Genomic DNA, 56,881 nt, shown 5'->3' with positions numbered 1-56,881 from the left:
TCAGGTGGTGCCCGCGGACCGGGTGCGCTACCTCGCCGAGATCACCGAGACGGTCCGCGCCTACCACGGCGAGACCGAGGCACTCGCCGAGGCGGCGCGGCGCGTCCAGCGACTGGACGCGGTCAGGGGCGACCTCGCCGACGCCGGTTCCGACGCCGGGAACGTGGAGTCACTGCTCACCCAGGCGCGCAAGCAGCTGCCGCCCGACGTCACGGACCAGATCGTCAACTGGCCCGCCGTCGTGGAGTCCTACTCTGGTGACGAGCAGGTCGTGAGGATCCGGGACAAGGAGATCCGGACCAAGCTGACCCGGGAGTCCCTGTCGGGCAACAAGGTTCCCCGGGTCGCGCTGCCCGGCTTCACCGACCACGGGGAGCTGGTGAAGTTCTGGCGGCGGGAGAACCTGCCCGGTCTCTTCCCCTTCACCGCCGGAGTGTTCCCGTTCAAGCGCGACGGCGAGGATCCGGCCCGGATGTTCGCCGGCGAGGGCGACCCGTTCCGCACCAACCGGCGCTTCAAGCTGCTGTCCGAGGACCAGCCCGCCACCCGGCTGTCCACCGCGTTCGACTCGGTGACCCTCTACGGCCGCGACCCGGACGAGCGTCCCGACATCTACGGCAAGGTCGGGACCTCCGGTGTGTCGGTCGCGACCCTGGAGGACATGAAGGCGCTCTACGACGGTTTCGACCTGGTCGCGCCGACGACCTCGGTGTCGATGACGATCAACGGCCCGGCTCCCACCGTGCTGGCGTTCTTCCTCAACACGGTCATCGACCAGCAGCTGGAGAAATTCAGCGCCGCCGAGGGCCGTGACCCCTCCCCGGAGGAGGCGGCCGAGTTGCGGGCGCACGCGCTGGCCACCGTGCGCGGCACGGTCCAGGCGGACATCCTGAAGGAGGACCAGGGACAGAACACCTGCCTGTTCTCGACCGAGTTCTCCCTGCGGATGATGGCCGACATCCAGGAGTGGTTCATCGCCCACCAGGTCCGCAACTTCTACTCCGTGTCCATCTCCGGCTACCACATCGCCGAAGCGGGCGCGAACCCGATCAGCCAGCTCGCGTTCACCCTCGCCAACGGGTTCACCTACGTCGAGGCCTATCTGGCCCGCGGGATGCGCATCGACGACTTCGCACCGAACCTGTCGTTCTTCTTCTCCAACGGCATGGACCCGGAGTACTCGGTCCTCGGCCGGGTCGCCCGCCGGATCTGGGCCGTCGCGATGAAGGAGAAGTACGGTGCCAACGAGCGTTCACAGAAGCTGAAGTACCACGTCCAGACCTCCGGCCGCTCCCTGCACGCCCAGGAGATGGACTTCAACGACATCCGCACCACCCTGCAGGCGCTGATCGCCATCTACGACAACGCCAACTCCCTGCACACCAACGCCTACGACGAGGCGGTCACCACCCCGTCCGCGGAGTCGGTGCGCCGGGCCCTCGCGATCCAGCTCATCATCAACCGCGAGTGGGGGCTGGCGATGAACGAGAACCCGCTGCAGGGTTCGTTCATCATCGACCAGCTCACCGACCTGGTGGAGCGGGAGGTGCTCGCCGAGTTCGACCGGATCAACGAACGCGGCGGTGTGCTCGGCGCCATGGAGACCGGCTACCAGCGCGGCCGTATCCAGGACGAGTCGATGCTGTACGAGCAGCGCAAGCACGACGGTTCGCTGCCGATCATCGGCGTGAACACCTTCCGCAGGCCGGGCGACGACGCTCCGGGCGGGGAGGTCGAACTCGCCCGCGCCACGCAGACGGAGAAGGAGTCGCAGCTGCGGCGGGTCCGCGACTTCCAGACCGCGCACGGCGCGGCGGCCGCCCAGGCGATCACCCGGCTCAAGGAAGCGGCCATCAACGGCGACAACGTCTTCGAGGTCCTGATGGAGGCCGCCCGGGTCTGCTCGCTGCGGCAGATCACCGAGTCCTTCTTCGAGGTCGGCGGACAGTACCGGAGGAACGTGTGAGCACCGGGAACGGGCGCATCGGCCGACGGGCGCCGGTCTGCGGCGTCACGCGCGTCCGGAGCTGATCCGGCACACACAGGCACGCACTCCGGGCGCGCGCACACCGACACGCACGCACACACACCAGCACGCACGCGCACACAGCACAGTGAACGGGCGCTCCCGCGAGGGGGCGCCCATCGGCGTTCCACCGGCCCGGGGCGCTGGTGCCGGACGGAGCCGGCGGCACGCGGAGCGGGTCGAAGTCTTGATAACGATCGTTCGCTTCCATACTATTCTTCAAATGGTCAGGCCGAATCGGCCGCCGTTGCAGCACGCCGACGACGCCGTCGGCTGCCCTGGAGAAAGGACCGAGGCCAATGGACGACTTCACTGACATCACGTACGAGGTCGAGGACGGTCTCGCCTGGATCACCATCAACCGGCCGGAGCGGTACAACGCCTTCCGGGCGCGCACCGTCGACGAACTGGTCATGGCCTTCAAGCAGTCCTGGGCCAGCGACGAGGTGGGCGTGGTGGCGCTCACCGGTGCCGGTGACAAGGCGTTCTGTGCCGGCGGTGACCAGAAGCAGCGCATGGAGACCGGGGACTACGGCCCCTCCCAGAGCGGTCTGTTCGAGGTCGACGCCCTGCACCGGGTGATCCGCGACACCCCCAAGCCGGTCGTCGCCGCGGTGAACGGCCTGGCGATCGGCGGCGGTCACGTCCTCCATGTGCTGTGCGACCTGACCATCGCCGCGGACACCGCCCAGTTCGGCCAGAACGGGCCCCGCGTGGGATCGTTCGACGCCGGTCTCGGCTCGGGTTATCTGGCCCGGGTGGTGGGTGAGAAGCGGGCCCGCGAGCTGTGGTTCATGCTCCGCCGGCTCAGCGCCGAGGAGGCCCTGGACTGGGGTCTGGTGAACAAGGTCGTGCCGGCCGGCGAGCTGCGTACCGCGGTGCGTGCGTGGGCCGACCAGATGCTGGAGTTCTCGCCGACCGCGCTCAAGGTGCTCAAGCAGTCGATGAACACCGACACCGAGCACTTCGTCAGCATCGGTTCGATGGCCTACAGCACCCTCAAGCTCTTCGGTGAGACCCCCGAGGCGCAGGAGGGCATCAACGCGTTCAACGAGAAGCGCAAGCCCGACTTCAGCAAGTACCGGGGCGCCTGAGATGGAACTGAGCGAGGAGCAGAAGCGGTTCGGCTCGGCCATCCACGCGTTCTCCCGCGAGCAGTACGGCTCCGTGGCCCAGCGGGACGCCGTGACCCAGGGCGGAACGCTGTCGAACAGCCCGCAGATCCTCGCCGAGCTCGCGAAGCTGGGCTGGCTCGGGGTGTCCCTGCCGGCCGAGTACGGCGGCGGCGGCGCGGGCTTCGTCGACGAGTGCGTGTTCCTGGAGGAGTCCTCGCGGGGGCTGCTGCCCGTCACGGGCTACTCGACCGGCCTGACCGCCGCGCAGACCTATCTGCGGTGGGGGGCGGAGGAGCAGAAGAACGTCATCGTCTCCAACCTGGTCGCCGGCAGGCTGGAGGCGATCGCACTGAGCGAGCCGGGCGCGGGCTCGGACCTCGGCGGAGTACGGGTACGGGCCACCCGGGACGGCGACACGTACGTCATCGAGGGCCAGAAGACCTGGACCTCCGCCGCGCACGTCGCCGAACACCTCCTGGTGCTCGCCCGTGAGGACAGCGGTGGCACCAAGCACGAGGGCCTCACCCTGCTCATGGTGCCCACCGACACCCCGGGCCTCACGATCCGCGGCATCGACACGATGGAGGCGCACACCGTCAACGACGTCTTCTTCACCGACGTCCGGGTGCCCGCCTCCGCCGTGGTGGGCCGCCCCCTCCACGCCTGGAAGCAGCTCATGCGCGGGCTGAGCGTGGAACGGCTCATCATCGCCGCGATGAGTCTGGGTGCGGCCCGCCGCTCGCTCGACGACGTGATCGCGTACGTCGGACAGCGTGAGCAGTTCGGCCGCAGCATCGGCAGTTTCCAGGCGATCCGCCACCGCATCGCGGACCTCGCGACCGACGTCGAGTTCGCCCGGGCGTTCCTGTACGACGCGGCCGGCCGGGTCGACGCCGGGCAGGAGGACGCGCTCGCCCGGGAGAGCGCAATGGCGAAGATGCGCTGCACCGAGATCGCGAAGAACACCGCGCTGGAGGCCATGCAGATGATGGGCGGGTACGGCTACGCCCGGGAGTACGGCATGGAGGGACAGGTCCGCAAGGCGCTGGCGCCGCCCATCTACGGCGGCACCAACGAGATCCAGCGCGAGATCATCGCCAAGAGCCTGCTGTGAGGCACGGGTCCGGGCGCACGAGGAAAGGACCACGGCCTTGAACGACGCTTCGCGTTCGCCCTTCACCAGCGATCTGCTGGCGGGCAGGCGGATCCTGATCACCGGCGGGGGCACCGGTCTCGGCCGCGGCGTGGCACGGCATCTGGTGGACCACGGCGCCGACGTCCATCTGTGGGGCCGTCGCGAGGCGGTCCTGCGGGAGGCCGCCGAGGAGGCCTCCGCCTCCCGGCCCGGGAGCGTCCATGTGCACTCGGTGGACGTCCGGGACGCCGAGCAGGTCGACGCCGCGATGGAGTCCGTCTGGTCCGGCCACGGCCCGCTCACCGGGGTGGTGAACAACGCGGCGGCCAACTTCATCGCCCAGACGAAGGACCTCAGCCCGCGGGCGTTCGAGGCGGTCAGCGGCACGGTGATGAACGGCTCGTTCCACACCACGCTCGCGGCGGGCCGGCGGTGGATCGCCGACGGCCTGCCCGGCAGTGTGGTCTCCACGCTGACCACCTGGGTGTGGACGGGTTCCGCGTTCGTCGTTCCCTCCGCGATGGCGAAGGCCGGCGTGCACGCCATGACGATGTCCCTGGCCGTCGAGTGGGCCAAGTACGGCATCCGGCTGAACGCGCTGGCGCCCGGGCCGATCCCCACCGACTACGCCTGGGAGATGCTGAATCCGACGGAGAAGAGTTCCGTCGGGGCCACCCAGACCGATCTGATCCCGGCCGGCCGGGCGGGCAGCATCGAGGAACTCGCCCACCTCACCATGTTCCTGCTCTCCGGCGCCTGCGACTACCTGACCGGCCAGACCATCGCCATGGACGGCGGTCAGATGCTCGCCGGTCCCGGCACCTTCGCGGGTCTCACCTCGCTCTCGGACGCCGACTGGGCCGAGGTACGGGACCGCAGCCGGGCGGCGACCGCCGCGAGCAAGGAGCAGCGCTCGGTCTGACTCCGGAGCCGTGTACATGTGTGGGGCCCCGTACCGCCTGTCGGTACGGGGCCCCACACATGTACACGGCTCGGTGAAAGCCCCTCGGCCGTCAGCGCAGGGACGGCCGGTAGGTGTAGGAGCGGCTGCGGGTCATGGCGAACTCGAAGATGCCGCGGCCCTCGGTGCCGTTCCAGGTGAACGAGGCCAGCCGGTCGGTCAGGGCCGAGTCCAGGGTGCGGGGGGACACCGTGCCGTCGAGCGGGTAGACGTCGTGCTCGATGTGGTCGCGTCCCTTCGGCCGGCCGTGGTGGCCTCCGTAACCGGCACCGGCCATGTACCCGCCGCCCGCGGAGGCGTCGGTGTCCACCGTGTACACGGCGCCGCTCTCGGTGGTGACCTCCACCGTGCCGCCCTTGAGGTCGAGGCCGTCGTCGAAGCGCAGGTCGTGGCGGACGTCCACGATGTCGTCGAGCAGGCCGTTCTCGTGCATCACCGCCCCCTCCAGGAGGAGCCGGTCGTGCTGCCGGGTCTCCACGAGCAGGAAGCCGATCGAGCGGTCGGGGAACTGGGCCTGGTACCAGACGTGCAGCCCCTGTCCCCCGGACAGCGTGCGCACACCGCGGGACCGGTCGCGCTGGCCGTACCAGCCGTCGACCGACTGCTGCCTGCCGTCGATGCTCAGCGTGCCGGAGTAGTACCCGGACTGGACCAGGTGCGCGAAGGAGGTGGGAGTGGGGCCGTCGTTGTCGACGTTGACCTCGCCGGTCCACGCCGGTGTCCGCGCGTGCCAGAGGAGGTCGAACTCCATCCCGGTGGGGTTGGCGCCGAGCACCAGTTTCCAGGTCTTCATCGGCTCGACCACCTGCCAGGAGAACGGCCCGGCGCTCGCACCGTCGGTGGCGCTCAACTCGGTGGAGAAACGGACGTTCCGCTGTTCGGTGCCCGTGACCAGAACCGCGAAGCCGTCCACCACGTCCTTCGGGGGATGGACGCCGAGACCGATCAGGACCGACGGCGACGAGGCGTCGACCGGGTGCAGGTTGAACACGAACCGGTCGAAGAACCTGTCCGGGAGGCCGGAGGTGTCCGGCGCCACGAGAGCGTCGTGGAAGGTGTCGTCCGTCATCGGGTCTCCTCGTCGGGTACGGCTTCGGGTGCGGGCTCGGTCACGTCCGCGGGTGCGTCCGGCGGCTCGTCGAGACCGGCGGTCCGGTGGGCCGCCGCCAGGAAGGCCTGCACCAGCTTCTGGTCGGCGTAGTAGGGATCGCCCACCCCCCGTACGGTCCGGCGGCGGCTGTACTCGTAGAGCGCGGCCAGCTTCCAGAACGCGAGCGCGGTGTACCAGTCCAGGTTCGACAGGTCGCGGCCGGTGCGGTCGGCGTACCGGTCGGCGAGTTCCTTGCGGGTCGGGTAGCCCTCTTCGAGCAGCGCCGTGCCCAGGTCCTCCGTCGGAGTCCGCGGGCTGTCCGCCTCGGGCACCGAGGCCAGGAAGTACCCGACGTCGAACAGGGGGTCGCCGATGGTGGCCAGCTCCCAGTCGAGCACCGCGGCGATGCGTCCCGGGGCGTCGGGGGCGAGGACCACGTTCCCGATCCGGTAGTCGTTGTGCACGATCGAGGCGCCCGACTCGGGCGGCACGTGCGCGGCGAGCCAGCGCTCGATGACCGCGAAGTGCGGCGGCGGAGCGCCGTCCGCGTCGGCGACCAGCCGGCCCATACGGCGCAGGTGGCGGGCGTTGAAGCCCTCCGGGCGGCCCAGGTCGCCGAGACCGGCGGCCTGCCAGTCGATCGCGTGCAGATCGGCGAGGACGTCGACGAGGGCCTCACCGATCTGCCGCCGGGTCGCGGGTGTGTCGAGCGGCGAGGGGGTCGAGGTGGTCACCACGGGCCCCTCGGCGAAGCTCATGACGTAGAAGGGCACGTCGATCACCTCGCCCGCCTGCGCGGTGGCGAGCACCGTGGCGACGGGCACCGGGGTGTCCCGCAGCGCGTCGACGAGCCGTGCCTCGCGCAGCATGTCGTGGGCCCCCGGCGGTGTCGGTGGTGGCGGCGGACGGCGTACCACCACGCGGCCGGTGCCGCCCGGGACCTCGCCCCCGCTCCCGCCCACGGCGTCGCCCGAGACCAGGAAGGTCAGGTTCGAGTGGCCGTCGCCGATCCGGCGGACGTCCAGCTCACCCGTTCCCTCGCACAGGCCGCGTTCGCGCAGGAACCGGGTGAGGGCTTCGAGTCCCTCCGGTGTCCACTCGTCGGTCATGCCGGGACCTCACTTTCCGGTGAACTGGGGCGCGCGCTTCTGCTTGAAGGCCGCCAGCGCCTCGGGCATGTCCTCGGTGCGCGACATCAGCGCCTGCCCCCGGTTCTCCAGCTCCAGGGCGGCGGCGTACGAGGTGATCTCCTGGTTGCGCTGGATGGCGCGCTTGGACATGCGTACTCCGCCCGGCGAGTTGGCGGCGATGAGCCGCGCCATCGCCAGCGCCTCGTCCAGCAGGTTCTCGCTCGGCACCAGGCGGTTCGCCAGCCCGATCGTCACGGCCTCCTCGGCGCCGACCAGCCGCCCGGTGTAGCCGATCTCGGCGGCCCGGCCGAGCCCCACGAGGCGGCTGAGGTTGTACGACGTGCCCAGTTCGCCCATCGACAGGCCCACCTTGACGAAGGCCGCGCTGAACTTGGCCGTCGGCGCGACGAGGCGGATGTCGGCGGCCAGGGCCAGTGCCATGCCGCCTCCCGTGGCCGCGCCGTGCACCGCGGCGATCACCGGGAAGGGCAGGTGCCTGATGGCCTGGATGCCTCCCGTGGCGGTCTCCTGGAACTTGAGGAACTCGCGCACACCCATCGTGGTGATGACGTCGATCTCGTCGAGGTCGAAACCCGCGCAGAACGCGCGCTCCCCCGTGCCGGTGAGGATCAGCGCTCTGAGGCCGCTGTCCCGCAGGGCGCGGGCGACGGTGTTGTACTCGGTGAACATCTTCACCGTCTGCGAGTTCATCCGCTCCGGGCGGTTCATCCGCAGCACCGCGACGCCGGCGTCCAGCACTTCGAGCGACAGGGTTTCCAGGTCGGGCAGGTCGAGGTCGTGAGCCATGGTGGGTCCTTCGGTAGTCGCCATCGTCAGCCGGAGCCGGCCGCCGCCGTCAGCCGCTGTCGTCGTCAGCGGCCGGTGAAGACCGGAGCACGCTTCTCCCTGAAGGCGGCCAGGGCCTCCGGCATGTCCGCGCCCCGGGTGAGCAGCGCCTGTCCGCGGTTCTCCAGCTCCAGGGCGGCGGCGTACGAGGCCGTCTCCATGTTGGCCTGCAGGGCCCGCTTGGAGAGCTGCACGCCGCCCGGTGAGTTGGCCGCGATCGACCGGGCCAGCGTCAGGGCGTCGTCCAGGAGGGCGCCCGCCTCGCTGACGCTGTTCACCAGGCCGAGGTCGCGTGCCTCGTCGGCGAGGACGAAACGGCCGGTGAAACAGATCTCGCTGGTCGCGGCGGGTCCGATCAGCCGGGTCAGCAGCCAGGACGCGCCCAGGTCGCCGGCGGACAGACCGATGCGTACGAAGGCGGCGTTGAACTTGGCGTCCGGGGAGGCCAGCCGGATGTCGGCGGCCAGCGCGAGCGAGAGGCCGCCGCCCGCCGCGGGGCCGTTCACCGCCGCGACGACCGGGACCCGCATGGTGCGCAGCGCCAGCAGCGCACGCGCCGCCCGCTCCTGCTGGTCGAGCATGCCCAGCGCGCCGAGGTGCGGCAGGTCCTCGGCGTCGGCCAGGTCGTACCCGGCGCAGAACGCCTTGCCCGCCCCGGTGAGGATCACAACCCGGCAGTCGTCCTCGTCGTCGAGCGTGACGGCCACGTTCTCCAGCTCGTCGAACATCGTGTTCGTCATCGCGTTGTAGCGCTGCGGACGGTTCAGGGTGACCACGACGACGCCGGGTGAGAGCTCCTCCAGCGTGAGCGTCTCGTACACCGCTTCCAGACTTTTCATCAGTGCTCCTCGGCTCCGTGGCGTTTTGGTTCTGCTGCTCTTCGGTTCTGCTGCTCTTCGGCTCTGCGTGTCGCCGTCCGTGTCGGACCTGGTCAGCCCGTGCCGCGTACGGCGCCGGCCGCCTCCCAGGTGGCGACGGTCCGCCCGGGAACTCCCCAGGCGGTGAGTGCCTCCCGGGTGTGCTCGCCGGGCGCGGGCGGCGGGCTGTCCACGGTCGCGGGCGTACGGCTGAAGCGGGGCGCCGGGGCGGGCTGGGTGAGCCCGGCGATCTCGACGAAGGACCCGCGCGCCCGATGGTGCGCGTCCTCGCCCACCTCCTCGGTTTCGAGGACGGGGGTCAGACAGACGTCCCGGCCCTCGGCTGCGGCCACCCACTCGTCGCGGGTCCGCCGGCGGACCGCCGCGGCGAAGATCTCCTTCATCCGGGGCCACTGCGCGGAGTCGTTCTGCGGGGGCAGCTCGTCGGGTACCAGACCGAGCAGGTCGACGAGTTCGGCGTAGAAGCGTGTCTCCATGCCGCCGACCGCGACCCACTTGCCGTCGGCGGTCTCGTAGGCGTCGTAGTAGGGGGCGCCGCTGTCCACGATGTTGCTGCCGCGCTCCTGCCAGACACCCGTCTGGCGGTAGCCGAAGAAGGCGGTGCCGAGCAGGGCGGCGCCTTCGCTCATGGCCGCGTCGACGACCTGGCCCTTGCCCGAGGCACGGCTCTCCCACAGGGCCGCGAGGACGCCGAACGCCAGCAGCATTCCCCCGCCGCCGAAGTCCCCGACGAGGCTCAGCGGCGGGGTCGGCGCCTGACCGGTCCGGCCGATCAGCGAGAGGACACCGCTGTGCGCCACGTAGTTGATGTCGTGGCCCACGGTCTGCGCCAGGGGCCCGTCCTGGCCGAAGCCGGTCATCCGCCCGTACACCAGCCGGGGGCTGCGCGCGTGACAGTCCTCGGGGCCGATCCCCAGACGCTCGGTGACCCCGGGCCGGAAACCCTCGATGAGCACGTCGGCCTTCTCCACCAGCGACAGCACCACCTCCGGCCCCTCGGGGTGCTTGAGGTCGACGGCGACGGAGCGCCGTCCCCGGTGCAGCAGTTCGGTGCGGAAGTCCGCGTTGGGGCCGACGAGGGCGGCTCCCCGGGCACGGTCGACCCTGATCACGTCGGCGCCCAGGTCCGCCAGCAGCATGGCGCAGAACGGTCCCGGCCCGATACTGCCGATCTCGACGACCTTCATACCTGTCAGCGGACCGGTGAACGATCGTTCCGTGTGGTGCTGCGTCACTGCGTCACTCCTTCGGACCTAGCTCAGATTACATACCAATGGTCAGTCCGAATACAGGCATGGTGAGAAACTTCTCGCCGCCGGCTCGGTCGGGCTCCGGAGGGCGGGTACGTACACCGGTCGTCAGACACGTACGCCGGTCGTCACGGTGGCGATCGTGCACGGTCTGCCGTTCTCGTTCACGGACGTCACCCGCACCACCGCGAAGCTGCGCCCGGCGTGCTCCACCGATGCCCTGAACCGCACGGCCGTGTTCCGCGGCACCGGTCGCACATAGGCGATGTGGACGGAGGCGGTGCCGGACGACGGCCGGCCGGCGGCCTCCAGCGCGGCGTGCGCCGCCACGTCCGAGGCACACAGACCGATGCCGCCGTGCAGATTGCCGAGCGGGTTGACCAGTTCCGGCGTGGCGACCAGTTCCAGCTCCGCGCCGCCGTCCACGCTCTTGACCTGCGCATCCAGCAGTTCCAGCAGGTCTCCCCCACCCGTGCGCCCCGACGCTCCGGCGCTGTCGCTCCCCGACGACGCGGCGGGCAGCGTCCGTATCCACCGGCCCTGCTGACGGCACACCGCGACGAGCCCGCCTCGCTCGTCGACGACCGAACCGGAGGAGATGCCGCCGAGGGAGTCGGAGTGGGTGACACTCCCCTCGGCACGAAGCGCGGACCCGTCCGCCGGTACCGGCCCGCACATGTCGATCGAGATCTCGGAGCTGACCGACCAGTGGCCGGCCGGGCGGTCGAGCATGATGGCGTACCCGAGGACGTTGTCGACGAGCACCCCGAGCACGCCACCGACCGGGCCGCTCGCCGACCCGGCACGCGGGCCGTTCAGCCACGGGCCCGTCCGCATGGACGCCGAGACTCTCTTCCCGTCGGCCGCCACCCCGGTGATCGCGAACGATCGTTCAGGGCCGCTGCGCACGACCTGAAGGGTCTGGTTCCCGTCGCCCTGTGCGGCGTTCCCGGTCGTCGTCACTGGAGGCAGCCGTCCGTTCTCTCGTGCGACCGCGGAGCCGCGGCGCGTGTCCGTCCATGCTGTGTCACCCATCCGGGCCGGGCGTCACTGGGCCGGGCCTCGGGAGTCAGTCGAAATCCGGTCGGCGCTTCTCGATGAAGGCGGTGATGCCTTCCGCGGCCTCGCCGTCCTCGAAGAGGGACTGCTCCTGCGCCGCCTCGAAGGCGAACCCCTGCCCGACCGGCAGGTCGAAGGCCGCGTCGACCGTACGGACGACGGCGAGCTGCGCCGGCAGCGAAGCGCCCGCGGTCAGTTCCGCGGCCAGCGACAGCGCCTCCTGCACGACATCTCCCTCGGTCAGCCGGTCCACCAGGCCGATGGCGAGCGCCTCGGACGCCGGCACCTGCCGGGCGGTGAGCATGATGTCCAGCGCGCGGCCACGGCCCACCAGCTGCGGCAGCCGCTGGGTGCCGCCCGCCCCCGGGATGAGGCCGATCCGCACCTCCGGAAGCCCGAACCTCCCCCGCGGGCCGGAGACCCGCAGGGTGCAGGCCATCGCCAGTTCGAGGCCGCCGCCGAGGGCCAGTCCGTCGACCGCCGCGACGGACAGGAACGGCGCCGCGGCGAGGCGGTCGTTGACGGCGCGCATCCGGTCGCCGTACGCCGTGAACGACTCGGCGTCGATCTTCGAGAGGTGCTTGATGTCCGCGCCCGCCGCGAAGAAGCCGTCGAGGGCCGAGGAGACGACCATGACCTTGACGTCCCCGGCCTTCTCGGCCGCGTCGATCGCCGCGTGCATGCCGTCGAGGATCGCGGGACCGAGGGCGTTGGCCGGTGGCCGTGCCAGGGTCACATGGACGATCCCCGGCGCCTCCTTCTTCCAGGTGACGACGTCGGTGGGGTCCTCGGACACGTTCCGTTCGGACACGTTCCGCTCGGCCATCGCTTCCTCACTTGTCGGTGACTTGTCGGTTCGGGTACTGCGCGGTACCGCGGTTCGGAACCTGCGCTCCCGGAGCCTGTGTTCAGGGGGTACGGCTCAGGCCATGGTGAGTCCGCCGCTGACCGACAGGGTCTGGCCGGTGACGAAGCCGGCGGCGTCGGAGGCGAAGAAGGCGACGGCGGGGCCGACGTCCTCGGGGGTGCCGAGCCGCTTCATCGGTACGGCGCGGGTCATGCCGCCGATGACCTTCTCGGCGTTCTGCCCGGCTCCGTCGATGAACTTGCGCAGGGCCGGGGTGTCCGTCGGACCGGGGCAGACGGTGTTGGCGGTGACGCCCTTGGTGGCCACCTCGCGGGCGAGGGTCTTGGTGAAGGCGATGATGCCGCCCTTGGACCCGGAGTAGACCGCCTCCAGCGAGGAGCCCACCCGGCCCGCGTCGGAGCCGATGTTGATGATCCTGCCGAAGCCGCGCTCGATCATGCCGGGCACGATCGTCTTGACGACCCGCAGCGCGCCCTTGAAGTTGATGTCGAGGATCTTGTCCCAGAACTCCTCGGTGGTGTCGACGAAGGACATGAAGTCGTCCCAGCCGGCGTTGTTGACGACGACCTCGATCGGGCCGAGTTCCTCCTCCACCGTCCGCACGGCGGCCTCCACCGAGGCGGTGTTCGTGACATCGACCTCGACGGCGATGGCCGTGCCGCCCGCGCCGTTGATCTCCTTGGCGGTCTGCGTCCCGGTCTCCAGGTTCATGTCGGCGACGGCGACCTTGAACCCCTGCGCCCCCAGTGTGGTGGCGATGCCCTTGCCGATGCCCTGGGCGCCTCCGGTGACGAAGGCGACGCGGTTGCTCATAGCGAACTCTCCTGTAGGCGTGGTGGTTCAGTGGGGCGGGTGTCGTGCTGTCGGGCGGGTGTCGTCCTCGGTCCGGACGTGTGCCCGGTCGGAGCGTCGTGCCTCAGTTCGCGGCCGGGTCCCAGTGGACGGGGCCCGCGACGATCGAGTGGCTGGTGAGCCTGCGGCCCAGGGTGCCCTGTGCCTCGCGCGCGGCCTCGATGATCCTCTCCAGGTCCAGGCCGGTTTCGACGCCCATCTCGTGGAACATGCTCACGAGGTCCTCGGTGGCGATGTTGCCGGTGGACCCGGCCGGTACCGGGCAGCCGCCGAGTTCGCCGAAGCTCGACTCGAAGCTGGTGCAGCCGGCCTCCAGGGCGGCGTAGGCGTTGGCCAGCCCCTGTCCGCGGGTGTTGTGGAAGTGCGCGGTCAGTTCGACCCCCGGCAGCCGCTCCTGTGCGGCGGTGAAGAACCGCGACACGTAGGCCGGGTTGGCCATGCCGGTGGTGTCCCCGAAGCCGATCTCGGTGGCCCCGGCCCCGGCGAACTCCTCGGCGAGGTCCAGGACGCGTTCCATGGGCACCTTGCCCTCGTAGGGGCAGCCGAACGAGGTCGCGATCACCGCGCAGAACTTCAGGCCCTCGGCGGTGACGCGCTCGCCCATCACCTTCACGTCCGCCATGGTCTCCTCGACGGTCCGGTTGATGTTCTTCCTGTTGTGGGTCGGGGACGCGCTCACGAACAGGGTGGCGGCCTCGAACAGGCCGCGTATCTTGAGCGCGTTGTCGAGGCCCTTGCTGTTGGGGATCAGCACCATCCGCTCGACCTCGTCGGGCAGGTCGATGCCCTTGAGCACCTCGACGCCGTCGGCGAGCTGGGGGATGACGTCCGGCCGGACGAAGCTCGCCACCTCGATCCGGGTGAATCCGGCCCGCCCCAGCGCGTTGATCAGCCGGATCTTGTCGGCGGTCCCGATCGTCTCCGGTTCGTTCTGGAACCCGTCACGCGGCCCGACCTCCCGCATGCGTACCCGACGGGTCTCGTCCGGAGTGCGGTTGTCCTGCGTCATCCCGACACCTCCTGCGTCATCTCGATGCCTCCTGGCTCCATGGGGCGACCTGCCCGTCATCGCGCCGCCTCCTGCTCCGTGAGGCTTCTCGTCAGCCTCTCCCTGTGCCGCGGCGCGGCCACCTCGATCAGCCGGCGGGCCCGCTGCGCCACGGTGCAGCCGGTGAGCGTGGCGACGCCGTGCTCGGTGACGACCGCGTCGACGTCCACGCGCCCGGTGGTGACGACACCGCCGTGCAACGCCGGCGTGATGGTGGACTCCCCGCCCGACTCCGAACGCAGCGCGATGACCGACCGCGCGCCGGTGAGTGACGCGGCCCGGCTGAAGTCGACCTGGCCGCCCACCGCGCCGATGTGGACGCCCCGGCGCAGTTCGGCGCCGACCTGTCCCAGGAGGTCGATCTCGACGGCCGAGTTGACGGACACCAGCGAGCGCAGCCGGGACAGGACCGCCGGGGAGTGGGTGTAGGCGGCGGACCGGAACTCGACGGGGAACTCGTGCAGCCGGTCGTACATCGAGGTGCTGCCCAGGGCCGCGCCCGTGACCACGAGTCCGGGGTCGATCTCCTTGCGGGCACCGGTCGCCACCCCCTTCTCGATCAGGGCCAGTACGCCGTCGGTGATCATCCCGGTGTGGAAGCCCAGGTCGACGTGGCCGGACAGCGAGGCGAGCACGGCGCTCGGCAGTGAACCGACGCCCAGCTGCACGGTGTCGCCGTCCTCGACGAGCCCCGCGACGTGCTCCGCTATGGCGTGCTCGACCGGGTCGGGTGCGCGGGACGGCGCCTGCCGCAGCGGACGGTCGGTCTCGACGGTGGCCGCGAAGGCGCTCAGCGGCAGCCGTGCGGTGCCGGTGGTCCGTGGCATGCGGTGGTTGATCTCGGCGATGAGGGTGGGGGTGTGGCACAGGGCGTCGGCGACGTACTCGACGCCGATGCCCAGCGAGACCAGACCGTGCTCGTCCGGCGGGGAGACCTGCAGCAGTCCCACGTCGCAGGGCAGTGCCCGCCGGGCGAAGAGCCGCGGCAGCGCCGAGTAGTGACAGGGCACCACTTCCAGCCGTCCCTGTGCGCTGAGCCCGCGCAGCCGGCCGAGGGCGCCGTAGGACAGCACGGTGAGGCCGTCCGGCAGCGGTACCTCGCCGGACAGCCGCTCGTTCCAGGTGAGTCCGGAGAAGGCGCGTACGGGACCGATGCCGTCGACCTGGTCGAGCAGGGCGTCGACCAGGGGTTCGGGTTCCGCGCTCCCCTGGCCCCACCAGACGCCGTCGCCCGCCCGGACGTACGGGGCGAGGTCGAGCATCAGCCGACCCGCTGGACGAGGGTCGCGGTGCCGAGGCCGCCGCCGCAGCACATGGTGACGAGGCCGGTCTCGACGTCCCGGCGTTCCATCTCGGCCAGCAGGGTGCCGAACAGGCGGGAGCCGGTGGCGCCGACAGGGTGGCCGAGGGCGATCGCCCCTCCGTTGACGTTGACGCGGTCCATGTCCGGTCGCAGTTCCCGTTCCCAGGCCAGGACGACGGAGCCGAACGCCTCGTTGATCTCGATCAGGTCGATGTCGCCGATCGTCATGCCGTTGCGTGCGAGCAGTTTGCGGGTCGCGGGGATCGGTCCGGTGAGCATGATGACCGGGTCGACGCCGACGGTGGTCTGGTCGAGGACGCGGGCGCGGGGGCGCAGACCGTGGCGGTCGGCCGCCTCGCGGGAGGCGAGCAGGACCCCGGCCGCGCCGTCGCAGATCGGGGAGGAGGTGCCTGCGGTGATCCGGCCGTCGTTCTCCCGAAACACGGTCCTGAGCGCCGCCAATGCTTCGGCGGAGGTGCCGGGACGGATGGTCTGGTCGCTGGCCCTCTTCTCGCCGTCGAGTTCGAGCGGGATCATCTCCCGGTCGAAGCGTCCGGCGGCGACCGCCTCGGCGGCCAGCCGGTGCGAGCGCACGGCGAACTCGTCCATCTCGGTACGGGAGAGGTCCCAGCGCTCGGCGATCAGCTCGGCGCTCTCCCCCTGCGGGACGAAGTCGTGGAGGGCGCGGAGTTCGGCGGGCCAGGGGTCGCCGTACAGCTCGGAGATCCTGGCCGGGGAGTTCATGGGTACGTGTCCCATGTGCTCGACGCCTCCGGCGAGGACCACGTTGTGGGTGCCGGAGGAGATCAGGGCCGCCGCCATCTCCACCGCGGTCTGGGCGGAGCCGCAGCGGCGGTCGAGGACGGTCGCGGGCACCTCGGCCGGGTAGCCGGCCTGCAGCCAGGCGTTGCGGGCGATGTTGCGGGACTGCTCGCCGAACGGCGCGGTGCAGCCGACGACGAGGTCCTCGACGACGTCCGGCGCGAGGCCGGTGCTCTCCAGCAGGGCGGTGTAGACGGCGCCGAGCATCTCATTGGGGTGGGTGTCGCGGAACCAGCCGCGTTCGGGGTGCGATCTGCCCATCGGGGTGCGCAGCGCCTCGACGATCAGTGCCTCGCGGCCGGTGTCGAGGAAGGGGTTCTTCGGCATCAGATGACCGTCCCGCCGTCGACCGGCAGGACCTGGCCGGTGATGTACGACGCCGCGTCGGAGGCGAAGAACACGAAACTGCCGGCGATCTCCTCGGGCTGGGCCCAGCGTCCGAGCGGGATACGGGCCAGGGTGAGCGCGGCGAGCTTCTCGTTGCCGCGGATGTTCTCCGTCATCGCGGTCGCGGCGAGCGGGGCCAGTGCGTTGACCGTGATCTGCTTCCTCGCCAGTTCCTTGGCCAGGGACTTGGTGATGCCCACGACGGCGGCCTTGGCGGCTCCGTAGTTGACCTGGCCGATCGTGCCGACCAGGCCGGCGGCCGAGGTGACGTTGATGATGCGGCCGGTGCCGTCCGTGGCGAGCCGGCCGAGCGCCGCCTGGCTTACGGTGAAGGTGCCGCCGACATGGATGCCGAGCACGAGGTCGAACTGGTCGGACGTCATCTTCGGGAACATCGCGGGCGCGACGGCGCCGGCGTTGTTGACCAGGATGTTGAGGGCGCCGCCACCCAGGTTCGCGGCCTGCTGGACGGCCTCCGCGGCCTGCCCGGCGTCCCGGACGTCGAGGACCGCCGACTCGGCCCGGCCGCCCGCGTCCACGATCCGGCGGACCACCGCCTCGGCGGCGTCCTTGTCGATGTCGGTGACGACGACGGCCGCGCCCGCCGCCGCGTACGCCTCGGCGACGGCGGCTCCGATGCCGTTGCCGGCGCCGGTGACGAGGGCGGATCGCCCCTGCAGAGAGAACATCAGTAGCTCCTGGGAAGTCCGAGGACGTGCTCGCCGAGGAAGTTCAGGACCATCTCCTGGCTCAGCGGGGCGATCCGGGTCAGCCGTGCCTCACGGAAGTACCGGGCGACGTGGTACTCCTCGGAGTAGCCCATGCCGCCGTGGGTCTGCAGTGCGCGGTCGGCGGCCTGGAAGCCGGCGTCCGCGCACAGGTACTTGGCGGTGTTGGCCTCGCGCGCGCACTGTTTACCCTGGTCGTAGAGCCAGGTCGCCTTGCGCAGGACGAGTTCCGCGGCGTCGAGGTGGGCCAGCGAGTCGGCGAGCGGGAACTGCAGTCCCTGGTTCATCCCGATGGGCCGGCCGAAGACCTCTCGCTCGTTGCCGTACCGGACCGCGCGGCGCAGGGCGGCCCGGCCGATGCCGAGGGCTTCCGCCGCCACCAGCATCCGCTCGGGGTTGAGGCCGTCGAAGATGTACTTGAAGCCCTGGCCCTCCTCGCCGATCCGGTGGGCGGCGGGGACGCGCAGGTCGTCGATGAAGAGTTCGTTCGAGGTGACCGCGTTGCGGCCCATCTTGCTGATGGGCCGGATGTCGACGTGGTCGCGGTCGAGGTCGGTGAGGAAGAGCGTCAGTCCGTCGGTCTTCTTCGGGGAGTCCTCGAACTTCGCGGTCCGGGTCAGCAGCAGGACCTTCTCCGACTCCATGGCCTTGGAGATCCACACCTTGCGGCCGTTGACGACGTAGTCGGAGCCGTCACGCCTCGCGAAGGTGGTGATGCGGGTGGTGTCGAGCCCGGCTCCGGGCTCGGTGACCCCGAAGCACACATGGAGGTCGCCGTTGACGATCCGGGGAAGGTTCTCCTTCTTCATCTCCTCCGAGCCGTGCTTGATCACCGGGTGCATGCCGAAGATCGACAGGTGCATGGAGCTGGCGCCGTTCATGCCCGCGCCGGACGCGGCCACCTCTTCGAGGAGGAGGGAGGCCTCGGTGATGCCGAAGCCGTGGCCGCCGTACTCCTCCGGGGTCGTGATGCCGAGCCAGCCGCCGTCGGCGAAGGCCCGGTAGAACTCCGTGGGGAACTCGTGGGCCGAGTCCTTCTCCATCCAGTACTGGTCGTCGAACCTGCCGGCCAGCTCACGGACCGCTTTCCGGATGGTCAGCTGGTCCTCGGTGAGCTCGAAGTCCACGGTGCCCACGTCCTTTCCGGAACTAATTGGAATGACTATAACAAAGGCCTGACCATTAAACGAGGGCGAGACCGTCCGCGATGCGCTCGTTCCAGACCGCGGGGGCACCGAACAGCTGCTCGTCGAGCTTCGCCCGCTTGTAGAAGAGGTGGAGGTCGTGCTCCCACGTGTAACCGATCGCGCCGTGCAGGGTGAGCGCGCTGTCGGCGCCGCGCACCCCTTCGGCGGTGACCTGCGCCTTGACCGCCGCCGCGTGCAGCAGCGCCTGCGCGTGACCGCTCTCCACCGACGCGGCGGCGAAGTAGACCGCCGAGCGGGCCGCCTCGACACCGACGAGCATGTCGGCGGCCGCGTGCTTGACCGCCTGGAACGAGCCGATCGGCACCCCGAACTGGTGCCGCTGCTTGCTGTACTCCACGGCGAGGTCGAGCATGCGCTCGGTGGCACCCAGCGAGTCGGCGGCCACCAGGACGGCCGCGCGGGCGGACGCCTGCCGCAGCACCTCGGCCGCGTCGACGTCCAGCGGCACGGACGGTACGCGGTCGAGTGCCACGTCGGCGACCGACCGGGAGCGGTCGAGGAGCGGCCGGGCCCCGATCCCGATCCCCGGGGCGGCGGCCTCGACGAGCCGCAGCCGCCTGGCGTCCCCCTCCCCCACCGGTACGACGAACCGGGCGGCCGAGTCACCGGCCAGCACCCGGGGCGCCCTGCCGGTGAGGACGCCCTCGCCGTCCGACCACAGCGAGGGCGCCTCGTCGGGCACCGTCTCGGCCGGGACCAGCAGCGCCACCGTGTCACCGGCCGACGCGGCCCCGGCCAGGTCCGGGCGTCCCGCGAGGGCGGGCAGCGCCAGGGCCGTGGCCAGCCAGGCGGCCGACGGCGCCGCGGCCCGGGCGAGTTCCTCGGCGGTCAGTGCCAGCTCGACCAGGCCGCCGCCCTGACCGCCCAGTTCCTCGGCGAGCCCGACCCCGGCCCAGCCGGCGTCCACGAAGCGCGACTCGAAGACCGAGTCGTCCTCGTCGTCGAGCCATCGGCGCACCACGTCCGAGGGCGCCACGTCGGTGAGCCAGTCCCGGAGCGTCCGCCGGTATGCGTCCTGCTCGTCGGTCAGTTCCCACTGCATCGCATGTCCTCTTCCTCTGCCTCTTCCGGCCGGGGGCTCACCCGAGGGCCTTGACCTGTACGCGGATCTCGTCGACCGCCTCCGGGTTCTCCGCGCCGGACAGATCGCCGGGGTCCGCGTCGAGCACCGCCGCCCGGACCGCGCGGCGCAGGATCTTGGCCGACCTGGTCTTCGGCAGCTGCCCGACCCGGATCACCCGGGAGGGCGCGAACGGCTTGCCGACCTCCTCGGCGACCCGTCGGCGCAGCCGCGCCGACACCAGCGCCTCGTCGTCCTCGACGTCGCCCCCGGTCCGCAGGACGTAGAAGGCCCATACCGCCTCGCCCTTGGTGGCGTCGGGAATGCCGACGACCGCTGATTCGGCGACCGCCGGGTCGACGGCCAGCACCGACTCGATCTCGGCCGGTGCGACGCGTTTGCCCGCCACGTTCATCACGTCGTCGGAGCGGCCCAGGATGAACCAGCCGCCGTCCTCGTCGACCAGGGCGTGGTCGCCGTGCCGCCACAGGCCGGGGAACGTGGACCAGTACGCCTCGCGGTAGCGCGCGTCGTCGTGCCAGATCCCCCGTGTCATCGCGGGCCACGGCTGACGGCACACCAGTTCGCCGACACTGCCCCGCAGGGGGCGGGCGTCGTCGTCGACGACGTCGACGTCCATGCCGAGCGCCGGGCCGCCCAGTGAGCAGCTGCGGATGTCCTCCACGGGATAGGGGCACAGGAACGAGCCGCCCACCTCGGTGCCGCCGGAGAAGTTGATGACGGGCACCCGGCTGCCGAAGACGTCGCGGGCCAGCCACTCGTAGGACTCCGGGTCCCACGGCTCGCCCGTCGACCCGAGGACCCGTACCGAGGACAGGTCCTGTGCGGGCGGCTCCGGTGAGGCCGCCTTCAGGGTGCGGATCAGCGTCGGGGAGACGCCGAGCATGGACACCCGGTGCCGCTCGACCAGCTGCCAGAGCCGGTCGGTGCCGGGCACGTCGGGCGATCCCTCGTACAGCAGCAGGGTGCCGCCGTTGGCGTGGGTGCCGAAGATCGAGAGCGGGCCCATGATCCAGCCCATGTCGGTGATCCAGCAGAAGGTCCGGCCGGGCGTGATGTCGAATCCGTACGCCACCTCGCTCGCCGTCTTGAGCAGGAACCCGGCGTGGGTGTGCACGGCTCCCTTGGGCCTGCCGGTGGTGCCGGAGGTGTAGGCGAGCAGGAGGACGTCCGAGGCGTCGGTGTCCTCCGGCGCCGGATCGGGGCCTGTGTCGAGGAGGTGCCGCCAGGAGACCGTCCGGCCCGTCCGCCCGGCGGCCTCGCGCGGGTGGGGTGAGGGGTCCAGGTTGTCCACGACCACGACGAGTTCCACGTCCGGGCACGACTTCAGTGCTTCTTCCAGCTGCGGGAGCATGCCGACGCTCCTGCCGCGGCGGACCGTTCCGTCGGCGGTGACGACCGCCTTCGCCCGTGCGTCCTGGAGGCGTGAGGCGATCGCGGTGGCGGCGAACCCCGAGAACAGGGGCACGGCCGTCGCTCCGATGCTCGCCACCGCGTACATCGCGATCACGGCTTCGGGCGCCATCGGCAGGTAGAGGGCGACCGCGTCGCCCTTGCCGATGCCCCGGGCGCGCAGCCCCGCGCGGGCCCGCGCCACCTGGTCGTCCAGTTCGGCGAAGGTCAGCGTGCGTACCGTGCCGTCCTCGTTCTCGTGCACGACGGCGGCGGTGCCGGGCGTCTCGCGGGCCCAGCGGGTCAGTGCCGCGTCGACGATGTTGAGGTGTCCGCCGGTGAACCAGTCCGGGTACTCGATCCCGCGGCCGAGGTCGACCACGTCCGTGTAGGGCGTACGGAACTCGATGCCGAGATCCTCGGCGACCGCGCCCCAGAAACCGCCGATGTCGGCCACCGACCGCGCGCGCAGTTCGTCCGCGGTGGACGCGCCGAACGTACGCATGAGCCGGGCGACGTTGGAGTGCTCCAGGTAGTCCCGCGACGGATGCCAGGTGTAGGTCACGTCAGCTCCTCGGCATGCCGAGGATCCGCTCGGCGACGATGTTGCGCTGGATGAAGGTCGAACCGCCGGCGATCGCGGTGCCCCGGGCCTGGTTGGCGAGCCGCAGCCACCACTGCGCCCCGGCGTGCTCGTCCTCCAGGGCGAACTGGTCGCCCAGCGGTTCCAGGGACAGCCGGAAGTCGGCGAGGTCCTCCACGAGCGGGCAGAAGTAGAGCTTGCCGATCGACGTCACGGGGCCGGGCGGGCCGTCGGACACCGCGCCGGAGACGACCCGCTGGCCGATCGCGCGGTGCACCAGCGCCCGGCCCCACAGGTCGGCGACCTTCTGCCGCACATGGGGGTCGGCGCCGAGGCGGCTGCCGTCGGCGGCCTTCTTGGCGCGGACGTCGGCGACGATGTCCTCGACGGCCTTGGTGGTGTTGACCCGGCCGGTGGCGATGGCGACCCGTTCGAAGCCGAGGGTGGCCATGGCGACCTTCCAGCCGCCGTCGACCTCGCCCACCACGGCGTCGTCGGGCACGAAGACGTCGTCGAGGAACACCTCGTTGAACTCGGCCTCGCCGAGCATGTGCGCGAGCGGCCTGACGGTGACACCCGCGCTGTCCATGGGCAGCAGGAAGTAGGTGATGCCCTTGTGCCGCTCGCCCCCGCCGGTACGCGCCAGCAGGATCGCGTGGGCGGCGAGCTGGGCGCGGCTGGTCCAGATCTTCTGGCCCGTGATCCGCCAGCCGCCGTCCACCTTGGTCGCCCTGGTGCGCAGGGAGGCCAGATCCGAGCCGGAGTCAGGCTCGGAGAACAGCTGGCACCAGATCTCCTCGCCGCTCAGGATGGGGCGCAGGTGGCGCTCCTTCTGGGCGGCGGTGCCGAAGTGCGCGATGGTCGGCCCCGTGAAGTCCTCGCCGACGGTGTTGAGCCGCTCCGGCGCCCCGGCGTGATCGCACTCCTCGCTGAAGAGCGCGCGCATCCGCTCGTCCAGTCCCTGTCCGCCGTACTCCTTCGGCCAGGTGAGGCCGGCGTAGCCGGCGTCGAAGAGCATCCGCTGCCACCGGCGCCAGAAGGGCGCCTTCTCCATCAGGTCGGCGGGCTCCGGCCACGGGAGCGTGGGAAGGCTGCTCCGCAGCCAGGTCCGGACGTCCTGCCGGAACCGGGCCTCGTCGGGAGCGTCGGACAGATCCATGGTCACCGCCTTGTCGGTCAGGTTCGCGAAACCATACTATAGGTCAGACCAAAAGGAGTCTGCGTATGAATACATTGATCGACACCGTGGTCGACAGGGTCGCCTTCGACGTCGAACGGGGCAAGATCCTCGAATTCGTCCGCGCCACGCGCACCGACGACCCCGTGCACACCGACCCCGGACTCGCCGCGGAGAACGGGTTCTCCGGCACCCCGGCCACCGCCACCCATGTGGTGGTGGCCGGTCACCACCGCGACCAGCGGGCCTTCGTGGAGAAACTCGGCCTGGAACTGAGCCGGGTCGTGGTGGGGTCGGTGGACTGGCTCTACCGGCGGCCCCTGGTCGCCGGGGACACCCTGCGGGGCACTCGTCGCGTCGTCGGCGACGAGACACGCGAAGGGCGCCGCGGCGGCACCATGCGCCTGATCACGCTGGAGACCGCATTCGTCGACGGTCGGGGCGAACTCGCCGTGACCCAGCGCGAGGTGCTGATCGAGAGGGGACGGTCATGAGGACACCGCCGGGGGCGGTCGTGGGCGACCGTCCCCCGTCACGACGCGTCGGCCCCCTCACCCAGACGCACATCGTGCGCTTCGCCGGCGCCGGCGGTGACTTCAACCCGCTGCACCACGACGGCGCCTTCGCCGCCGCTGCCGGTTTCGACCGGCCGATCGCGATGGGGCAGCTGACGGCCGGACTGCTGGCCGCCTGGCTCACCGACTGGTGCGGGGTGGAGAACCTGCGGGAGTACGGCGTCCGCTTCACCGCGCCCCTGGCGATCGGGGACGTCGTCGAGCTGTCCGGGGAGGTCACCTCGCTCGCGCCGGGGGACGGCGGCCGGACCCTGGCGACGATGGAACTCGCCGCGACCAGGGACGGGACGACGCTCGTGTCGGGCCGCGCGGTGATCGTGGTCGCCGACGGCTGAGTACGCACACCCCGGCGGTCACCGCTCCGCAGCCGCGGGACGGCGACCGCCGGGGACCCGGCACCCCGCTCGACACCTCGGCGGCCACCCCCACGGGCGGCGCGGCCACTCCCGCGGGCGGCGCGGTCGACGCCACGGGCGGACCGGTCAACGCCCGGCCTTCAGCTTGTCGGCGATGTCGCTCCGCAGCACATGTTTCTGGATCTTGCCGGTGGCCGTGGAGGGCAGCGCCGCGATGATCTCCAGCCGCTCGGGAACCTTCTGGATCGCGAGCCCCTCACCCAGGAGGTAGTCCTTGATCTCCTCCAGGGTCAGCGACTCGGCGCCGGCGGCGGGCACCAGGTAGCAGCAGACCTTCTCGCCCATCTTCTCGTCGGGCATGCCGACCACGGCCACCTCGCCGACGGCCGGGTGCGCGGAGAGCAGGTCCTCGACCTGCCGGACGCTGATGTTGAGGCCTCCGCGGATCACGATGTCCTTGAGCCGCCCCGTCACTCGTACGTATCCGTCGTCGTCCATCACCCCGAGGTCGCCGGAGCGGGAGAACCCGTCGGCGGTGAACATGCTCGCGGTCTCCTCGGGCTGGTTGATGTACCCCAGCGCGTTCATGGCGCCCCGGTAGGCGATGTCGCCCTCCGTGCCGCGCGGCACCTCCTCGCCCTGTCCGTCCACGATGCGCACCTCCTGGAACGGCAGCGCCTTGCCGTCGGAGGTGACCGACCGCGCCGGATCGTCGTCGAGCGTGCACATCGTGGTCGTGATGTTCTCGGTGCGGCCGTAGAGGCTGAGCACCCGCATGTCCGGCAGCGTGGCCACCGCCCGCTGCACGAACGTGCCGGGGATCGGCGCGCCGGCGCAGGTCCAGAACCGCATGCTGCCCGCGTCGTGGACGTCCGGGTCGTAGGCGTTGAGCAGCATCTGCAGGAACGTGGTGGCGGTCACGGCCGCGGTACAGCGGAACTTGGCGATCCGCGCCAGGCCCTCGCGCGGCTCCCACTTCTCCATGATGTGCGACGAGGCGCCGTGGATGAGCGGCAGGATGACACTGGTGACCAGGCCGGTGGTGTGCGTGATCGGGGAGGGCCCGAACTGCACGTCCTCCTCGGTGTAGTGCCAGCCCCTGCCGAGCAGTCGCGCGCCGGTGGCCATGGTGTTGAAGGTGTGTGCGCACCCCTTCGGCCGGGACGTCGTGCCGGAGCTGAAGACGATGACCCACGGCTCGTCGGGGCCGGGGGCCGCGGGCAGTTCGGCCCCGGCCTCCTCGGGCGTGACCTCGGCCAGTACGTCCTCGTACCGCAGGCTGCCCTCGGTCGTCCGCTCGCCGCGCACCACGATCACCGTGTCGAGCGTGGGACTGTCCCCGGTCATGTCCAGGAACATGGCGTCGTGGTCGAACCCGCGGTAGCGGCCGGTGGTGAAGGCGACCTTGGGGCCGGCGCTTCCCACGATGTGGCCGACCTCGTCACGCCGGTATATCGGCATGATCGGCACGATGAGCGCCCCCACCCGGGAGACCGCCAGGGAGATGACCACGAACTCGGTCCAGTTCGGCACCTGGACGGTCACCCGGTCGCCCGGCGCGACACCCCGGCGCACCAGACCGACCGCGAGACGCAGAGCCGCGTCCCGCAGCTCCCGGAAGGTGTACGAGGTGGTGGAGTCCGTCACGAACACCTTGTCGGGCCGCTCCCGCACCTGACGTTCGAGAGCGTCGAAGAAGTTGTAGTCGCACCAGGAACCGTCGGCGTAGTAGCTCTGGATCTGCTCCTCGGTGAACCGCTCGCGCACCGTCGCCATTGACATGTGATTCGCCTGCCTACCTGTCGCTGTTCATGCCCGGACGGGAGTATGGATGGCTATATGGTTGGCACCGTACAATGGTAAGACCGTTTACGACAATGCTTGTGCGGCCACCCGCTCCCGCGTGTTCCGGCGCGGTCCCCCGCCACGGACGGTGCGTTAATGTGTCCCGGCGACGACGTCCGCCCAACGACCTTTCACAGGAGATGACTTCGGCTGATGAGCAGGGACCGGGCCATCCTCGACGCCGCGGCCACGGCGTTCTACGAGAAGGGCTTCCACGGAGTCGGGGTCGATGAACTGGGCGCCCGCGCGGGCCTCAGCGGCCCCTCCCTGTACCGCCACTTCTCGGGCAAGGACGAAATCCTCGCCACGCTCCTCAACGAGGCGATGGACGAACTGATCAGCGCCACCGTACCCGTGCACGGCGACCCGGCCCGTGATCTGCGGCGTGCGCTGGAGCACCACATCGACTTCGCCGCGCGGCACCGGCACCTGGTCAACCTCTACCAGCGCGAGGTGCGCTCACTCGTCGACCCGTGGAAACGATCGTTCACCCGTCGCAGGGGTCAGTACACCACCCGTTGGGAAGCGCTGTTCGCGCAGCGGTTCCCGGACCTGGGTGACGCGGAGATCGCCTCGATGACACAGGCCTGTCTCGGCATGGTCTTCTCCCTGTCCTACTGGCCGGCGCGGGCTCTCGACGGTGCCGACGTCAACGCCTTGCTGTTGCGGCTGCTGTCCCACGGATTCGAGTCCTTCGAACCGTCCTGACCTCAGCCCACCCTGACCTCGGCCCGTGCTGACTTCGACCCGCCCTGACTTCGGCCCCTGACTTCAGCGGCGGGAACCGAAGTCGAACATGCCCGCCGCGATCCGGCGCATCTGCAGTTCGTCGGTGCCCTCGGTGATCCGGTAGCGGCGATGGTGACGGTAGATGTGCTCGAACGGGAGCGCCCGGGTGTACCCCATCCCGCCATGGATCTGGATCGCCCGGTCCGCCGCCGTGCAGGCGAGCTGGTTCCCGCGCATGTTCACCATGGCGACCTTGCCCGAGACCGCCGTCTTCCCCCGCTCGTCCATCATCACGGCGGTCCTGTGGATCGTGTTGCGCACCAGCTCGGCCTCGGTCTGCAACTCGACGAGCTGCCACTGCACCCCCTGGTGCTCGTGCAGGGGCTTGCCGAAGACCACGCGCCGCTGGGCGTACTCGACACTGCGGTCGATGCAGAACTGCGCCGCGCCGAGCGAGGAGGCGGCCTGTCTGATCCGGTTCTCGTGGACGAAGAGCTGGGCGAGGTCCAGGCCCCGGCCGAGCTCGCCGAGCACCGCGCCTGCGGGTACCCGGACACCGGTGAGGCGGACCTCGGGATGGTCGCTCGGCATGTTGAACGTCCAGTGGTTGCCGACGATCTCGAAGCCGGGCGCATCGGTGGGCACCAGGAAGGCGGTGATGCCCTGGGCCTTGCCGTCCTGTCCCGAGGTCCTGGCGAAGACCAGGTCGACCTCGGCGGCGTCCGTGAGGCTGTTGAACCGCTTCTCGCCCGTGATGATCCAGTCGTCGCCGTCACGTTCCGCCGTGGTCTGGAGGTAGGTGGCGTCGCTGCCGTGCTCGGGTTCGGTGAGCCCGAAGGCGATCTCGATCTCGCCCCGGACGTACCGGTCGAGGTACTGCTCCTTCTGCTCGGCCGTCCCGTACGCGTGCAGCACCAGAGCCAGCGGCAGATTCGCCACCACGGACGCCTCGTCCGCGTGCGGGAAGTGCAGCCCGGGGCCGCGCGTGGTCAGGTGCTCCCGGACGACGGCCATCGCCAGGTTCGATCCGTCGCGCCCGCCGAGCGCCGCGGGCAGCGGATAGCGGTAGAACCCGGCCGCGTCGGCCCGCCGCCGCATCTCCGCGAGCACCTCCCGCCAGGCGGCGGCCGGGTAGCCGTCGCGCTCCCAGTCGGTGCGGGCGTACTCCCGCCGGTGGTCGAAGAACTGCGGGTGTTCGTCCTCCAGCGGCTTGATCTCGGCGTCGATGAAGACGTCGAGATCCTTCACCAGTCGTACGACGTCCTCGGGAACCGACCAGCTCATGACGCGCCCCTCCTGTCCAGTTCCGGTCCTGTCCGCTTCCGGTGCTGTCCGGTTTCGCTTCCGGTTTCGGTTTCGGCCTCACCGTAGGGCGGTCCCGCCGTACCCGGTCCTGACCGTGCGCCGGGCCACTGTGGACCGCTACAGCGCCCAGTCCACTCCCGCTCCTCCCCCGCACCGGCTCCGTGTTCTGATCTGCGCCATGTTGAAACTGAACGGCATCGCGGAACTGCAAGAACTCGTCGGCCAGGAGATCGGCACCAGCGCGTGGCACGAGGTGACGCAGGCCCGGATCGACGCCTTCGCGTCCGCGACCGACGACCACGAGGACATCCACGTCGACCCGGAGCGCGGCCGTCGGGCCGGCTTCGACGGCACGATCGCGCACGGGCTGTACACACTGTCGCTGGGGCCGAAGTTCCTCTACGAGCTGTACTCGCTGAGCGGGCACTCGCTGGGACTCAACTACGGCTTCGAGAAGGTGCGGTTCATCTCCCCCGTGCCGGTGGGTTCCCGGCTGCGGATGCGCGCGACGCTGAAGGCGGCCGACGCCATCGAGGGTGGCACCCGCTTCACCGTCACCCAGACCTTCGAGACCGAGGGCGGGGAGCGGCCGGCCTGCGTGGCGGACGCCGTGATCGCCTACTTCGACTGAGGGACCGGGCCGGCCGAGACGTCAGCCCCGGCCGGCCCGTTCGAGGATGCTCCGGCCCCGCCGGACGACGGCGGCGAGGCTCGCGGCGGCGGTGACCAGCCTGGCGTCCGGATCCGGACGCCGCCGGTTGCGCTTCACGAACACCGACAGGGTGGACGCCGTCTTGTAGTGGCAGTAGGCCAGGAACCAGTCCAGTCCGGCCGCCGGCACCGGACGCACCCGCCCGTACTCCGCCAGCAGTTCGTCCCTGCCGGGCATGCCCCGCCCCGCGGCCAGGTCGGCCCCGTCGCGCGTCTCCTCGAAACGGTGGACGGGGTCCGTGTGCATCAGCAGCCACGCCAGATCCGTCCGCGGATCGCCGACCGACCAGATCTCCCAGTCGATGACGGCGTTCAGCGCGTCGCCCTGGAAGAGCATGTTCGCCAGCCGGTAGTCCCCGTGCACCAGCACGGGCGGCAGGGGACGCGGGACACGGTCGGCCAGGGCGGCGTACAGCTCCCGGTGGCCCGGGCAGACGTCGTCGTCCACCGTGTCGAGGAGCAGGGCCCAGCGGTCGAGTTCCTCCTTCACGGTGACGACGGGCTCGTCCGCCATGCCGAGGGACCCGGGACCGAGCGACTGCATCCGTGCCAGGACACGTGCGGCCGCGCGCGCTCTGCGGTCGACGACCGCCGCGCCGGGAGGGTCGGCGCTCACGTCGAGGAGCGGTTCGTAGGAGTCGCCGGGCACCAGGTCCATCGCGAAGAGCGGCGGATCCCCGTCGTCCTCGAACAGGACGGACGGGACCGGCACCTCGGGCGCCGCACCGACGGCGCGGAGCACCCGGGCCTGCCGGAGCACGTCGCGGTTGCGCACCGGAGCCAGGCCGGGAGGCGCCATCTTCACGACGACCGGTCTCGGAGGCCCACCGGGAACCCCGAGTGTCGCGGCGTAGGTGAGGCTGGACACGCCGCCGGGCAGTCTGCGCAGGCCTTCCACGCCCGCTCCGGCCCATCGCGCCGCCACGGCGTCGGTGAACCTGGCCCGCAGCCGCGCCTCGTGGGACCGGTCGCGGGATGCGTCAGAGGATTCGACTGTCACCCGGCAAACCTCCCCGGGCCGAACCTCACCGGACAAGAGCGGACCCCACGGGCACTGGAGATCTCCACAGTGCCGCGTCCGGCCACGCCGAGGCCTGGGGACGCCGAGGCCCGGGGACACCGCGGCCCACCTCACCGGCGTCAGCCTGCCGGCCGGCGGCGGCGTACCGGCTGCTCCGATCACTTCCGCGCGGCGCCGACGGCCCTGCCGAGCTGTTCCCGCAGCGCCGCCACCGCGTCGATCTCCGCCTCGACGCTCGACCCGACGGGGATGACGGTGATGTGTTCGGCTCCCGACTCGACGAACGGCAGCAGGAACTCCGCGACCTGTTCCGGGGTGCCCGCCGGGGCGATGTACTGGAACTTCTCGTACGGCAGGTGGTAGAGCCCCTGCATCTTCGCCGCCAGCAGTTCCCGGGCCACCCGCGGATCGCCGTCCAGGCCGCACCAGACGTTCACCCCGAACCACGACGGTGTCGGCCGGTCGAGGGCCGAGGCCGCGTCGAGGATCCGCTCCCGGGTCTCGGCGAAGCGGCGCGCGGAGCAGAAGATGCCGAGCCAGCCGTCCCCCGACTCCGCGGTGCGCCGGACCGCCACCTCGCCCTTGCCGCCGATGACGATCGGGATGCCCGGGTCCGGAGCCGGCCGGATCCGGGCCTCGTCGAGCTGGAAGAACTCCCCCTGGTGACTGACCTCCTCACCGGTCAGCAGCCGCCGGACCAGCATCAGGGCCTCGTCCAGGCGCCGTCCCCTGGTCCTCGGGTCGACACCCGCGTTGCTCACCTCGCGGCGGTCCTCGCCGCCCACGCCGACGCCGAGCGTGAGCCGTCCGGACGCCGCCTGGCTCAGTGTGGACAGCTGCCGGGCGGTCGCCATCGGGTGGCGCAGTCCGAGCAGGTAGATCCCGATGAGCACCGACAGCCTGTCGTGGGAGGACAGCATGGTGTTCGCGGTGATCATGCCGTCGAAGCCGGACCCGTCGTGGAAGCTGATGTGGTCCCCCACGGACACATGGTCGAGGCCGGCCGCCTCGACCCGGTCGAGCAGCCGGCGTCTGCGCCGGGGGTCCGGCGTCGTGAAGCCGTCCTGATCCGAGATTCCCATCGTGAACGTCGATGTGAGCGGGGCCATGGGACCGACACCTTTCTGCAGTGATTCACCTGTTGCACTATAAGGTCTAACCATTGAAACTATCGGCTGGGTTCTCGGACGAAAGGCCACTGACATGACCACTCGCGGTATCACCGTCCTCGCGGGAGGGCTGAAGGAGACCCGGAGGATCACCGAGCGCGCCGAGGCCGCCGGGTTCGACGCCGCGTGGTCCGGCGAGTTCCTCAACCGTTCCGCCGTCGTCTCCGTGGCGGCGATGGCCGCGGCCACCTCCCGTATCGGAGTGGGAACCGCGATCGCCTACGCCGTGGGCCGCTCCCCTCTGGTACTCGCCAACGACGCCCGCTTCCTCGACGAGATGAGCGACGGCCGCCTCACCCTGGGGCTCGGCACGGGCACCCGCCGGATGATGGAGGGCTGGCACGGGATCAAGGACGCCGAAGGACCGGCCACCAGGATGGAGGAGCTCATCCCGCTGCTGCGCCGGCTCTGGCGCCTGCACGAGGGACCTGTCCAGCACGACGGCCGCTTCTACCACGTGGACATCACGCCCACGGCCGGCATCGAGCCGCCGCTGCGTCCCACGATCCCCATCTACACCGCGGGCGTGAACGCCCGGATGATCGAGGTGGCCGGCCGGGTCTCGGACGGGCTGATCTGCCATCCCACGGTCACCGACCGGTACCTGGAGGACGTCGTCGGGCCCGCGGTCGCCCGCGGGGCGGCGAAGACCGGGCGCTCCCCGCAGGACGTCCTGCTGAAGGGTGTCGTCATCTGCGCGATCGCCGACGACACCGCGTCCGCCCGCCGTGAGGCCGCCGCCCAGATCGCCTTCTACGCCGCCCCGAAGGCGTACGGTCCGGTGATGGAGGCCTCCGGGTTCGGAGCCGAGGCAGCCGCGATCCGGACCGCGTTCCACGCGGGCGACCACCCGGCGATGATCGACGCGGTCTCGGACGCGATGCTCGACCAGATGGCGGTCGCGGGCACCGTAGACGAGGTCCGGGACGCGCTCCCGGCGCTGGAGAAGCGCTACGACCACGCCGCGCTGTACTCCCCGAGTTTCACCCTCACCCCCGAACGGGTCGCGGAGAACACCGAGGCGATCATCGAGACCTTCGCCCGCTGACAGGACCTTCGGCCCGGGACAGCGGACGGGGACGACGGACGGGGACGACGGGCGGGGACGGCGGCCGGGGGACGGCGGAGGGCCCGGACCCGGGCTGTCCGCCGTCCCCCGGACGACGACCGCTCGGAGACGGCCGCGCGGAGACGGCCGCTCAGAGGGCGATCAGCTCCTGCACCGCCCTCGTCGCCAGTTCACCGACCTGCCCCTGGCTCACCAACTCGCCCTTGCTCAGGGCGAGGAAGCGGTCCGCGAGCTGCTGGATCATCCCGATGTGCTGCTCCACCAGGAGCAGGGCGGTGCCCCGCTCGCGGATCTGCCGCAACGCGCCGACGAGTTCGTCGATGACGACGGGCGCCAGTCCCTCGGTGGGCTCGTCGAGCATCAGCAGGAGGGGTTCCGCCATCAGCGCGCGGGCGATGGCCAGCATCTGCTGCTCGCCGCCGCTGAGCGCGGTGCCCGGCCGGTTCGCTCCCCGGGCCAGGTTGGGGAACAGCTCGTACACGGAGGCGAGTGTCCACTGTCCCTTCCGCCCCGAGGCGCGGCCGAGCAGGATGTTCTCCTCGACCGTGAGGTTGGGGAAGATGCGTTTGCCCTGCGGGACCAGGCTGACGCCCCGCGCGGTGGGCTCGTACCGCTTCCTGCCCATGACCTTGCCGCCGACGAGGATGTGGCCGGTCACGGTGGGGATGCCGTACACCGAAGTCAGAGCCGTGCTCTTGCCCGCGCCGTTGCGCCCGACCAGCCCGACGGACTCCCCTTCGGCGATCTCGAAGTCGATTCCCTGCAGCACGACCGCGCCGCTGTAGGACGCGTGCACATCCCTGAACTCCAACACCACGCTCATGCGGCACTTCCCAGATAGGCCCGGACGACCTCTTCGTCCTTGCGTACGTCGGCGGGGGCGCCGGAGGTCAGCACCTTGCCGAGGTTCAGTACGGTGATCGCGTCGCAGGTGCGGAAGACGCCGTCCACGTCGTGTTCGACCAGGAGCACGGCGACGTCGCGGTCCTTGCAGATCGAGCGGATGTGGCCGAGCATGCTGGCCGCCTCGTCGGCCACCAGCCCCGCGCACGGCTCGTCGAGCAGGACCACCCGGGGCTCGCCGATCAGCGCCAGCGCGAGGTCGACCGAGCGCTGGGTCCCGTACGCGATCTCGCTGCAGACCCGGCCGAGGAACGGCCCGAGCCCGAGGGCGCCGACGATGTCGTCGAGGTCCTTCCCCCCGGTCCTGCGGGCGACCATCTCCAGCTGCTCGCGGACCGTCATCGACGCGAACACGCTCGTCCGCTGGAAGGAGCGGGAGACGCCGTGCAGGCGGCGCCACCCGACCGGCCGGGCCGTGATGTCCTCGCCGTCCAGCAGGACCTTGCCCGCGGACGGCCGCTTACGGCCCGAGAGGGCGTCGATGAAGGTGGACTTGCCGGCGCCGTTGGGGCCGATCACCCCGTGGACGACACCGGGTTCGAGCCGGATGTCGATGTTCTCCAGCGCCTTGACCGCCCCGTACCGGACGGTCACCGCCGATCCTTCGAACAGTGTCATGTGCGGTCCTTCTTCCTGGCCGGCAGGAACGGCAGGCGCCTGCGCAGCGCTTCCAGGCCTCCCAGGACCCCGCCGGGGAGGAACAGCAGCACCAGGACGAGTGCGCCGCCGGTGTAGAGGGGCAGGTTCCCCGAGACGTTGAACCGGGCCTGGGCGTAGGTGTAGAGCAGTGCTCCGACGACCGGTCCCAGCAAGGTGCCCATGCCGCCCACGATGGTGGCGATCAGCGAGTCACCCGCCTTGACGAAGCTCAGCACCTCGGGAGAGACGTAGGCGGCGTTGAGGGCGAAGAGCACTCCGCCCAGGGATGCCACGGCCCCGGAGAGGACGAAGGCCGCAAGGCGCGGGACGAAGGTGTCGTAGCCCGAGAACCGCATCCGTTCCTCGTTCTCGCGGATGCCTTCCAGCACCGTCCCGAACCGGGACCGTCCGGCGGCCCACAGCGCGACCGCCGAGACGACCAGCGCGACCCAGGCGACGGGCCAGAACAGTCCCGCGTCCATGAGCTGCGGTGCCGTCATGCCCAGGAAGGTGTCATCGGCGCCGAACTGGAGCTGGAGGCCGTCGTACGCGCCGGTGTAGGGCCGGGCCACCGACTGTGTCGAGAACTGGTAGAGGGCCTGTCCCAGTGCCAGGGTCAGCATCAGGAAGCCCATGCCCGACGACCGTACGACCAGGACGCCCATCAGCAGGGCCAGCAGGGTGCCGGCCGCGAAGGCGAAGAGCGCGGCGGGCATAGGGCTCCACCCCCAGTGGGTGACCGCGATGCCCAGGGCGTACGCGGAGCCGCCGAAGAAGGCGGTGTGCCCCAGGCTGATCAGGCCGAGACGCCTGGCCAGGAAGCCGATCGACAGGGACAGCAGGGCGAGGATCACCCCGCTGAGGACGAGGCCCATGTAGTAGGAGTCCAGGCCGAGGTGCGGCACCGCGAGACCGACGAGCAGCACCGCCACGGCGACCATCGCGCCGCGGATCCACCGCTTCCTGCCCGCGCCCCCGTCGCCCGCGGCCGGCTCGGACACGGCCGGCGGCTGCCGGATGGTCGTATCGGTCATGACAGCCTCTCTCCGGTCGGTCATGACAGCCTCTTTCCGGCCAGCCCGGCGGGCCGCCACAGCAGCACGGCGACGAGGGCCGCGTACGGGACGAGCACCGAGTAGCTCGGCAGCAGGACACTCCCCATGGTCTGGACGAGGCCGAGGGCCATCCCCGCGACCATCGCCCCGCCGATGCTGCCCACTCCCCCGATGACCACGACGATCAGGACGTTGATCAGGATGCCCACGCCCATGCCCGGGTCGACCGACACGTACGGGGCGGCCAGCGTGCCCGCCAGTCCGGCGAGCGCCGCTCCGAGGCACACCACGACCAGGCTGACCCGGTCGACGTTGATGCCCATGACGGACGAGGTCTCGACGTCGTGGCTGGCGGCCCGGATGTGCAGACCCGTCCGGCTCGTCCGCAGCCACCACACCAGGGCCACCGCCATGACCAGCGCGATCCCGATGACCAGCAGCCGGTACGTCGGGTAGTGCGTGCCGAACAGGGAGGTGGTGCCGTCCAGCCCGGCGGGGGCGTTCACCGAGAGCGTCCGTTCGCCCCAGATCAGGACGATCACGCGTTCCAGGACCATGGCGAGGCCGAACGTCACCAGACCGGTCTCGATGGGTGAGCGTCCCTGGAGCCGGCGGAAGAACACCAGTTCCAACGCGGCCCCGAGGACGGCCAGTGCGAGCGGCACGATCACCAGCGCCCACCAGAAGGAGAGGTGCTGGGTGACGCTGTAGGCCAGGTAGGCGCCCGCCATGTACAGCGCGCCGTGCGCGAAGTTGGTCACGCCTCGCAGGCCGTAGATCATGGCGAGGCCGGAGCTGAGGATCATCAGCAGGGACCCGAAGGCCACCGCGTTGAGCAGTTGGGCGAAGTCCATGGTGCAACCCCGTCGTGTGGAGGTGGGTCAGAGCTTGCAGGCGGGGTCCGCTTGCGGGGAGGTGTCGGCTCCCTGGGCCGTGGCGATCGTCTTGAAGGCGAGGCCGCTGCCGGTCTTCTCGACCTGGCCCAAGTGCGACGGGCGCACCAGCTGGTGGTCGGCGCCGCGCAGGGTGACCTTGCCGACGATGCTGTCGAAGCTCAGGTCCTCCAGGGCCGTACGCACCTTGGCGGGGTCGCCGCTGCCGGCCTTCTCGATCCCGGCGAAGAGCGTCTGGGCGGCGAGGTAGGCGTCGGCCTCGACGTAGTAGGGCGTCTCCTTGTACTTCTTCTTGAAGCCGTCGACGAAGCTCTTGTTCAGCGCGTTGTCGGCCTTCACGTCGTACCCAACGTTGTTGTAGAAGCCGACGATCTTGTCGCCCATGGCCTTGAAGAGCGGCTCGGAGACCATGTTGAAGCCCAGTACCGCCTTGAACTCGGCGGGCAGGTCGAACTGGACGGCCTGGTTGACGAACGCGACGCCGTCGGCGCCGTACTCGACGGCGAACAGGGCGTCCGCGCCGCTGCTCTTGAGTTTGGTGATGTAGGAGCCGAACTCGGTGGTGTTCAGCGGCGCGAACTGCTCCAGGACGACCTTCTTGCCGGCCTTGGTCGCCGCCTCCTTGAACACCTTCGCCGCCGTGTGCCCGGTGGAGTAGTCGACGGCCTGGATCGCCCACTTGTCGCCCGGGAGGTTCTTGAGCGTGCCGGCGAGGGCGTTGACGTCCATGGTGTTGCTCTGCACGACGCGGAAGGCGTTCGCCACGCAGTCCTTGCCGGTGAGCGCGTCGTCCTTGCCGAGGCTGTTGAACGAGAGGGCGTTCATCCCGGCGAGCTGCCGGTTGAGGGCACCGTGCTCGGTGGACGTCATGACTCCGCCGATGAACTTGGCGCCCTTTTTGAGGACGGCTTCGCGCGCCGCCCGCAGCGTGGTGGCCGGGGTCGCGTCGGTGTCCATCTCGACGAGTTCGATCTTGTGGCCGTCGACGCCGCCCTTGCGGTTGACCTCCTCGACGGCGTAGCGCCAGCCCTTCGCCGTGTCGGACCCGAACTGGGCCAGTGCGCCGCTGCTGGGCGGGATGACGGCGACCTTGATGACACTGTCGTCCGACGACGAGGCGGTGTCACCGGTGGAGGCGCCGCACGCCGCGACCGTGCCGGTCATCGAACATGCCACGAGCGTCCGCATGATTCTGTGGTTCACAGACGGTACCCCTACTCAACTGCGTGGACTCGACTAGGCGGATCAGGGCGGAACACCCTGCGCCACCCGATGATGAGCGGCTTGCGCACGGCGGGCGTCTCCACAAAGGGGGATTGTCATCTCCCTTTGGAGGGAGAGGCAGGCCGAAAAGTGCCGTGGAGGGGTGACTCGGAACCCCTGTGCGATGCGATCGGCCAGGCCCCTGACCGGCGGTAACGGCCTCTCACGGCGGTCCCGGTGACGGTCGGCCGGTTACCGATCTATTGTTTTTTCGATCCGACCATTTTAACTTTGGGCCAATCACCGAGTTTGTGGCAGCTGCGCGGCACTCCGACCTCACCTGTGGAAAAGAGCGGCCCATGACGTCGTCAGTGGAACGTGTGCGGACAGCTGTGACAGCTGGGACAGCTGCGGCCGGGTCCGACGGGCAGGGTCATGAAGAGGCGGTGCAGAACCATGACGAGGCCGTACTGCGGCTCTCGCTCCGTCGGCTCTGTGCCGCGGCGGGGTTCACGGGCGGCCTGCTTTTCCTGCACGACGCGGCGACCGGACGGTTCCACGCCGAGGCCGTGCTCGACGACCCGAATCCCTCACCTCCCGTACGCCTGACCCGGCGGCCCCGGCAGTCCGTGGGCCCGGACGATCCGCTGGTGGAACTGCTGAGAGCAGGCGGCCGGCCCTGCGTCCTCGGCGAGGACCGGCGGGGCGGACCCGGGACCACGCGGCTGGCCGTCCCCTTGAGCGGCCCCGACACCAGCACGGGCACCGACACCGGCACCGGACTCCTCGGGTTCGCCCTGCTCGATCACCCCGTCGGCCACCGGGCCGAAGAGCCGTTGCCGGACCAGGTGTCCGCCTGTGCCGACCTGGCGGGCGCGGCGGTTCTCGGGGTCCTGACGAACCGCCGGCTCGCCGCCGCGCACGAGGAGCTGGCCCGCCGGCACGAGGCCCTGCGGCGGGGCGGCGAGGCGGAACGCCGGCTGAGCCGCCTCGTCGGCCGCCCGGGAGGACTGTCCGCACTCGTCCGGACCTGTGCGGAGCTGACCGGCAAGGCCGTCGCCCTGTTCGACGCACGGCATCGGCTGGTGACCTCGGCTGGCCCTGTCGGCGGGGAGGTGCGGATCCAGCCGGTGAACCAGATACTCGCCGGCGCCCGGGTACGGCCCGAGAGTGAACCGTACGAACCCTGCGCGCCGTGCGAACCGTGCGAACCGGCCGTGGTGCCCGCCCGGCCGGCGGCGGGCCTCCTCAGACGCCATGTGCTCACGCCGGTACTGGCCGGCGACCGGCACTTCGGCTGGCTCGTCGTCATGGAGTACCCCGCCCTGCTGACGGCCTTCGACCTGCTCGTCGCACGCCGTGGCGCCGAGTGCGCCGCCACCGAGTTCACCGTCCAGAAGCGCGTGGCCGACGTCGCCTGGAACGCGCGCTCCTCCCTCGCCCGCCAGCTCGTACGCGGCACCTCCACCGTGGCCGACCTGCGGGGCAGCGGGGAGTACCTGGGCATCGACATCGACGCGCGCCGGGTACTGGTCTACCTCACCGGGCCCGGCGCCCGGCGCGACGACCCCGCCGACGACGAGCAGCTTGCGGCTGGCCTCCGGCGCCGACTGGGTCTCGATGTGCTGACGACCCGCGGCTCCGAGGGACTGGTCCTGCTGGTGGAGTCACCCCGGGACGCCGGAGCCGCGGCGGTGGCCGCCCGGGTCAAGTCGGCGGTGCGCGAGGTCTGCGCTACGCATCCCGGGGGTGACGGTCTGGCCGCCGGGGTGTCGTCGGTCACCGAGCCGTCGGGGCTGGCGCGGGCCTACCGGGAGGCACGTGAGGTCGCCCGGTGCATCGGCCGGTTCGCCGGGGGCCGTTCGCCCCGGGTCCTCGCCGTGGACGACCTCGGCCCGGCCCGGCTCTTCCTGGCCAACAGCGACACCGCCTCCGTACGCAGATATGTCGACGACGTCCTCGGCCCCCTCCTCACCTCCACCGCCCACCACACCACTCTGCTGCTGACCCTGCGGTCCTGGTTCGATTCGGGACGCAGTGTGCGCGTGTCCGCGGTGGAACTGGGCGTGCACGAGAACACCGTCCGGCTGCGCCTCGCCCGGGTGCACGACCTGACCGGTCTCGACGTACTGGCGGACGCCGGCGACCAGCTGAGTGTGCAGACGGCTCTGCTCGTCCTGCGCCTCCAGGGCCATCCCGCGCTGCTCTCCCCCGACGGGACCGCGGCCGACCACGACGGAAGAAGGACCGCGTGACCCACGACGGTGACCGCAACCGCGACCGCAACGACCGCGTTCCGACCGGGGTCCGGAGGTGCCGCTGATGCGCGCCTTCGTGATCGAAGAGCTGACCGGGCCGGACGGGGGCGCCGTCGCCGAGGTGCCCGAACCCGCCGGGGCACACCCGTGGGCGGACGGCCGGCGGCTGCTGATCGAGGTGCACGCCGCCGGAGTGTCCTTCCCCGACCTGCTGCAGACCCGCGGCGCCTACCAGCACGGCCGCTGGCCGCCGTACGTCTCCGGCGGCGAGGTCGCGGGTACGGTGCTGGAGGCGCCGGAGGACTCCGGACTCGTACCCGGTGACCGGGTCGCCGCGCTGACCCTCTGGGGCGCGATGGCCGAACGCGCGCTCGCCATGCCCCAGTTCGCGGTCAGACTGCCTCCTTCGATGAGCTGGGCCGAGGGTGCGGCCCTCTATCTCAACTACGCGACCGCCTGGTTCGCGCTCCACCGCGTACGGCTGGCGGAGGGCGAGAGCGTGCTCGTGCACGGGGCGTCCGGCGGGGTCGGCACCGCGACGCTCCAACTGGTGCGCGCGCTCGGCGGCCGGTCGATCGCCGTCGTGTCCGGCGACGAGAAGGAGAAGGTCGCCCGCGAGGCCGGCGCCGACGAGGTCGTACGCTCCACCGCGGGCTGGGCCGCACAGGCGCGCGAACTCACCGGCGGGCGTGGAGTGGACGTCGTCGTCGACCCGGTGGGCGGCGACCGGTTCACCGATTCGCTGCGGTCCCTGGACGTCGGAGGCCGGCTCGCGGTGGTCGGGTTCGCCGGCGGTTCCATCCCGACCGTCAAGGTCAACCGGCTGCTGCTGCGGGACCTCAGCGTGGTCGGCGTCGCCCTGGCCGCGTACGCCGAACGGCATCCCGCCCTGGCGGTGACGCTGAACGGCGCGCTGGAGCGGATGTCCGCCGACGGCAGCATCAAGCCCCTCGTCGGCCGGTCCCTCCCACTGGAGCGGGGCGGCGAGGCCCTCGGGCTGATCGAGCGCCGCGCCGCGCTCGGCAAGGTCGTCGTCGAGACGCGGGCAGGGGGCGGCTCCTTGTGAGCCCGTACTCGGCACGCGTTCGGCACAGCCGTGACACAATCCGAGTGATAGATTCAAGAGCGATTAGGTCAGACCCTTGGACCATCCTCACGACAGCCCCACACCCCCCACCCAGAGGCCAGGAGAATCATGTCCGAGACAGCGGCCGCTCGTCCGTCCGGCGGCAGGCAGTCCGTGATTCGACTCGCACCCATGGAGGTCCCGAAGGCGTCGGACGTCCTCGCCAACGAACTGCGTGAGCGCATCCTCAGCGGCGAGTTCGACGAGGGCACCGCACTGCCCCCGGAGCGCGAACTCGTGGTGCAGACGCAGATGAGCCGCACCACCGTCCGGGAGGCGCTGCGCATCCTGGAGGTGCAGGATCTGGTCCGGATCAAGACGGGCCGCGCGGGCGGCGCCTTCGTGCAGCGGCCGGGCAAGGACTCGATCGCCAGCTCCGTGAGCCTCCTCATCCGCGGCCGTCAGATCCGGCTCTCGTCGCTGCTGGAGACCCGCGAGGCGATCGAGCCGTACTGCGCCCGGCTCGCCGCGACGCAGCGCACGGAGGAGGACCTCGCTGCGCTCGACGCCGCGAACGAGGCGATCGCCGACGAGCACGGCACCCTGGCCGCGTTCCTCCAGGCCAACGTCGACTGGCACGTGGCCGTGGCGACCGCGAGCCACAACGAACTCCTCACCGGCTTCATGGCCGCCCTATCCCGGGCGATCTACGCCGCCACGGAGAACGAGCGCTTCGTCGACGCCGAGGTACGGCGCGTGGCGGTACGGGCCCACCAGTCGATCACCGACGCCATCCGCGCCCAGGACCCCAAGGCGGCGGCCCGCCGTATGACACGCCATGTACACGGTTACGCGGATGCCGTGCTCGCGGTCGACGAGCGCACCGACATCACGGTCTCCGACGACAAGTGAGCGGCAAGTGAGCGGCGTGCGGGGCTGATCGGCCCACCCGGGCATCAGCGCATGCGCCACTCGGGGCTGCGCTTCTCGCGGAAGGCACGAACGCCTTCCGCGAGGTCCTCGGTGGTGAACGCCAGGGCCAGTTGGGCCTGCAGCGCGTCGAGTGCCTCATGGAGCGCCAGGTCACGGGTCGCGTTGATCGCGTCCTTGCCCAGCTTCATCAGCAGCGGCGACTTGGCGGCGATCCGGTGCGCCCATGCGGCGACCTCCGCGTCGAAGTCCTCATCGGGGACGACCTTGTTGACGAACCCCAGACCACGAGCCTCGCCCGCCGTGATCAGGTCGCCCAGCATCATCAGTTCGTTGGCCTTCATCCGGTCGACGTTGCGATAGATCAGCGCGGAGATCATGAAGGGGAACGCCCCGACATTGATCTCGGGACACCCGAAACGCACCGACTCCTTGGCGATGACGAGATCGCAGGCGAGCGCGAGCCCGAACGCCCCGGCGAGGACGTCTCCGTTGGCCGCGCACACCACGGGCTTGCCCAGAGCGCCGATCAGCTTGAAGAGGCGCGGAAAGCGGTCGAGACCGGCGTACTTCTCGACGGCCGTCCTGTTGTCCGCGAACGCGTTCAGGTTCCCGCCGGAGGAGAAGATCCGCTCGTGCGAGGACGTGAGCACGACGACGCGTACGGCTCCGTCGTCCCGCGCCCGCTCCAGCGCCTCGATGAGGTCGTCGAGCAGTTCGTCACTGAGGGCGTTACGCGTCCGCGGATGATCCAGCGTGACGAAGGCGACCCCTTCCTCGTCCACCGCGTAACGAACCAACTTCTCGGCCATACGACGCCTTCCTTCCGCTTCGCTGATGCGTGTCGCGCATGTCATGTGTGTCGTGTGTGTCATGCGTACGGTCCATGCCGTCCGTACCGGGGGTCCGGTTCGCCGGGGGCGGATCGCCGGGGGGGGACGGATCGGTCAGTCCTGGGTGAGTACGACCTTCCCGAAGCCCCGTGCACTTTCGAGGTGTTCGTGCGCCGCCGCTGCCCGGTCGATGGGGAAGGACGCGTCGATCACCGGCGGTGCGATGCGGTGGCTCCGGAGCAGTGAGGTGAGCCCACCGAAGTCGCGGAGGCTGCCCAGCGTGGTCCCGAGCAGGTCGAACTGGCCGAAGTAGAAGCTCCGTACGTCCAGCGACGCCTGCTCGGCATGGGAGGCGCCGAGGACGACCAGCCGCCCACCCGGACGCAGTGCCCTCAGAGACTCCGACCACCTCCCGACCGGGTCGAGCACCAGGTCGAACCCTCTGCCGCCGGGTGACAGCCGCTTGGCCGACTCGGCCCAGCCCGTCTCCGTATGGAGGACGCCTCCGGCCGCGCCCCGCTCCCGAGCGCGCTCGATCTTCTCGGCGGAGGACGAGGTCACCACGGCCCGGGCGCCGATCCCGGTGGCCAGGGCGACCGCTGTCGTGGCCACGCCGCCACCGGCTCCGATCACCAGGAGCGACTCCCCCGCGCGGAGCCGGCCGCGGGTGAACAGCGCCCGGTAGGAGGTAAGGCCCACCAGGGGCAGAGCGGCCGCTTCGGCCCAGCTCAGCCCGGCCGGTCTGGGCACCAGGCACTCGGTGGGCACCCGTACCAGTTCGGCGTACGTGCCCGGTCGGTGGTCGCCGAGGATCTGCCAGTCGGGCCCCGGCGCGCTCTCGTCGTCACCCCACCACAGGGACGGCACGATCAGCACGTCCTCGCCCGTGTCGGTCCGGGTCCCCGCGCCGTCCGCGCCGATGACGTGCGGCAGGGGCGACCGGTACACGCCTTGCCGGACCAGTACGTCATGCCAGTTCAGCGCGCTGGCCCGAAGACGGACCACGGCCCACCCCGGCTCGGGCCGGGGATCCGGGTACTCCTCGATGCGCAGGTTCCGGGCCGCGCCGAACGTACGCAGGACAACTGCTTGCACCGCGACCTCCCTCGCCGACATCAAAGGTCAGACCTAAAGAACTATATCGAGAACAGACCTAAAGCAAGATACACTCACACGCACCGCGGCCCTGGACCCGCAGGGCTGTCACTACGGCGAGGGGACGGTCCGTGAACGGCGAACCGGCTGGCGCAGGTCTGGGACAGGTTCTCGGAATGACGTACCTGGAGCGGGACGGCGACCGGGCGGTGGTCTCCTGCGAGATCGGTCCCGAGCACCTTCAGGGTCACGGGATCGTGCACGGCGGCGTGTACTGCGCCCTCGTGGAGACCGCCGCGAGCATCGGCGCGACCCTGTGGTGGGGGGACCGGGGAAGAGTCGTCGGCACCGCCAACCAGACCGACTTCCTGCGGCCCGTCGGTTCCGGCCGGCTGACCGCCTCGGCCGTTCCCGTCCACCGGGGGCGTACGCAGCAGCTCTGGTCGGTCGAGGTGGTCGACGACGACGGGCGCCTGATAGCCCGCGGCCAGGTACGTCTCGCGAACCTGACGGTACCGGCACCCGCCAGGTGAGTCCGCGCGAGGCCACACGGGGCGCAGTGGAGGGAGAGGGCTGTCATGACGCGTAGCACCCGCGAGGGGCGAAGACGGTGAGGGCGCAGTCCCGCGAGGGGCGGCAGGGCGCCGGCTCACCGGCGCGGCCCGAGCGGCACACCGACCTCATGGACCGCGGCAGGAAAGTGCTGGAAGCAGCCGAACAGTTCACCGGCCCGGGACACGACGCGGCTCCCGACACCGCGCACGACCTGACCGCCCTGGACGGCCGGTTGGCGGTCCTGACCTCGGCGCTGAGGGAACGTCTGGCGTCGAAGGGCACCCGCCCCGACGGCCTCGAAGCGGTCGGCCTCGGCATCAGCCTGGCGGACGCTCTCGGTGTGCGCCACGAGATCCACGACCACCTGTCCCATGAGCGGCTGCGCCGACTGGACGCCATGGAAGCGGGGCTGTCCCCGCTGCGCAGACTGCGCCACCCGGACGAACTGCTGGACCGGGTCTGTGAAACGGTCCTGGACAGCTGCGGATTCGACCGGGTGATGCTGTCCCGGGTGGAGGGCTCCGTATGGCGTCCCTGGAAGAGCCGCGCGGTGACCGACCGGGAGCCCGAACGCGCCTTCCGCGAGTGGATCCGCGGCATTCCCGAGATCCGGCTGGACCATCTGACGCTGGAAAGCGAGATGGTGCGCTGCCACCGGCCGGCGCTGGTCGCCGACGGGGAGCACGACCCCCGGGTCCACCGGCCGCTCCTCGAAGCATCCGGGCTGCGTTCCTACGTCGCGGCGCCGCTCATGCCCGCCGGCCGGGTCATCGGGTTCCTCCACGCGGATCACACGTCCGCGCCGGTGACGTCCCTCGACCTCGACATCCTGTGGGCGTTCACCCGCGCTTTCGGCCGGCTCTTCGAACGCACGGTGCTGCTGGCCAGGCTCGGTGAGCAGCGCGAGAAGGTCCAGGCCGCCATGGAGACACTGGGGAACGTGCTGGGTGATCTCGCCGCCGCGGAGATCGAACTCGTACCGCGACCGTCTGTCACGGCGTCCGGTTCCAGGGCCGACCGCCCGCCCGTCCACTCCTCGTCGGCAGCCCTGGAGTCCCTGCTGACGCCGCGCGAGCTGGAGGTGCTGTCACTGATGGCCACCGGAGCCACCAACGACCGCATCGCGGAACAACTGGTCATCAGCAACGGCACCGTGAAGTCCCACGTCAAACGAATCCTGCGCAAACTCCGCGCCGAGAACCGCGGCGAGGCCATCTACGACTACCTGCACCTGACGATCGGCGACAGCTGAGCGATCGGGCGGTACCGCCCGGCAGCCCGGACAGCCTTCACAGCGCTGTCTGCGTGTCAGACGACGTGTCAGGGCACCATGTGGCGAGCAGTCCCAACATGTGGATCTTCTCCGCGGGTTCGGAGATGCTGCGGGCAATCCGTTCGGCCTCCGAGAGATCCCGCTGGGCCAGGGCTTCCACGACGATCTTCAGGGCCAGACATCGCGCCGCGGGGTCGGGGATGCCACGGGCGATACGTTCGGCTTCAGGGGGATCATGTTCGGCCACGACCCCGATGACGTCCTCCATTGCCCTTTTCCGGTCGTAGGGGTCGGAGAGGAGGCTGACAGAGTGCACCGCAGCCGCTGAATCCTTCCTGGCCAGGGTCCTGATGGTGTCTTGGATCTTCGGGGTGCTCATGGTGAGGTCGACGTCCGAGCCGTCGACCTCGGTGAGGAGTTCCACGGCACGGTCCGGAGCGACTTCCGCCCACCCTGCAGCGAGCGCGACGAGTGCGGACGCTGTCCAAACCTTGGCGAGTGTTGGCCCATCCCGCCTGAACGCATCGTTCTCGACCCAGGCGTCGAGTGCGTCGGGGCCAAGTCCGCCGCGAACGACATGTTCGACCTCGATCAGCAGGCCCCTGGCCTGTTCCGGATCGAGGCGGGCCAGCACTTCGGCGACGGCTGCCAGATCCCTGACCTGTTCAGCCGGCTGTTGCTGGGTTCGAATGAGCTGTTCGGCCTCGGCAAGCAGATCGCGACTTCGGCCGGGCGCTTTCTCCATGAGGGCTTGGGCGATGGTACACAGCGCGGGGCCCCACAGCTTGGGGTTGGGGATCGCACGTGCGATCCGTTCGGCGGCGGCCGGATCGCTCGCGGCCAGGGCCTCGGTGATGCTCTGCATCCTGTAGGAGGCGACCCCGTCCGGGGCGTTGATGACGTAGGCGATGTGCTCGGCCACACCAGGGGCGTTCTCGGCCAGGTCCCCGGCGATGAACGTCAGCGTGGACATTCGTTTCTCCGGGTCAGCATCTTCAGTCATCGCATCAACGAAGTCTTTGACAGTGTCGGGGGCATGTACGGCCATCACTGTGAGGGCTTCCCTCAACTTCAGCCACCTGCTGAAGGGGTCGGTGATGATGTCGGCGAGGATGCGTTCGGCCTCGGTCATGAGCTCCATGGCTCTGCCTGGATCAGGCTTGGCCAGGTCTGCGGAGATGCCTGCCAGCAAGGTGGCCCGTTCTTGCGGATTGCTGAGCGTACGGGCGTGGCGTTCGACCTCGGCCAACAAGTCAACGGCGTGACGGGGGGAGGTCTCGATGAGCGTCGCGGCGACACTGTGCAGCGCCCATACCCACTGCTGGGGGAAGGTGATGGTGCGGGCGACCCGCTCAGCCGCGGCGGGGGCTCTCCCCGCGGACACGCGCACGATCTGCGCCAGAGCCTGCGCTCGGCCCGTCAGGTCGGTGATGGTGTGGGCAATGCGCTCTCCCTCGGCCAGGTCGGTCCGGGCTATTGACTCGGCCAACTGTTGCAGCCTGAATTCCCGGTGCTTCCGCTTTTTTATGCTGCGGGCAAGCCGTTCGGCCCCGGCGGGGTCGTGCTTGGCCAGGCCGACAATGATCACACCGAAGTGGTCTTCGGGCTTCTCACAGGTACGGGCGGTGCGCTCGGCCTCGGTGACCAGGTCCCGCCAGCGCTGATGGAGGTCGTTGAAAGCCCGGTTGCGGAAGGCGAGGCGGCTGGCTGTGTTACGGACCCTGCTCTGTGGGAGCGGACGTTGCTTGGCCCGGAGGGAGGCCGCGATCTCGCGGTAGAGGGTGTCCAGGTCGAGGTAGGGCCCGGTGCCGGGTATCCCGCGTCGCAGGAGTGACACCATCTCGGCGGTAAAGGCGGTGTGTTGCTCTCCGGGAACCGACACGGCGGTTTTGGTCTCTGCGGCGGCAGCGATCAGGTAGGTGCCTTCGATGACGGCCTCGTCGGCAACGATGTCTGCTGGGGCGCCGCCCGCCATGCGCCCCAGGGCCCGCCCGCTGTAGCAGCAGTCGAGGACGACGACCTGACGCTCGGCGCGAGTATGGGCCAGTTGCTCTCGGACCAGACCGTAGGGGACGGCGGTGAAGGAAGCGTTCGCTTTCTCCGTACCAGTCAGAGCAAGGTGCAGCTCGGCAGCCAGCCGTGCCACCAGTCCATGACCCGCGTAGTACACCAGGAGCGTGTCCGTCGCCTCCGCGGCGGCCTGCGCGACCGGACTCATCATCTCCGCGACAGTGGCGGGGTTCGCTACCAGAACGCAGTGTTGGGTGGGCAGTCCCCAGACGTCCGGCGAACACAACAACTCCGCGAGCGCTTCAAGGTTCGCGGCGACGGCGGGTAGATCCTCCAGCGATGCATGCGTGTAACGGCTGGTCCCGATGAGTACCGCACGCGAGGCGGCCGGGTCGGGGAGCACGCCTCACCTGTCCAGCTCTCGAACGAGCCGGGCAACCGTCTCCGGCTCGGCGTCGTCAAGGACGATCGTGACTCCGCCTCGTTCGACCGTCACGGGGGTCGGCCTCCCACGGGACGCCCGCCAGGCGGTATACGCGAGACCGAAGTTCAAGACCTGGAAGTTGGTGTCGATCACCAGCTTCACGATCTCCAACGCGCCACCCATCTCGCCTGCCCGGCTCTCTCCGCCATCCGCAGACTCCAACGAGATCACGGCATGCCGGCGAATAACCGAGTCCTCTTGAAGCCACGCCAGAAACGAGCGCAGCTCGTCGTCCGCATCGTCAGCGCTGACCCGGATCACATTCGACATCAGCAGGCCTTCCTTGATGGACAATCGGCAACATACCGCGCGATCGACGGTCTTTCAGGACCTCTGACCGAACCTCGTATCCGGCCGCGTGACGGTCGGTAGGACTTGGCGCGTCGGCCTGGTGAGGCGCCAGGTCATCAAGCTGATGGCCGCCCAGGTGATGAGGGCCTGGCTGTCCTGTGGAAGTCGCTCCTGCTGCTGACAACACTTCAGTTCAGCAGAGTTGAGAGCGAACCCTCCGAAGGGACCGCACCGACCGCTGGCCCTATTTGGGGCGACGGCGGCCGGCGTGCGCGAGTTCGCCGACCGGCGCCAGTATGTGTCCGCCGTCGCCCGCGCACCACCAAACAGCTCCGCAGTCCCGCTCCGAGCCGTGGGCGCCGAGATCATGCCGGGGACACACCGGCCAGACCTGCCAGGTCCATTCGAGGAGGCTCTCCTGGATCAGGATCGCCAGGCTGGTCAGTGCCGTGGTCGGGTCGTCGCACATGTCCGGCAGGATGGGACCGCCCCAGTTGAGCCGTCCGCCGTCGGCAAGGCGGACACCGGCTCCCACCGGAAACCAGTCCTCAAGGATCTCAATCTCCGGTTCGCCCTCGATCCCGCGTGTGGACAGGTCGCGGGCCACGACCCGTAGCGCGGCGCGCAACGTCTCCAGACGCTCGGGGGCGAGGTCAAAACCGGGATCGAAGCCCATGTCGTCCAGGATGCGCCGGGCCAGGGCGGTCATCTCCGCCGGCGACACCTCGCCCGGATTGCGCTCGACAACCTCCAGAACCGCGTCGGTGCCGTGAAACCAGTCGAGCAGTTCGCAGGCGAGAGCGACGACGTCCTGCGGGTCGAGATTGCCCTCCCGCAGACCGAGGTAGACCTTGCGCGGCAACTGTTCACTGTCCGCTTCGTATTCAGCCCTGGTGTTGCTCACCGGCCCAGTATCCCGACGCTGCTCGGTTCCCCTTCGAAAGGAACCACATCGTGGAATGCACCGCTCGACGGTGTTGCGCTGCTTGTACGCCTCGCGGTCGAAGGCGGGTGGTCTACCGCCATCGCTGCCCCGGCGCATGCGGTGGCGGAGCTGGTCCGCCGGAACCGGGATCACCGTCCGGATGCCGCGCCTACGCGAGTGGTCACGGATCGCGCCGGAGGAGTAGGCCCTGTCGGCCAGGACCGTGACCGGTCGGGTGCGGGGCCGTCCTCGCCGGCGGGGAACCCGCAGGCGAGCCATGACTGCGGTGAACGCTGGTGCGTCGCCGGCCTGTCCGGCGGTGAGGTGGAAGGCAAGCGGTCGGCAGCGGCTGTCGGAGGCCAGGTGGGTCTTTGTAGTCGGTCCGCCGCGGGAGCGGCCGACGGTGTGGTCGGCCTGTTCGCCGGGCGGGGCCCCTTCTTGCAGGCCCCGGCCGCGTGCTGGTGGTCGCGCACGATCGTGGAGTCCACGGAGACGGCCCGGTTGAGGTCCTCGTCGGCATCAGCCTGGGCCATCAGCACGGTGAAGACCCGCTCCCACGTACCGTCGATCGCCCACATCCGCAGCCGGTTACAGACGCCCCGCCAGTCGCCGTACCGCTCCGGAAGATGAACCCACTGAGTGCCGGTCTGGAACGTGAAGGCGATCACCTCATGGCGATCCCGCCAACGGCCACCCCGATTCGACGTCCGGCCCGGGAGCAACAGCTCGATCCGCGCTCACTGCGCATCAGTCAACCAAACACCCTGACCAACGACCGACTGATCTAACCGAAACCGCCTAGCTGATTCTTCAGATGCCCTGACTGTTCGAGACGGCCGACTCTCCACTGCCACCACGTTGGCCACAGACATCAGGCGGATCCCTGCCGAACTCCATGACTCTGCAGAAACCCGCAAGGGCCCCGCCCACTCGCCATGACGCATAGTCAATCCATCTAGATTTACGGCAGCCGGCTGCAACGCCTGAAGAGGGCGCGGGGCGGGGCAGGAGCTGGGTGACGTCGTGTCGGTTGCCGCCAGTGAGCTCAGGCGCCTTCCAGCGGAAGGTGGTCTCGGAAGTACTCCGACTCCAACCACTCCTCCTTTACGAACAGCGGACGGGTCAGGCGCGCTGCCCCGACCTGCTGCCCGCGCAGAAGAACCCCGATATCAGTTAGGGAAAGCGAGTCATCAGGCGTGTAGAGCAGACAGTTCCCATGCTCCGCAGCGTGGTCCAGCAGGAACTGCTGGCCCTGCTCCGGATCGCTTCCCGCCAGCGGGAAGCCAGACAGGAAGACCTGCGGACCGGTGACCGCATCCAGTGCAACACAGGCGAGCTTGCCCGCGTCGTAGAACGCTTTCACCCCACCCGGGAAGTCCTCCTGCGCATACGGACCGCCAGCCCATTCCTGTGGTCCAGGGGCCAAAAGCGCCTGGGCGACCTCGGCTGGAGACATCCCGAACTGCAAGGGACCTACCCCTGCTCCCGACCGCAGCTCCCAGCACTCCCGTTCCGCATCCACGCCCATCCATCCACTCCTACGTTCCGACCGGTTCGGACCAAGCCGCGCACACAAGGCCATGGGACAAGGTGCCAACTCAGCTGTACAAGTGCCAACAGGCTTGCTGCTATCGGCCGGAGTCATTCTGAAACGATCAGTAAGGCGTCCAAGGCAGGCACTTGGCAATGACGCCCCGGGTTGTCTCCGGTCAGCAGTGCCGCACCCGCCAGGACGCGCCCAAGTGCTACCAGTGGGTCAGGTCGAACACTTCCGAGCAATATGGGTCCACCGCGTCCGAGGGGTTGTATTTCAACTGATCGTCGACGACGAGCGAGGGAAGGGCGGCAGCCAGACTGGTGATGCCCACGGCCACGGCTCCTTCTTCATCGCGAAGCGACACGTCGAGACCGACCACGCCCGACAGCCCCTCACCGGTCGCGTAGACACGCGCGATGTACTGGTCGAGGAGAAGAAAACCACACACGCCCAGCTTCCCGGCGGACTCGGATTCTCCGGGCGGGACGATCCCTGCGACGGCCGCGTGAAGAGCGTCCGTGAGATCGAGTTCCGGACCAGCCTCCAAGAGCCGCGACAGCTCCTCCGTACCCACGACAGGGATGCCGTGCCCGTCGCGGTCGCCATCGCCATCGCCATCACGGTCGGGGTCCGCTGCCGGCCCCGGAACGTCGGGCTCCTGCCGCCTCCGCACGGCCTGCCGCAGAGCAGCGGCCAGTACGGAGGCGGGGATGTTGTCACCGTGCCGGTCCACGAGCGGCAGGTCGTAGGCCACCGAAGTCCCGATTCCATGGCCGTCCCAGACGACCACTCTCCCCACGGCTCGCCCGTCACGGACGGGAAGCACACCTCGGACGAGAGGGCCGCCCCCCAGAGGGATCGCCGTGAACCGCAGCACACCCCGGACGAGAGCGGCTTGCAGCCGTACCACTCCTGCGTTGTCCCACCGTTGCATCGGCACCGGCTCCTGACTGTCGCCGGAGAACTGTGACGTCATGTCTCGTTCACCGCATCGGGGCACTTGTTGCCCTCGCCGTCCTTGCTGCCGAACTGCACCACGCTCCAGTGACTGGCGCGGGCGCTGGCGTCGGCCCGCGGAGCAGCCGGACTCGGCTGGGGCGAATCCACTGTCAACCCCTCGGCCTCGGCGCGAGCCACGCCGAACGGCTGCGCGTACCCCTTGTCGGACATCACGCGCAGACCTTGTGGAACTGACGGGGCCGTTCGCGATGATGCAGAAGTGACAAATGCGGAGGCCATCAGGGTGCCCGCGACGACAGCCGAACAGACCACGGCATTCATGTAGGTGCGCAACAGCTGTCCTCTGCGTAGCTAAACGACGCTTGGGGCAGGGTGACAGTGCTTCTGTCAGTGGTCCATTCCATCGTGGGCCCAGCACCATGACCAGCAATACGCCGACTATTCACCCGTAATCGGTAAGAACGTTCTGCCGACCGTGATGGCCTTGGCCAGCACTGCCCGGGCCTAGATCACCGGTGGAACAGATGCGCAGTGCGCCTCGTCGGCCCGGGCGGTTTCGTTTGGATCAGCGGGCTGACCAGAAGTAGGCGCCCGCGATGTGAAGTCCGGCGAGGTGGGTGGTCGCGGTCTTCTCGTAGCAGGTGCCAATGCCGCTCCACTGCTTCAAACGGTTGATGCACCGCTCGACGGTGTTGTGCTGTTTGTACGCCTTGCGGTCGAAAGCCGGCGGTCTGCCGCCAGCTCGTCCGCGTCGCCGCCGGCTGGCCTGCTGGTCGGCCCGTTCCGGAATCACCGCGCCGATGCCGCGACTACGCAGGTGGCCGCGGATCGCGCGGGAGGAATACGCCTTGTCGGCCAGGACCAGGTCCGGCTTGGTGCGAGGCCGCCCAAAGGGGCGGGGAGCATCGCCGGCCTGACCGACGGTGAGGACGAACGCCAGCAGCCGGCACCGGCCGTCGGCCACGACATGAATCTTCGTGGTCGGTCCGCCACGGGACCGGCCGACGGCGTGGTCGGCCGGTTCGCCAGGCCAGGCCCCTTTTTGCGGGCCCCGGCCGCGTGCCGGTAGGCGCGCACGATCGTGGAGTCCACGGAGACGGCCCGGTTGAGGTCCTCGTCGGCATCAGCCTGGGCCATCAGCGCGGTGAAGACCCGCTCCCACGCACCCGTCGATCGCCCACATCCGCAGCCGGTGTAGAAGCCTCGCCAGTTCCCGTACCCCTCCGGAAGATGAACCCACTAAGTGCCGGTCTGGAACGTGAAGGCGATCACGTCGATCACCTCACGATGGCCCCGCCAACGGCCACCCCGCTTCGACGCCCGGTCCGGGAGCAACGGCTCAATCCGCGCCCACCGCGCATCAGTCAACGACACACCCGGACCAACGACCGGCTGATCCAAACGAAATGACCTAGCCGCAGGTGCCCTCGATGGCCCAGGCGTTGTCGATCTCGTCGGTCGTGCCGAGATGGGTCTCGCCCGGCGGGACGCACCTCTTGATGTCGGTCGGCCACCAGTCGATGTCGACCTGAATCTTGACCCAGGTGCTGCCGCAGTGCCCGTAGTACGAATCTGTCTGCGTCTCGTAGTAGCCGCAGGCCTTGACCCCCATCTCTGCGGCGGCTTTCCCCTCGGGCGCGGCGTGGGCATTTCCGGAGAGCACAGTGCTCGCGACGAGGACGGCGCTGAACGCGGCTGCGGCGATGCGGAGCTTGCTTGCGGTTTTCTGCATGGAAGGACTCCTCAGTTGTGTGAGTCGGCGGAAGGAGGCGACTTCGGCTGGTGGAAAGGTGTCTTGCCTGCGGGCGGTTGTCGGCGTGCGAGGTGCAAGGCGGCACTCGCGCCGCCCGGCTCACGGACAAAGGCCGCCGGCTGCCGCGGTGTCGGGCACACCGCGGTCCGCCCATCGACCGGGATGGCGTGTCCGGCGATCGGGGCAGCGCTCAAACACTCACACGGCGGTGTCATTACTGTCAGCACCCGGGGCCGTACAAGATCCCTGTCCGTCGATAACGTCGACCTTATGGGTGCAGGCGGGCAGGAGCTGACACCGGTTCAGGCCTGCGAAGCCAGCGGAACCGAGCCTGAACCAGCCGCGGCTCTCCCTCGCGCCGAGCAAGAAACGCGGGTGCTCACATACTCATGCAGCACCGGCGGCGACGCACGACTCGGGGTAACCAAATTTGGCTAGCACGCCCCAGGCGGAGTACGTTTCCCGCAGTAGACAAATTTGGCTACTCGGGCGGAAGGGGTTGGATGAAACCGCTACGACTTCTGGTCCTGGGGGCACTACGCAGGCGCGGTCGCGCACACGGCTATCAGATCCGCGCGGATCTGGAGTCCTGGGGCGCACATGAGTGGTCCACCGCCACATCGGGTTCGGTGTATCACGCGCTCAAGAGCATGGCCGGACAGGGCCTGTTGGAGGCGACGTTCGACGCGGATCCCTCGGCCGCCGGGGGCCCGCCGAGAATCGAATACGAGCTGACGGAGAAGGGTGAGCAGGAGTACCTCAGCCTCCTGCGCCGGGCCTTGGCCGACCGCGAGCCGAGGCTGGACGTCCTGTGTGCTGCGGTGGGCCTGATCGAGGACCTGCCCCGGGGACAGGCTCTGCAGGTCCTGCGCACCCGAGCCGACGCGATGCGCGACTGGCGCACCAGCATCACCGCACACCTGCCCGCGGACACGGAGCTGGACGCCTGGGGCCCGGTGGGCGAGGTCATCTCGCTGTGGCTGGCGACCGCCGATACCGGTGCCCAGTGGACCCGGCGGCTGATCCACCGCCTGGAAGAGGGCGATTTCAGCATGGCCGGCGAGCCCGGTTCCCCCACCCGCCACCCCGCACAGCCGGCCGAGTAGCAGCCGAGAACATCGGCGAAACCCTCCCTTCGAGACCCTCCCTTCGAGACGGAGCAATGTCATGGCCCACGAGATAACCGTCCCGCTGCTTCCGTGCGCATCCATCGACGAGATCGTCGAGTTCTACACGATGCTCGGCTTCACACGGACCTACTACCAGGTCCGCCCGAACCCGTGCGTGGGCCTGCAGCGAGAAGACCTCCAGCTGCAGTTCTTCGGCATGCCAGGCTTCAGGCCCGAGGACTCCTACGGCAGTTGTGTGGTCATCGTGCCCGACACCCAGCAGCTCTTCGAGGCATTCGCCGCGGGCATGCGCGCGGCGCACGGGAAGCTCCTGGTCTCCGGGATCCCGCGGATGACCCGTCCGCGGAAACGCAAGAACGCCGACCACCAGTCCGGGTTCACGGTCATCGACCCCGGCGGGAACTGGATCCGGATCTTCCCGTCCCCGGGTACCGGCGGCACCGGTGCGCCCGCGGTCGGCAAGCTGGCCAAGGCGCTGGAGAACGCCGTCGTGCTCGGTGACTCCAAGGGCGACAATCAGCAGGCGGCGAAGATCCTGGACGCCACGCTGGCCCGGGAGCAGGATGGCGCACCTGCCGCCGAACTGGTCGAGGCGTTGGCCTACCGCGCCGAACTCGCCGTCCGCGTCGATGACACCACCGCCGCGATCGATGCCCTCACCCGTGCCCGCGCCATCCCCCTCACCAAGGCCGAACGCAGCGAACTCACCGCGCACTTGGCGAGCCTCGAAGACCTGGAGGCCGTCGTCGGACTCGCGCCCTAGTGTCCTGAGTCAGGAAGTCGGTTCGGATATCCGGCGAGGCGTTCGATGATCTCGTCTGCGGCCTTCGTCCTGAGCGCATCGGCAAAGGCAACGGCACCAGCCTCACCGGAGCCACCCGTGCGCAGAAGACCGCTCAACGCCGCGGTCGGTCGACCAACTCGGTGGCACGTTCGGCAAGGCGGCAGCCGTTCACGCGCTCGCCGCCGTTGTGGGAAGGGGCATGCTCGCCTGCCTCACGCCACGCGCGGTGCAGTACCTCTTCCGCCAGCGCCTCGACACCACCGCCACGGCCCACCTGCGGAGCGCCCGACTCGCCTACGTCCACACAGAGCTGACCCACACCGACCCGGCCTCCCGCTGCCCCCTACCCCGTCGCGATCACGCCCCACACACGAAGAGGCCCCTGCTCATCGAACAGAGACTCCCTTTGCCGCGACGCACTCATACCCGAACGGCCCGCCGGCAGCTCTGCTTCCGGCGGGCCGTTCTCACGCGTTCTCACGCGTCCGTACGTATCAATCGCGTCCGTACGTGCCAGCGTTCGGTGGGCGACCCTTCGGTCACTTCCCGTAGTACGCGTTGTAGATCGAGATCGTCGACTTGTTGCCCTTCTTGTCGGCGATCTTGGCGTGGAACGAGATCCCCTTGCCCTTGGCCGGGTTGGTGATCGCGATCTTGCCGTTCTTGACGGTGACCTTCTTCCAGGTCTGGCCGTAGTCGTACGACACGTACACGGCGAGGGACTTCAGGTTCGAGCCCGCCGCCGAGCCCTGGACGGTCACCGGGACGGAGACCTTCTTGTCCGCCGGAGCCCTGCTGTCCAGGCCGACGGCCGCGTCGAAGCGGACCGAGGACGCGGGCAGCTTGGCCAGGTCGGCCTTCTTGGAGCGGAAGGTCCAGCTGGCGTCGACGCGGGTGGAGGCCGCGGCGACCTTGACACTCCGCTTGACCGAGGTCGTCAGCTTGTACGTGGCATCACCGGCCGGAACCTTGAAGATGCCGTCCCCGACCAGCGGGTCGCTGTTGGAGCCGACCTTGGCGCCGTTGCGGTAGAGGGTCGTGGTGACCGACGAGTAGAGCGAGGAACCGGCGTGGGTCTTGCCGTCGGCGAACAGCGGCAGGTAGCCGTAGATACCGTTGCCCTCGCGGTAGAGGCCGAGGTCTGAGCCGGTGCGCGGGCCGAAGACCGCCGTGTTGAAGGTCTTCTTGTAGCTCGTGGCGGCCTTGAAGGTCTGCGGGGCGCCGAGGGTGTAGAAGGCCTCGACGATCGGGGAGCCGGACTCGTCGAGGCCGCCGTGCTGCTCGAAGTCGAGTTTCCACTTCGCCCCGCCCGCGGTGGACAGGCGCAGCGTGCGCGTGCCGGGCAGCTTCTGCTGGACCCCGGGCGCAAAGGTGCTCGTACTGCCGGGCAGCTCGCCCCAGGCGTAGATCACGCCCTTCTTGCCGCTCGCCGAGGCGCCCAGACCGGTCTTCACCGTGGCCAGTTCACTCGCCTTGTAGTGCTTGGTGTAGCCGGTGGCGACCTGCTTGACCTTGCCGCCGGCGAGGGTGTCGTACTCCTCGGCGGGCTTGACCCAGTGACCGCCCCACTGCTGGTACAGGCTGCCGTCGGTGATCTGCGGACCGGCGTGCACGGTACGGAAGTTGGCGTATGAGTCCAGCCACCAGCCGTACGAGTTGCTGCCGTCCGGCACGCCGACGGTGTACATCGGCGTAGCGACCTCCGACTTGGCCGCCGCGTCGGGCACGGTGATGTCCACCGGCTTCGTGGTCCGCGCATCCACCGTGATCGTGGCCTTCTTGGTGATGCTCAGCTTCGGCTGCGTCACCCAGTCAAGGCCCTTGGCGGGGTCCTCCGGGTCGACGAAGACGCCCGAGTTGAAGATGTAACCGCCCTTGGGGACACGGACCTTGACGGTGCCGGACGCGTCGTAGGGCGCATACCAATTGCCCTGGGCGAGGCCGGTGACACCGTCCAGGCTGCTGCTGTAGTACTGCGCCGGGTTGCCGTCGCGGCCGATGAACTTGAGCGTGACGTCGTACGACTCCACCTCGCGCTGCACCGCAGCCCCCGTGCGTACGCTCTGGCCGCCGCCGGTCGCCGTCACGTACGCGGAGTAGGCGCCGTCGAGCGTGCCGCCCAGTTTGCTGTTGGCCGTGAGGTCGGCAGAAGCCGTGCCGCCCGCCGGGACGGTGAGCGTCTTGGCGCCGAGCGTGAAGAAACCGGCCGGAGCGGCCTGTCCCTTGGGGTCGGTGGCCGCCACCGTCAAGCTCAGCGTGACGTCCGTCTTGCCGAGGTTGCGGTACGTGACCTTCCTGGTGACCGGGGTGTCGTCGGTGTGCGGCCACTGCTGGACGCCGAAGCTCACCGACGACGGCTCGGCGACCACGCTCTGCTTGATGGCCTTGTCGACCTGGATGCGGCCCGAACCCTGCTGGAACGGCGTGTACGCGCCGCCCTTCGCGGAGCCGGTCAGCGCGCCCTTCAGCTCGGCGTACGTCCAGTCGGGATGCTGCTGCTTGAGGATCGCCGCGGCGCCCGCGACATGCGGAGTGGCCATCGACGTACCCGAGATCGTCACATAACCGGCCGGCTTCTCGCCGAC

General features: G+C 69.9%; 51 protein-coding genes and 2 pseudogenes (1 of these 53 cut by a window edge). 16 read left to right on the top strand and 37 right to left on the bottom strand.

Annotated elements, in window-relative coordinates; genetic code table 11:
• The 4 genes from icmF to ACZ60E_RS33940 form a co-directional block, all read left to right on the top strand.
• Positions 1–1,966 carry the 3' portion of a fused isobutyryl-CoA mutase/GTPase IcmF gene (gene icmF, locus ACZ60E_RS33955; RefSeq protein ID WP_469445481.1) on the top strand. Its footprint begins 1,262 nt before the window's first position, so 1,966 of the gene's 3,228 nt are visible here — the last part of the coding sequence; the start codon falls outside the window, past its left edge; the stop codon is at positions 1,964–1,966.
• Between the two features lie 359 nt (positions 1,967–2,325).
• Complete coding sequence (locus tag ACZ60E_RS33950; protein ID WP_469445479.1) at positions 2,326–3,120, top strand: enoyl-CoA hydratase-related protein; 795 nt, start codon at positions 2,326–2,328, stop codon at positions 3,118–3,120.
• A 1-nt stretch (position 3,121) separates the two neighbouring features.
• Complete coding sequence (locus tag ACZ60E_RS33945; protein ID WP_469445478.1) at positions 3,122–4,255, top strand: acyl-CoA dehydrogenase family protein; 1,134 nt, start codon at positions 3,122–3,124, stop codon at positions 4,253–4,255.
• Between the two features lie 37 nt (positions 4,256–4,292).
• The gene (locus ACZ60E_RS33940) at positions 4,293–5,198 is read left to right on the top strand and encodes an SDR family oxidoreductase (RefSeq protein ID WP_469445477.1); all 906 of its coding nucleotides are present in this window, start codon (positions 4,293–4,295) and stop codon (positions 5,196–5,198) included.
• A gap of 91 nt (positions 5,199–5,289) precedes the next feature.
• On the opposite strand, the gene ACZ60E_RS33935 is transcribed toward ACZ60E_RS33940, so the two are convergent.
• The 16 genes from ACZ60E_RS33935 to ACZ60E_RS33860 form a co-directional block, all read right to left on the bottom strand.
• A complete protein-coding gene (locus ACZ60E_RS33935) occupies positions 5,290–6,306 on the bottom strand; it encodes an Rv3169 family protein (protein ID WP_469445475.1) in 1,017 nt (338 codons plus the stop codon).
• Positions 6,303–7,436, bottom strand: coding sequence for a phosphotransferase family protein (locus tag ACZ60E_RS33930; protein ID WP_469445474.1), 1,134 nt, complete (start codon positions 7,434–7,436; stop codon positions 6,303–6,305). The genes ACZ60E_RS33935 and ACZ60E_RS33930 overlap by 4 nt, the downstream gene beginning before the upstream one ends.
• Positions 7,437–7,445: 9 nt before the next feature.
• Positions 7,446–8,264, bottom strand: a complete 819-nt coding sequence (locus ACZ60E_RS33925) for an enoyl-CoA hydratase/isomerase family protein (RefSeq protein ID WP_384815200.1) — start codon at positions 8,262–8,264, stop codon at positions 7,446–7,448.
• Between the two features lie 65 nt (positions 8,265–8,329).
• Positions 8,330–9,142: an enoyl-CoA hydratase/isomerase family protein gene (locus tag ACZ60E_RS33920; RefSeq protein ID WP_384815203.1), complete on the bottom strand. Its 813-nt coding sequence runs from the start codon at positions 9,140–9,142 to the stop codon at positions 8,330–8,332.
• A 92-nt stretch (positions 9,143–9,234) separates the two neighbouring features.
• Positions 9,235–10,416, bottom strand: coding sequence for a CaiB/BaiF CoA transferase family protein (locus ACZ60E_RS33915; protein WP_469445473.1), 1,182 nt, complete (start codon positions 10,414–10,416; stop codon positions 9,235–9,237).
• Positions 10,417–10,539: 123 nt separating this feature from the next.
• Positions 10,540–11,394 (bottom strand): hotdog fold thioesterase, encoded by an 855-nt coding sequence (locus ACZ60E_RS33910; protein ID WP_469445471.1) that lies wholly within the window; start codon positions 11,392–11,394, stop codon positions 10,540–10,542.
• Positions 11,395–11,500: 106 nt separating this feature from the next.
• On the bottom strand, positions 11,501–12,316 hold the full coding sequence (locus ACZ60E_RS33905; protein WP_469445470.1) for an enoyl-CoA hydratase/isomerase family protein: 816 nt from the start codon (positions 12,314–12,316) through the stop codon (positions 11,501–11,503).
• A gap of 96 nt (positions 12,317–12,412) precedes the next feature.
• Positions 12,413–13,171 carry an SDR family NAD(P)-dependent oxidoreductase gene (locus tag ACZ60E_RS33900; RefSeq protein WP_384815213.1) on the bottom strand — a complete coding sequence of 253 codons (759 nt, stop codon included), beginning with the start codon at positions 13,169–13,171 and terminating at the stop codon, positions 12,413–12,415.
• A 103-nt stretch (positions 13,172–13,274) separates the two neighbouring features.
• On the bottom strand, positions 13,275–14,219 hold the full coding sequence (locus tag ACZ60E_RS33895; protein WP_469445469.1) for a hydroxymethylglutaryl-CoA lyase: 945 nt from the start codon (positions 14,217–14,219) through the stop codon (positions 13,275–13,277).
• A 56-nt stretch (positions 14,220–14,275) separates the two neighbouring features.
• The gene (locus ACZ60E_RS33890; protein WP_469445467.1) at positions 14,276–15,520 is read right to left on the bottom strand and encodes an acetyl-CoA hydrolase/transferase family protein; all 1,245 of its coding nucleotides are present in this window, start codon (positions 15,518–15,520) and stop codon (positions 14,276–14,278) included.
• Positions 15,520–16,710, bottom strand: coding sequence for a thiolase family protein (locus tag ACZ60E_RS33885; protein WP_469445466.1), 1,191 nt, complete (start codon positions 16,708–16,710; stop codon positions 15,520–15,522). The genes ACZ60E_RS33890 and ACZ60E_RS33885 overlap by 1 nt, the downstream gene beginning before the upstream one ends.
• Positions 16,710–17,459 (bottom strand): SDR family NAD(P)-dependent oxidoreductase, encoded by a 750-nt coding sequence (locus ACZ60E_RS33880; protein ID WP_469445463.1) that lies wholly within the window; start codon positions 17,457–17,459, stop codon positions 16,710–16,712. Before ACZ60E_RS33880 ends, ACZ60E_RS33885 begins: the two co-directional genes overlap by 1 nt.
• On the bottom strand, positions 17,459–18,625 hold the full coding sequence (locus ACZ60E_RS33875) for an acyl-CoA dehydrogenase family protein (protein ID WP_469445461.1): 1,167 nt from the start codon (positions 18,623–18,625) through the stop codon (positions 17,459–17,461). Before ACZ60E_RS33875 ends, ACZ60E_RS33880 begins: the two co-directional genes overlap by 1 nt.
• 55 nt (positions 18,626–18,680) lie before the next feature.
• Positions 18,681–19,748: an acyl-CoA dehydrogenase family protein gene (locus ACZ60E_RS33870; protein ID WP_469445460.1), complete on the bottom strand. Its 1,068-nt coding sequence runs from the start codon at positions 19,746–19,748 to the stop codon at positions 18,681–18,683.
• 37 nt (positions 19,749–19,785) lie between these two features.
• Positions 19,786–21,744, bottom strand: a complete 1,959-nt coding sequence (locus ACZ60E_RS33865) for an AMP-binding protein (protein ID WP_469445459.1) — start codon at positions 21,742–21,744, stop codon at positions 19,786–19,788.
• Between the two features lies 1 nt (position 21,745).
• Positions 21,746–22,921 carry an acyl-CoA dehydrogenase family protein gene (locus ACZ60E_RS33860; RefSeq protein WP_384815235.1) on the bottom strand — a complete coding sequence of 392 codons (1,176 nt, stop codon included), beginning with the start codon at positions 22,919–22,921 and terminating at the stop codon, positions 21,746–21,748.
• Between the two features lie 65 nt (positions 22,922–22,986).
• Here ACZ60E_RS33860 and ACZ60E_RS33855 point away from each other — a divergent pair, with 65 nt between their 5' ends.
• Both ACZ60E_RS33855 and ACZ60E_RS33850 read left to right on the top strand, forming a co-directional pair.
• The gene (locus ACZ60E_RS33855; protein ID WP_469445457.1) at positions 22,987–23,433 is read left to right on the top strand and encodes an FAS1-like dehydratase domain-containing protein; all 447 of its coding nucleotides are present in this window, start codon (positions 22,987–22,989) and stop codon (positions 23,431–23,433) included.
• Positions 23,430–23,849 (top strand): MaoC/PaaZ C-terminal domain-containing protein, encoded by a 420-nt coding sequence (locus ACZ60E_RS33850; protein WP_469445456.1) that lies wholly within the window; start codon positions 23,430–23,432, stop codon positions 23,847–23,849. Before ACZ60E_RS33855 ends, ACZ60E_RS33850 begins: the two co-directional genes overlap by 4 nt.
• Positions 23,850–23,996: 147 nt before the next feature.
• On the opposite strand, the gene ACZ60E_RS33845 is transcribed toward ACZ60E_RS33850, so the two are convergent.
• Positions 23,997–25,652 carry an AMP-binding protein gene (locus tag ACZ60E_RS33845; RefSeq protein ID WP_469445455.1) on the bottom strand — a complete coding sequence of 552 codons (1,656 nt, stop codon included), beginning with the start codon at positions 25,650–25,652 and terminating at the stop codon, positions 23,997–23,999.
• Between the two features lie 216 nt (positions 25,653–25,868).
• Between ACZ60E_RS33845 and ACZ60E_RS33840 the strand changes: the two genes are divergently transcribed.
• Complete coding sequence (locus ACZ60E_RS33840; RefSeq protein ID WP_469445454.1) at positions 25,869–26,423, top strand: TetR/AcrR family transcriptional regulator; 555 nt, start codon at positions 25,869–25,871, stop codon at positions 26,421–26,423.
• A gap of 63 nt (positions 26,424–26,486) precedes the next feature.
• Here the strand turns inward: ACZ60E_RS33840 and ACZ60E_RS33835 are convergent, their stop codons facing one another.
• Complete coding sequence (locus tag ACZ60E_RS33835) at positions 26,487–27,728, bottom strand: acyl-CoA dehydrogenase family protein (protein WP_469445452.1); 1,242 nt, start codon at positions 27,726–27,728, stop codon at positions 26,487–26,489.
• A gap of 199 nt (positions 27,729–27,927) precedes the next feature.
• Between ACZ60E_RS33835 and ACZ60E_RS33830 the strand changes: the two genes are divergently transcribed.
• Positions 27,928–28,380: a MaoC family dehydratase gene (locus tag ACZ60E_RS33830; protein ID WP_469445450.1), complete on the top strand. Its 453-nt coding sequence runs from the start codon at positions 27,928–27,930 to the stop codon at positions 28,378–28,380.
• Between the two features lie 21 nt (positions 28,381–28,401).
• Here ACZ60E_RS33830 and ACZ60E_RS33825 read toward each other — a convergent pair whose 3' ends face one another.
• Together ACZ60E_RS33825 and ACZ60E_RS33820 are read right to left on the bottom strand one after the other, a co-directional pair.
• The gene (locus ACZ60E_RS33825; RefSeq protein ID WP_469445448.1) at positions 28,402–29,460 is read right to left on the bottom strand and encodes a phosphotransferase family protein; all 1,059 of its coding nucleotides are present in this window, start codon (positions 29,458–29,460) and stop codon (positions 28,402–28,404) included.
• A 179-nt stretch (positions 29,461–29,639) separates the two neighbouring features.
• On the bottom strand, positions 29,640–30,590 hold the full coding sequence (locus ACZ60E_RS33820; RefSeq protein WP_469445447.1) for an LLM class flavin-dependent oxidoreductase: 951 nt from the start codon (positions 30,588–30,590) through the stop codon (positions 29,640–29,642).
• Positions 30,591–30,684: 94 nt separating this feature from the next.
• On the opposite strand from ACZ60E_RS33820, the gene ACZ60E_RS33815 reads away from it, so the two are divergent.
• Positions 30,685–31,698: an LLM class flavin-dependent oxidoreductase gene (locus ACZ60E_RS33815; RefSeq protein WP_469445445.1), complete on the top strand. Its 1,014-nt coding sequence runs from the start codon at positions 30,685–30,687 to the stop codon at positions 31,696–31,698.
• Positions 31,699–31,849: 151 nt separating this feature from the next.
• Here the strand turns inward: ACZ60E_RS33815 and ACZ60E_RS33810 are convergent, their stop codons facing one another.
• The 5 genes from ACZ60E_RS33810 to ACZ60E_RS33790 are packed head-to-tail and all read right to left on the bottom strand — an operon-like array spanning position 31,850 to position 36,412.
• Positions 31,850–32,542, bottom strand: a complete 693-nt coding sequence (locus ACZ60E_RS33810; RefSeq protein ID WP_469445444.1) for an ABC transporter ATP-binding protein — start codon at positions 32,540–32,542, stop codon at positions 31,850–31,852.
• Positions 32,539–33,240, bottom strand: coding sequence for an ABC transporter ATP-binding protein (locus ACZ60E_RS33805; protein WP_469445442.1), 702 nt, complete (start codon positions 33,238–33,240; stop codon positions 32,539–32,541). Before ACZ60E_RS33805 ends, ACZ60E_RS33810 begins: the two co-directional genes overlap by 4 nt.
• Positions 33,237–34,319 carry a branched-chain amino acid ABC transporter permease gene (locus ACZ60E_RS33800; RefSeq protein ID WP_469445440.1) on the bottom strand — a complete coding sequence of 361 codons (1,083 nt, stop codon included), beginning with the start codon at positions 34,317–34,319 and terminating at the stop codon, positions 33,237–33,239. The genes ACZ60E_RS33805 and ACZ60E_RS33800 overlap by 4 nt, the downstream gene beginning before the upstream one ends.
• On the bottom strand, positions 34,316–35,170 hold the full coding sequence (locus tag ACZ60E_RS33795; RefSeq protein WP_384815907.1) for a branched-chain amino acid ABC transporter permease: 855 nt from the start codon (positions 35,168–35,170) through the stop codon (positions 34,316–34,318). The genes ACZ60E_RS33800 and ACZ60E_RS33795 overlap by 4 nt, the downstream gene beginning before the upstream one ends.
• A 27-nt stretch (positions 35,171–35,197) precedes the next feature.
• Positions 35,198–36,412 carry an ABC transporter substrate-binding protein gene (locus tag ACZ60E_RS33790; RefSeq protein WP_469445439.1) on the bottom strand — a complete coding sequence of 405 codons (1,215 nt, stop codon included), beginning with the start codon at positions 36,410–36,412 and terminating at the stop codon, positions 35,198–35,200.
• Positions 36,413–36,858: 446 nt separating this feature from the next.
• Between ACZ60E_RS33790 and ACZ60E_RS33785 the strand changes: the two genes are divergently transcribed.
• From ACZ60E_RS33785 to ACZ60E_RS33775, 3 genes are all read left to right on the top strand, one after another.
• Positions 36,859–38,667: a PucR family transcriptional regulator gene (locus ACZ60E_RS33785; protein ID WP_469445438.1), complete on the top strand. Its 1,809-nt coding sequence runs from the start codon at positions 36,859–36,861 to the stop codon at positions 38,665–38,667.
• Between the two features lie 67 nt (positions 38,668–38,734).
• Positions 38,735–39,736: an NADPH:quinone oxidoreductase family protein gene (locus ACZ60E_RS33780; RefSeq protein ID WP_469445437.1), complete on the top strand. Its 1,002-nt coding sequence runs from the start codon at positions 38,735–38,737 to the stop codon at positions 39,734–39,736.
• 129 nt (positions 39,737–39,865) lie between these two features.
• Complete coding sequence (locus tag ACZ60E_RS33775) at positions 39,866–40,648, top strand: FadR/GntR family transcriptional regulator (RefSeq protein ID WP_384815918.1); 783 nt, start codon at positions 39,866–39,868, stop codon at positions 40,646–40,648.
• A gap of 44 nt (positions 40,649–40,692) precedes the next feature.
• On the opposite strand, the gene ACZ60E_RS33770 is transcribed toward ACZ60E_RS33775, so the two are convergent.
• Positions 40,693–41,478, bottom strand: coding sequence for an enoyl-CoA hydratase/isomerase family protein (locus ACZ60E_RS33770; RefSeq protein WP_469445435.1), 786 nt, complete (start codon positions 41,476–41,478; stop codon positions 40,693–40,695).
• 135 nt (positions 41,479–41,613) lie between these two features.
• A complete protein-coding gene (locus ACZ60E_RS33765; protein WP_469445433.1) occupies positions 41,614–42,594 on the bottom strand; it encodes a zinc-binding dehydrogenase in 981 nt (326 codons plus the stop codon).
• A 176-nt stretch (positions 42,595–42,770) separates the two neighbouring features.
• Here ACZ60E_RS33765 and ACZ60E_RS33760 point away from each other — a divergent pair, with 176 nt between their 5' ends.
• Positions 42,771–43,127, top strand: a complete 357-nt coding sequence (locus ACZ60E_RS33760) for a PaaI family thioesterase (RefSeq protein WP_469445432.1) — start codon at positions 42,771–42,773, stop codon at positions 43,125–43,127.
• A 77-nt stretch (positions 43,128–43,204) separates the two neighbouring features.
• Entirely contained in the window at positions 43,205–44,401 is a 1,197-nt protein-coding gene (locus tag ACZ60E_RS33755) for a LuxR C-terminal-related transcriptional regulator (protein ID WP_469445429.1), read from the top strand.
• Between the two features lie 37 nt (positions 44,402–44,438).
• On the opposite strand, the gene ACZ60E_RS33750 is transcribed toward ACZ60E_RS33755, so the two are convergent.
• The 9 genes and pseudogenes from ACZ60E_RS33750 to ACZ60E_RS33710 form a co-directional block, all read right to left on the bottom strand.
• A complete protein-coding gene (locus ACZ60E_RS33750) occupies positions 44,439–46,835 on the bottom strand; it encodes a caspase family protein (RefSeq protein ID WP_469445427.1) in 2,397 nt (798 codons plus the stop codon).
• A 3-nt stretch (positions 46,836–46,838) separates the two neighbouring features.
• Entirely contained in the window at positions 46,839–47,186 is a 348-nt protein-coding gene (locus tag ACZ60E_RS33745) for an effector-associated constant component EACC1 (RefSeq protein ID WP_469445426.1), read from the bottom strand.
• Between the two features lie 265 nt (positions 47,187–47,451).
• Complete coding sequence (locus ACZ60E_RS33740; protein WP_469445766.1) at positions 47,452–48,111, bottom strand: hypothetical protein; 660 nt, start codon at positions 48,109–48,111, stop codon at positions 47,452–47,454.
• 9 nt (positions 48,112–48,120) lie between these two features.
• Positions 48,121–48,863: pseudogene (locus ACZ60E_RS33735) on the bottom strand (IS5 family transposase); the annotation flags it as partial.
• A gap of 314 nt (positions 48,864–49,177) precedes the next feature.
• On the bottom strand, positions 49,178–49,495 hold the full coding sequence (locus ACZ60E_RS33730) for a hypothetical protein (RefSeq protein ID WP_469445423.1): 318 nt from the start codon (positions 49,493–49,495) through the stop codon (positions 49,178–49,180).
• 382 nt (positions 49,496–49,877) lie between these two features.
• Positions 49,878–50,423: a hypothetical protein gene (locus ACZ60E_RS33725; protein WP_469445421.1), complete on the bottom strand. Its 546-nt coding sequence runs from the start codon at positions 50,421–50,423 to the stop codon at positions 49,878–49,880.
• A 218-nt stretch (positions 50,424–50,641) separates the two neighbouring features.
• Entirely contained in the window at positions 50,642–50,962 is a 321-nt protein-coding gene (locus tag ACZ60E_RS33720; RefSeq protein WP_469445417.1) for a hypothetical protein, read from the bottom strand.
• A 232-nt stretch (positions 50,963–51,194) separates the two neighbouring features.
• Positions 51,195–52,030, bottom strand: a pseudogene (locus tag ACZ60E_RS33715) (IS5 family transposase).
• A 10-nt stretch (positions 52,031–52,040) separates the two neighbouring features.
• Complete coding sequence (locus ACZ60E_RS33710) at positions 52,041–52,361, bottom strand: DUF6355 family natural product biosynthesis protein (RefSeq protein ID WP_469445415.1); 321 nt, start codon at positions 52,359–52,361, stop codon at positions 52,041–52,043.
• A 524-nt stretch (positions 52,362–52,885) separates the two neighbouring features.
• On the opposite strand from ACZ60E_RS33710, the gene ACZ60E_RS33705 reads away from it, so the two are divergent.
• Both ACZ60E_RS33705 and ACZ60E_RS33700 read left to right on the top strand, forming a co-directional pair.
• Positions 52,886–53,488 carry a PadR family transcriptional regulator gene (locus ACZ60E_RS33705; protein ID WP_469445413.1) on the top strand — a complete coding sequence of 201 codons (603 nt, stop codon included), beginning with the start codon at positions 52,886–52,888 and terminating at the stop codon, positions 53,486–53,488.
• A 61-nt stretch (positions 53,489–53,549) separates the two neighbouring features.
• Positions 53,550–54,275 (top strand): VOC family protein, encoded by a 726-nt coding sequence (locus ACZ60E_RS33700; RefSeq protein WP_469445411.1) that lies wholly within the window; start codon positions 53,550–53,552, stop codon positions 54,273–54,275.
• 560 nt (positions 54,276–54,835) lie between these two features.
• Here ACZ60E_RS33700 and ACZ60E_RS33695 read toward each other — a convergent pair.
• Positions 54,836–56,881: S8 family serine peptidase (locus ACZ60E_RS33695; RefSeq protein ID WP_469445409.1), on the bottom strand; the 2,046-nt coding region annotated here is incomplete at its 5' end.

It is taken from the genome of Streptomyces sp. NPDC102514 (genome assembly GCF_055584525.1).
Note: the sequence above shows the minus strand (reverse complement) of the source record. Positions and strands in the feature narration are given on the sequence as shown.

Coding starts and splice junctions, on each gene's coding strand:
- ACZ60E_RS33950 (WP_469445479.1), top strand. CDS start 2,326: ATGGACGACTTCACTGACATCACGTACGAGGTCGAGGACGGTCTCGCC.
- ACZ60E_RS33945 (WP_469445478.1), top strand. CDS start 3,122: ATGGAACTGAGCGAGGAGCAGAAGCGGTTCGGCTCGGCCATCCACGCG.
- ACZ60E_RS33935 (WP_469445475.1), bottom strand. CDS start 6,306: ATGACGGACGACACCTTCCACGACGCTCTCGTGGCGCCGGACACCTCC.
- ACZ60E_RS33930 (WP_469445474.1), bottom strand. CDS start 7,436: ATGACCGACGAGTGGACACCGGAGGGACTCGAAGCCCTCACCCGGTTC.
- ACZ60E_RS33925 (WP_384815200.1), bottom strand. CDS start 8,264: ATGGCTCACGACCTCGACCTGCCCGACCTGGAAACCCTGTCGCTCGAA.
- ACZ60E_RS33920 (WP_384815203.1), bottom strand. CDS start 9,142: ATGAAAAGTCTGGAAGCGGTGTACGAGACGCTCACGCTGGAGGAGCTC.
- ACZ60E_RS33905 (WP_469445470.1), bottom strand. CDS start 12,316: ATGGCCGAGCGGAACGTGTCCGAACGGAACGTGTCCGAGGACCCCACC.
- ACZ60E_RS33900 (WP_384815213.1), bottom strand. CDS start 13,171: ATGAGCAACCGCGTCGCCTTCGTCACCGGAGGCGCCCAGGGCATCGGC.
- ACZ60E_RS33895 (WP_469445469.1), bottom strand. CDS start 14,219: ATGACGCAGGACAACCGCACTCCGGACGAGACCCGTCGGGTACGCATG.
- ACZ60E_RS33890 (WP_469445467.1), bottom strand. CDS start 15,520: ATGCTCGACCTCGCCCCGTACGTCCGGGCGGGCGACGGCGTCTGGTGG.
- ACZ60E_RS33885 (WP_469445466.1), bottom strand. CDS start 16,710: ATGCCGAAGAACCCCTTCCTCGACACCGGCCGCGAGGCACTGATCGTC.
- ACZ60E_RS33880 (WP_469445463.1), bottom strand. CDS start 17,459: ATGTTCTCTCTGCAGGGGCGATCCGCCCTCGTCACCGGCGCCGGCAAC.
- ACZ60E_RS33870 (WP_469445460.1), bottom strand. CDS start 19,748: ATGCAGTGGGAACTGACCGACGAGCAGGACGCATACCGGCGGACGCTC.
- ACZ60E_RS33860 (WP_384815235.1), bottom strand. CDS start 22,921: ATGGATCTGTCCGACGCTCCCGACGAGGCCCGGTTCCGGCAGGACGTC.
- ACZ60E_RS33855 (WP_469445457.1), top strand. CDS start 22,987: ATGAATACATTGATCGACACCGTGGTCGACAGGGTCGCCTTCGACGTC.
- ACZ60E_RS33850 (WP_469445456.1), top strand. CDS start 23,430: ATGAGGACACCGCCGGGGGCGGTCGTGGGCGACCGTCCCCCGTCACGA.
- ACZ60E_RS33845 (WP_469445455.1), bottom strand. CDS start 25,652: ATGTCAATGGCGACGGTGCGCGAGCGGTTCACCGAGGAGCAGATCCAG.
- ACZ60E_RS33840 (WP_469445454.1), top strand. CDS start 25,869: ATGAGCAGGGACCGGGCCATCCTCGACGCCGCGGCCACGGCGTTCTAC.
- ACZ60E_RS33835 (WP_469445452.1), bottom strand. CDS start 27,728: ATGAGCTGGTCGGTTCCCGAGGACGTCGTACGACTGGTGAAGGATCTC.
- ACZ60E_RS33830 (WP_469445450.1), top strand. CDS start 27,928: ATGTTGAAACTGAACGGCATCGCGGAACTGCAAGAACTCGTCGGCCAG.
- ACZ60E_RS33820 (WP_469445447.1), bottom strand. CDS start 30,590: ATGGCCCCGCTCACATCGACGTTCACGATGGGAATCTCGGATCAGGAC.
- ACZ60E_RS33815 (WP_469445445.1), top strand. CDS start 30,685: ATGACCACTCGCGGTATCACCGTCCTCGCGGGAGGGCTGAAGGAGACC.
- ACZ60E_RS33810 (WP_469445444.1), bottom strand. CDS start 32,542: ATGAGCGTGGTGTTGGAGTTCAGGGATGTGCACGCGTCCTACAGCGGC.
- ACZ60E_RS33805 (WP_469445442.1), bottom strand. CDS start 33,240: ATGACACTGTTCGAAGGATCGGCGGTGACCGTCCGGTACGGGGCGGTC.
- ACZ60E_RS33800 (WP_469445440.1), bottom strand. CDS start 34,319: ATGACCGACCGGAGAGAGGCTGTCATGACCGATACGACCATCCGGCAG.
- ACZ60E_RS33795 (WP_384815907.1), bottom strand. CDS start 35,170: ATGGACTTCGCCCAACTGCTCAACGCGGTGGCCTTCGGGTCCCTGCTG.
- ACZ60E_RS33780 (WP_469445437.1), top strand. CDS start 38,735: ATGCGCGCCTTCGTGATCGAAGAGCTGACCGGGCCGGACGGGGGCGCC.
- ACZ60E_RS33775 (WP_384815918.1), top strand. CDS start 39,866: ATGTCCGAGACAGCGGCCGCTCGTCCGTCCGGCGGCAGGCAGTCCGTG.
- ACZ60E_RS33770 (WP_469445435.1), bottom strand. CDS start 41,478: ATGGCCGAGAAGTTGGTTCGTTACGCGGTGGACGAGGAAGGGGTCGCC.
- ACZ60E_RS33760 (WP_469445432.1), top strand. CDS start 42,771: ATGACGTACCTGGAGCGGGACGGCGACCGGGCGGTGGTCTCCTGCGAG.
- ACZ60E_RS33745 (WP_469445426.1), bottom strand. CDS start 47,186: ATGTCGAATGTGATCCGGGTCAGCGCTGACGATGCGGACGACGAGCTG.
- ACZ60E_RS33710 (WP_469445415.1), bottom strand. CDS start 52,361: ATGCAGAAAACCGCAAGCAAGCTCCGCATCGCCGCAGCCGCGTTCAGC.
- ACZ60E_RS33705 (WP_469445413.1), top strand. CDS start 52,886: ATGAAACCGCTACGACTTCTGGTCCTGGGGGCACTACGCAGGCGCGGT.
- ACZ60E_RS33700 (WP_469445411.1), top strand. CDS start 53,550: ATGGCCCACGAGATAACCGTCCCGCTGCTTCCGTGCGCATCCATCGAC.